Origin of the sequence: Legionella brunensis (assembly GCF_001467025.1) — a bacterium.
In the GTDB taxonomy this organism is placed as follows: domain Bacteria; phylum Pseudomonadota; class Gammaproteobacteria; order Legionellales; family Legionellaceae; genus Tatlockia; species Tatlockia brunensis.
In genome coordinates, this window is the sequence record NZ_LNXV01000029.1 from 1 (window position 1) to 57671 (window position 57671).

Below are 57671 nucleotides of genomic sequence, written 5' to 3' on the forward strand. Positions count from 1 at the left end.
AATCCCCAAGCCATAAAGGAACAAACCGTTAAAAAGCGTTACGCCAATCCTTTACCCTCTTTTGCCGATAGACTGGCTATTGTTGATTTTAATGAACAAGAGCAGGTCTTTTTATTTGCCGATGGTAAAAGTTTAGGTTCGGGGTTTGAATTAGGTGACATTCAAGCAGAAGCCGCTTCACCTGAATATTTACAAGCCGTATTTAATAAAATTCGGGATACCTTTGCATCGGTAGTTCCACTTCATGCCGTTGATCCTTGGGTCATGCAGATGTTTGTTCAAGACGAATATTGCCTTGATCCCGTTATCACTCATATTAAAACCCAAATCCCCCAACAATTTAGAGAAAGTCCATTAACGCAAGATTATTTAGAACGCCTGCACGATCTCTACAATAAGATGACCCGACCCGAAGGCTTATTTATTGATCCCAAAACAGGCGCGCCCTACCGTGGACGAAGACGAAGAATCAGAGTTTTGTTTTATAGACAATTACACCAAACCACTCTACCTCGAGAGCAAATTCTTCTCGAACATCAAGAAGTCATTAGTCAGATTGAAACCAAACTGCGTTCACCAGGGCTGGAAATTAAACGCCTCAAAGGGCAAGATTATTACCAGTGGTGGATACGTTGGTTTAATCCCAAATCAGCTGACGAGATATTAGAACAATACCCTTATCCGAATCCCATACCAGCAGGTTTTAACCTAGCGCAAAATGTATTCTTTGCTCCACCTGAAAGCGATGAACAAGGCTTCATCTTTGAAGGAATGAAACAAAGAATTCTATATGTGGATGGGTTAAAAGAAGCGCCTATCATTGGTTTAGTCTCACGAGAAAGACAGCAAGCCAATCCCAAACATCGATACGCACTTTTAGATACCTTGCCAGAAGGAAGCATCTACACAATCCAAGTCGTCTTTAGTCATGATGAAAATCTTGATTCCCATTTAACGCGATTGGAAAAAGGAATCGTAGGAACCAGTCTAAAACCTCAGGAAGTCAAAGATGATATTAGGACAGCCCGTAATGAGTTAAGTATGGGCAATCGATTGTTCTGGGTTAATCAGGCCATTTTCTATCAAGCCGAAGATGAGCAACAAGCTCAAATCATAGAAAAAAATCTGCACGCGATTTTCAATGATGCCAAAATGCCCTTGATTCATTCCAACTATGATCTCCATCCTCTAAATTCCTGGCTCAATGCTCTACCCTTTAATTTTGATCCCTACTATGCCCGTAAATATTTATGTTTTGATCGTCTGATGTATGCCACTGAGCTGGCAGCACTGCTTCCGGTCTATGGACGCAACCAAGGGGCACGACATTTACCTTGTTTCCCTTTTTTCAATCGTTTGGGTGAACCTGTTTTTTTTGACTTACTGCATCATGATTTTGTTAGCCAAAATTCTCATTGCGCTATTTTCGCAAACTCTGGTGGTGGCAAGTCGGTTTTAACGGGCTGGATGATTCAATCTTTATTGGCCATGAAAGATGCCCGAGTAGTGCTTTTTGAAATGGGAAACTCTTTTGACAGGATACTCATTCACGCCAAAGCGCACGGTAAAAAGACCAACCAGTTATTACTGAGCAATAAGAAAGATGAAGCAGTCCCATTAAATCCATTTTGTGAAGCATATAAAGCCATTCCCGAAATCACAGATAATTTAAGTACAGAGCAGGCTACCTTAATTGCTCAAAAAATCATGGAATTAAAGAGCAACCTTCAAGAACCTGCTAATTCAGAAGACGTGGTCTGTGGTGATGGTCACCGATCTTATCTGGCCGAGCTTGCTTTAGCTTTACGTACCATGATTACTGAGGCTAATGCTTTGGAAGAAGAACAATTTACTTTGGCTGATGAAACTCTATTAATCGAAGTGTTAAGTGATGCAATTTTAACGTCCTTTAACAATGAAATACCGCAAATGCTCACTGAGCATATCGTAAGTGCTTTTAAACGACGACTGGATAGAGAAACAGTTGCTCGCAAGAAAGACCGCATCCTTGATATGCACGATCGATTGAACAGTTATGTGATTAACAGTGTCAAATCTCGTTTTTTTAATGTGCCGACAGAGCCTTTAGGTGACTTTGATATTTTTCATGTTGATATTTCAGCCATTAAGGATGATACCGGCAAACTGGCCTTGGTCATGGTGTCGTTGCTACCAAGAATACTAGCCATGGCGGAAGCCACCCAGAACGATAACAGACCAACCTTTCTCTTTATTGATGAGTCCCATTTGCAATTTCAAATCCCTTCTGTTGTGACCGTGTGTTTACTGATTGCCAAAGTAGCAAGAAAGCTCGGTCTTTGGCTAGTTGCTATTACCCAAAACGTCACGGACATGAATTCAGAAAAGGCCACCAAAATTTTATCGTTGATTGAAACCTGGATTTTATTGGGACTTGATGAAAAAGAAATTGCTGATGTCAAACGCTTTAAATCATTAACACCGCAGCAGGAAACCTTAATCAGAGATATTGATTCGCAAAAAGGCTTGTATGCAGAAGCAGTTTTATTAGGGTCACGTTATCAGGGATTGTTTCGTGTCATTCCGCCTCGCTACCTGCTTGCCCTCTTAATGACTGAAAAATCAGAAAAAGCACAACGCCACCTCCTGGAGAAAGAACATGATGTCCTTGAAGCTGCTGAAATCATGGCTAAAAAACTCGAACAACCTAACACGGCTACTCACAATAGGGCTTATTTTTATGACTAACTTGTCCTTTGCTTTAGAAAGCACTAGCCCTCCTCACCCAGTGAACACCTTCACCATAGCCACACGGGTCTTGCAAAAGCTATTTCAAAACAGCCATTATAAAGTGATTGGTTCTTGTACCTGGGCTGTAGGCCGTCTACCGCCCAGGCTTGAAGTCACGCCCGCGGTTGAGCAATTCTTGCCTGATCTAATCATTACTGTCAGCAATAAGCCAGAAGAAAATCCCTGGCTTGAGGCACGAACGCTTTACGAAAATAAAGCAGCAAGAACACTGTATCAACAAGCTTATAAAGCTGCGACTGGTTCTGAATTAGGTTTTGGCAATGACAGCGGCCAAACCACCGATCTTCATATTAATGATGAACGCACCCGTATCGTTGATGTTATTGGCAGCCCTGCTGCTTTCTATCGTATCCCTTACCTGTCACATAGACCTGAAACAGGTTTTGGTGTTCCTTATTATCTTGCCGAAGCTGATGCAGTCATGGATAGAACAGAAGCCGCTGAGTTGTTGTATATGGGAACTCATCCATACCTATTAATTAATCATGACATTGGCACATTCACCCAAAATTGGGGTTCTGAAATTCCAAGATTAATGCGAGTGACTCAGCCCTATAACTATAGAGCCTCAGTTGTAGCGGCCATGCACGCAGCGGATATCGTCACCAATAAAAATCCCTTACATGTCACCAAATCAACTCGTAATTCCTGTGGGAGAAACTGTGTAGTAGCTAATGCCATTTATGACCCCAGAAACACCAAGGTCATCTGGCAGGAAATCTACCCCATTAACCGAAATATTCACCCAGGGGATGCACAGGACTTTGGTACAGAAGATGACAAAGCGGGTAATGGTAATTATGTATTTGTCCTCTGGCGTAAATACCGCGGCTGTATCCAGCACGAAGGCAAACTCGTGAACTTTTTAACCTTTCCCAAAGTAGAACAACCTCAAAAACGATAGGACGATGCCATGAAGAAATCACTACTACTTAGTTTACTAATCCCCTCTCTGATCCAAGCTGGCAGCTTTATGCCTAGCCAATCTGATTACTATTACGAATTAGGAGGAACATCTAATTTATTTATTCCACCCGTCAATAAAGATCAAACACTGGTTATTGGTGCAGATATAGATGGCCGTATGGGCTTTTCCTGTAGCGGTTTTAATCCTGTGGTATCCATTACCAATACTTTTCAGGATTTAAAGAAATCAGCATTAAATATCCCTGGCGGTGTAATTGATAATTTGAAAGGCTCTGTCGCAGGATTTCCGCTTTATAAGCTACAACAGTCCATGCCTGCTTTATACAATGTTCTACAAAATGCTGCATCTAGCGCGCAAAATGAATTTACCCTCAAAGTTAAAGATTGTCAGGAAGTCAAACAAGCATTGGAACAAAACCAATCTCCTATGGAAGGCATCTTATCAGTATCAGATAGTCAGGGATGGCTCGATGCTGCCAAACGGGCTAAGAAGGAAAACGTCGATGTGACCGAAACGTCAAAAAGTATTGCCCAAAAACGAGATGAATACGGTCTACCCTGGATAGGCAGCGATAAAGGCAATGCTGGCGGTAAATTCCAACGCCCCATTAAGGTGATTAATGATGTAGTCATTGCTGGGTACAACATTCTTTTGGAGAGAAAACCTTTAAATTCCTTGGAGAAACCAAGTACTAAAATCCCTATGACACTAAGCTGGCCAACACCTACTGATGCTGCCAATTGGGCAGTTAAGGTTCTAGGTGATATTCAAGTCAGCAGCAGTGAAAACAAACAAAATCACGATGCTAAAGCAGGGATAGGCTTATCAGCCTTATTGCAAAGCTGTGCGAACGCTAATACCTGTAGTCAGAACATTGCCAAAGCCTTATGGAATTTAGTCAATGGTACATGGACACTGACCGAAGAAAATCTGCATAAAGTCAGCGCCTCCAATTTACTGATTACTGATGAAGTCATTATCACAATTCAACATTTACCTCGTGAAGAACAGATGCTCACTGTCTCGAAGTTAGCTGAGGAAATTGCTGTCCAAAACATGTTGGATAAAGCCTTAATGATGCGTCGTATTTTACAAGCAGGACTGCAAGTACAAGAAGTACAAAACTTAAAACCTGCTATGAACATGGTCCTTTTTGCACTGAAAAAACTGGATGATGACATTCACTCATTGTCATTTGAAAACGATGTCCGCAAAAAAATGATGAATGAGACTTTGGGAACCATCATGGACATTCGCCACCAAGCACAAAACCAAAATATCCCAGGCCAGGATCATGAACAGCCAGCAGTAAAAAATGGTGCAATCTACGTCAAAGAAAATAAAGGAGCTTAATCATGATCGTCTTTAACCCTTTATCCCTCTACACCACCTATCTAGGCTGGCAACAGTATGAGGTTCTATTTAACGCCCTGTGGCAAACAGGGCTGTTATATCTTGGCTTTTTGGCCATTGGCTATCGCTTTCTTAAAAATGTGCTTAATCCAGCTGGCGCTTTTTATGCTGTGGAACATGCTTTAAATAATTTCCTTTATGAATTGGCAGTCACTTTCCTGATATGCAGTTTATTTGTCTATCCTTGCGTACCATTGGAAACCAAAGCCTTACAATTTAAACCCCTATGTGGACTAAAGAACCCAACGACTGCGGTCATTGGCGACAGCGGCACAACTTATGATGAAGCCTTTGCAGATCTACTGACTAACCAGGTCAAAATTCCTATAGGCTTTGCCATTATCCAGAATTTCATGTCGAGCTTCACTTACAGCCTTATGAAGGTAACGGGTTGCACCGATAGTTTGCAATCTATTCAAGGCGATTTGGTATCAACCTATCTACCCCAAAGCGTTCGCAAACAAGCATTGGATTTTCATAGGCAATGTTTTATTGAAGCAAGAACTCAATTCAATAGTGAAAAGCATGAAGCCAGTGAGTTAGATCCTATGCTCAAACGCTATGGTGGTGAAGATGATTTAAACTGGATGGGTTCTAAAATTCTGCAAAAGATGTATTACAGCAAACTTCACGCTCGCCAACCCGTGTCAGGATTTACCTTTCATCAAGCCCCAAATCGCAATCTTGAAAAAGCAGCTAATCGTGGCGATATTCCACCCGAACGATTGCCAGAAGATGGATATCCAAGCTGTCAGCAATGGTGGAACAAAATCAAAACTGACCTGGTTGAAGTCTCTAATCAGGCCAGTGTTTTTAACAAGCATCTAAATTACTACGCCATGCTCGATAGAGTTCGCCAATATAAAGTGAAACACCCAAAAGCCTGGAAAGCAGACATCAGCGCAGAAGATTTTATTGCGAAAATGCTCTTGCAAGAAAGCAAAGACATGCAGACCAGTTCTGTGCAAAACCTCATGGATAATAACAATGGAAAGGTCGCATCTGCCATTACCCATAGCCTGGTCAATGTCGGACAATGGACAAAATCATGGACATCCACCCCATTAAAAAGAGAAGCAATCATGCAAACCCTGCCCGTCATGCAAGCGTTTTTCATGTTCTTTTTAATCATTTTAACGCCAATGGTATTGTCCTTAAGTTGCTATAGTCCAAGAGCGTTGGGCAGTCTGTGCGCCTTGTTTGTTATGGCTATCTTTCTTCAATACCTCTGGCATCTGGTCGGATTTCTCGAACGCTCTGTGCTTGATCCATTAGGGGAAAACGATGCTATTTCGGCCATGAAGAATATGGCTGTAATGTTTTACTTTGTAGCACCCGTTTTGTTACTCAGATTATCTAGTCATTTTGGCGGTGACGCTGGTGCAGGTCTTATGGATTTAGTCAGCGGTACTGAACGCCATAGCGATAACGTAAGTCAATCAGGTATGCAGGTAGCTAAAACAGGTGTTAAAGTGATATCAGGAGGTCTTCGATGAAGACCTTATTTAGACTCAAGGGATTCATTGTATTCACGAATACTAATCAAGCCCTTATCAAATTTTTCTTGAGCCTCATAAACAGTCAAATAGCGTTTAGCAGGTTTATCCTCGGCTACGCCAACAAGGGCATCAAGAACTACCGCCAACAAGCGAAATACCTTTCTCATTTGGAGCTATCCCTATGATTAAACATTACATCCGTTCATTCATTATAGTACTGATTCAAGCCATTTTACCAATCATTGGTTTATTGATGATTGCTCCTTGGATTATCAATACAAATATTCTTACTCGTTGGCAACATACATTCGCTAATATACAACCGTTGTTTCTAGGCTTACATGGACTACTTTATCTGGCTTTGATTTTGTTATGGCCAAAGCTGGTCACACGCATACAGATTAATAATCAACTCTCATCCGAACAACTCAAAACAGCCCTCAAAGTCCGCTGGTATCTACTGGCTATTTTCTTATTTATTGATGCACTGATGATTTGGAGAATGTTATGAGCGAATATCCTATTAATAACCTATTTCGGGAACCAACCGAAGCCTGGTCAGCGATTACCTGTTTGTCTTTGGCTCTACTCGCTTATAGCCAACCACATCTGTTCTTGCTTACGCAAACAATGAGTCTATATGCAGCGATTACACTATCAATCCCTGGTGTCTTTAGAGCATGGCAAGCAATAAAGGTTAAGCGATATCAGCACAGACTTTTAGCCATGCCAACCTATGCCCTATCCACCACAGAAATTCCTTTATCCAAAAACTGGCTATTTCTAGGTAAAGGTTTCCGCTGGCGACCAAGCCATACCCAAAAGCTGCATCAAATCAAACAGGTCAAAAATGAAAAGTTCATGCAAAGGAGCTATAGCTATCAGCTGGCCAGACAATTCTGCCAAAACCATGAACACACTCGATTAGCAAAATGGCTTAACAACCGCTCCAAGTTAAATCCATTCAGACCCGATCCTCCCGTCGGAGGAAGTCCTTTCCTTCACGGAGTTGGAGAAGAAGATAAACCAGTTTACATTCCTCAAGATGTACGTGTAGGTCATACTTTTGTGGTTGGTACTACCAGAGTCGGCAAAACTCGATTAGCCAGTATTCTGATTAACCAGGACATCCGAAACGGTGATGCCGTTATTGTTGTAGACCCTAAAGGCGACCAGGACTTGGTTAGAGACATGATGGCTGCCTGTAAGGTATCAGGCAGAACAGAAGATTTCAAAATCGTTCACTTAGGCTTTCCAGAGAAATCCGCACGATATAATCCTCTCAAAAATTTCGACCAAATCAGTGAAGTGGCTACACGAATCACCGATGCAATATCCGCAGAAGGTGAAGGGAAGCAATTTGCAGCCTTTGCATGGAAATATGTTAATATCGTTGCCATTTGTCTTGAAGAAATGAAACAACCCATTACCTACCAATCCATAGCCTTTTATATCAGTCGATTAGATCAACTATTGATGACATATGCCGACACCATTCTACCCAATCACTATCCCAAATATCATCAAGAGATTGAAGCTATTATAGAGGAACATGACAGCAAGATTGGTAAAAACAATAAAACCAAATCCCCTATGGAACGCCACCAGGCAGTCATTCAATATGTCAAAGACCACATCAACAAAACCATCAAAAGCAACAATGCCGAAGCGCTTCACGACCAAATCCTGATAGACCTTTATGATGCAGCTATTATGGATAAACACTACTATGACAAAATCACAGCCAGCGTCGGCCCTGTATTGTCTGAAATCAATAAAAGTAATGCTTCAAAAATTCTATCGTCAAAGGCCAAAGCAGGTGACATTGAGCTGATGGATGTGATTAAAAATAAGAAAGTGCTTTATATTGGTTTAGATAGTTTAACTAATCCTAATATTGCCCAAGCAGTGGGTAAAGCTTTTTTGTCAGATCTGGTTTCTACAGCTGGTAAAATTTACAAGGAACCCAATGCTCGTTATATATTGAATCTGCATTGTGATGAGCTGTCAGAGATTATCCAGGATTCTTTTGTGAAGATTCTCAATAAAGCGGGCGGTGCTGGTTTTCAAGTGACCGCTTACGCTCAAACTATTCAAGATATGGAAGTTGCACTGGGTTCCAGGGCTAAAGCAGAAGTATCCGAGGGAAATTTTAATACCCTAATTATGCTGCGTGTTAAAAATGAAGAAACAGCCAATTTACTGGTTAAAGTGCTGCCTCAAGTTGGAGTTATTGGACATACCCAAGTTTCTATGGTTAATGATACACCTCATGGGGAAGATGGGGTTTATTTTAATACAACCAATGAGGACAGAGTACAAACTTCTTCTGTGCCTATGATTGGAGTAGAGGATATTATTTCTTTGCCAAAGGGGCAGGCTTTTGTTTTAGTAAATGGGGGAGAACTTTATAAAGTAAGAGTTCCTTTACCTTTAAGCCACAAAGATAAGTCATCTGATATCTATTCAATGAAATTGAAAATCAATCAACTACCAGAAAATTAACCCACCATGCCAATGGATGGTTTCTCCAGTTTTATTTGTTCAATATGAGATGAATGGATTCGTGATTCAAGTGATGTATCCAGTATTGCGGATCTAATATTGCATTGTATTTTTTACTGGGATTCCAAACGGGGCAAAAAGTGTTTTCCCATTAATTTGTACTTGGGTGAACAATTTAATAAATCCCGCTTTATTGGGCTCAATATGAAATTGTAATTCGGGTCCTCCACGTTCAGCCTTATTTTGGGGTTCTTTCCCCATAGGATGAACGTGGGTAACGGTTTTAAAGTCTTCATTAAAACCAACGATGTGAGCATAGGCACCCATAATTGGTTCTAACGTATGAACTGGGTTTCCCTTGGCATCAACAATATCTATTTTACCCATGGCTGGTTGCCCCACTTGTAATGGTGTTTTATCAAAAGATAATTTGAACTGATAGCCATCAACAGTGCTTTCAAATAAAGGCTGGTGATCAATATGACCTCCTAATCCCTTAATGTTTTTAGGAGATGGAAAATCAGCAATAATATATTCCTGAATTTTTGTATTCGCAGGCAATAGATCGGCCCATGCACGATAAGAAGCATTTTTGAGGATAGGCTGCCACTCAAATTGGTAAACACCGGGTGTCGTTGTTTCAACTGGATGAACATGGCTGTAGTCCATGAGATTGTCATCAATAATCAATAAATGAATCTTTTGTGTATGTGCCTCAACAAGATCGTTTAGGGTAACTGGGTTATTATTTGTTGTTTTAGATAACTTGAGGAAGACTAGTTTCTTATCCTTTTTTTCAATTATCCTCTGAATTGATAATCGCATGGTAGCACTTTGCTGTGACTTCGATGAATTTTTTGAGGGATTTTTCATCGCATGATGATGTGAATTTCCAGCAATAGCAATTCCATAATACGAATTGCTTAATAGCAAACCAATGAGGGCAATGATAAATTTTTTCACAATAATTTTGGCTCCAAGGACACTCAACCGTTCTGTATCATTATATCGTAGATAAACACTAACTACCTAGGTTTCAATTAACCGCTTTATATGATTACTGTTTTTTTTAGAGTTTATACAACATTTCATTCAATTGCTTAAATCAGTTTAGCGAATTAAAGTATAAGAAAAATTAGATATGCTTAAGATAATTCACTTTATTTTAAGTTATTATTAGGTAATCTATTTATCGATGGAACTATCATGAGTGATATGGAGATCTTGGAGTATTTTCCTGAAGCAAGAGCCGAAGAGGAAAAAGAAAAAGCTCTCTGTTTTCACCCAAAAAATAGTAATCATGCACAAAATAATCTAGTCTATCTTTTGGATTGGGAAGAAGAGTTTGATGTTATCCGTTCAATCAATTAGAGCTATTTATTTTGACTGGTGATTGAATGACAGTCTATATTTTAATTATTTCCTTTTAAAATCATGGATAAAAATCATCATAAAACAAAGTCATTGGTTTATTTTAGCCTGCTGTTTATTACTTGCTGTTTGTACAAACAGTGGAGCTGCCAACGATAGTACAAAGAATTAAAATATTCATGTCGCGCAAGGCCATGGAGGTGGCAGTGGTCGTTAACATCAGGGGCTTTAGACTGAATTGTAAGGGTTTGTCATGAGTATTGATTCTCTTATAATACCAACTTAGGCGTTTGAATTTTTAGGGAAATTAAACTCACATGAATAATAGGTGAGCAGATTCAAAGGATGGACAATGACGCAGATTTGGCATGACAAGAAGCCCCAAGAAGTGGCCAAAGTACTTAAAACTGATTTATCAGTTGGTTTAACTGAGGAAGAAGCACAACGACGCTTAGAAGAGTCTGGCGCTAATGTATTGGTCAAACAGAAAAAAACTTCATTTTTGAAAATTCTTTTCCAACAAGTAAACAGTTTAGTCACCTGGGTTCTTTTAGGCGCTGTAGTCATTTCATTTTTACTGGGTGAAACAGTAGATGCCATTGCCATTTTTGCCATTGTGGTTTTGAATGCCATTATCGGCTTTATTATCGAATTTCGTGCTGATCGCGCTATTTTAGCGTTGCAAAAATTGGCTTCCCCTAAAGCCAGGGTAATTCGAGATGGTCATGCCAAGATGATCACTACTTCCGATATCGTGCCAGGCGATATTCTTCTTTTTGAAGGAGGAGATTTAGTTGCAGCTGATGCTCGTCTTTTTGAGCTGTCTTCCTTAAAGACGGAGGAAGCCCCTTTAACTGGTGAATCATTGCCTATTGAAAAAAATCTCAATCTTTGTAGTATTGAAACACCACTCGCTGAGCGCAAAAACATGGTCTTTATGGGAACATCCGTGGCGAATGGTACAGGTCGAGCCATGGTAGTCGCAACTGGTATGAGTACCGAAATGGGACGTATTGCGACCATGTTGAATGAGGCTTCTCGTGATGAATCCCCATTACAAAAAAGGCTTAATCAAGTGGGCTCCCGGCTATTATGGCTTTGTTTTTCCATTGTTCTACTGATTTTTATTCTCGGTTGGTTACGTCGTATTCCATTTTTTGAATTGTTTATGAGCTCAGTGAGTTTGGCTGTTGCAGCTATTCCTGAGGGTTTACCTGCGGTAGTCACTGTTGCTTTAGCCTTAGGTGTTCAACGCATGGTACGACGTGCTGTCTTGGTAAGGCGTATGTCAGCTGTGGAAACTCTGGGTTGTCTCCAAGTCATTTGTACGGATAAAACCGGGACATTAACAGTGGGTGAGATGACAGCCCGTAAACTCATTACCGCAGAGGAAGTGTACAGTATCATAGGTGAAGGATATCACTTGGATGGTCATTTTATTTCCCAAGGTCAAGAAGTTGATGTCGCCAAAGATAACTTGTTACAGACGGTTTTGAGCACCGCTTCGGCGTGTAACAATGCAGAAATTCGTTTGCAACAAGAACAACTATCCACTGTTGGGGACCCAACAGAAATTGCACTATTAGTAGCGGCTGCCAAAGGAGATATTTGGCGTGATAATCTGGAGTCTACTTTTCCTCGCATACGAGAATTGCCTTTCGATTCAGAACGAAAACGTATGACGATAATCCGTAGGCAAGCAGAGCAACTGACTGCGTTTGTCAAAGGGGCACCTGAAGTGATTTTCGAACGCTGTACCCATATTTTGACTCGAGAGGGCATCAAAAAATTAACCCCTAAAGAACGTGCCCGTATGCAACAATCCTGTCAATTGATGGCCAGTGAAGCATTGCGAATCTTGGCCTTTGCACAACGGCAATGCGATTCTTCATTATTGGAGGCTGCTGATGAAGACATTGAAAATAATCTTGTTTTACTAGGACTCATAGGACTCCAGGATCCGCCGCATGCTGATGCAAAAGCATCGGTTAAGCGTTGTAAAATGGCAGGCATTAAACCAGTCATGATCACAGGCGATCACCCCGATACCGCCAAAGCAATTGCTCGTGAATTAGAGATACTGAATCCAGGCGATCGCCTGATGACAGGTAATGAACTGGATAAGATGTCTGATGATGACTTTATGGCGTGTGTGAAACAGATTGCTGTTTATGCTCGCGTTACTGCTGAACATAAATTAAAAATCGTTCGTGCCTGGAAAAAACATCACATGGTGGTTGCAATGACTGGTGATGGTGTAAACGATGCACCGGCACTAAAAGAAGCTTCGGTTGGTATCGCAATGGGGATCACAGGCACTGAAGTGACTAAAGAATCTGCCGATATTATTCTCATGGATAATAACTTTACCTCCATTGTCGATGGGATTGAAGAAGGGCGGACAATTTATGACAATATTGCCAAAACGCTTGCTTATTTATTAGCGGGAAATATGGGTGAACTGCTGGTTGTTTTTAGTGTTCTTTTAATCGGCTGGCCCTTACCACTATTGCCAATCCAATTGTTATGGATAAATTTAGTGACGGATGGTTTGCCGGCATTGGCTTTGGCAACCGATCCGGCTGAGCCTGGAATTCTTAAACGTCCGCCAAGATCATCACAACAATCTCTGATGAATTTTTCATTTTTCAAGCAGGTATCTTTTATAGGCTGTTTAACGGCACTGGTCACCTTTGGTGTATTTGCTTACGAATATTTAGTCAATGCGGATTTGATACAGGCTCAGGACGCTGCTTTTTCTGTTTTAGTGACTGCTGAACTATTGAGAGCCTTTGGGGCTCGTAGTCAAACCAAGACCATATGGCAAGTAGGACTGTTTTCAAACATGCGCTTGTTTTTTATTGTCAGCATTAGTTTTGCGTTGCAGATCTTCATTCATCATGTCCCTTTTTTGCAACGTCTTTTTGGAATTAGTCCAGTGACTTTATCTGAATGCTTGCTTTGGATAGTCTTAGGAACCATCCCTTTACTGATTTTGGAATTGAAGAAAATGATTACATTAAGGAATTCACCTCATGAGGCGTTTTAATTTTAAAAAAGGCTTCTGGGTCATCCTGATTACCAGCTTGATCAATTACCCTGTTTTCTCTTTAAGCCATGCTGCGCCAATACTGGCTTTAGAGAAGCTGATTGAAGAGGCTAAGGGAAATAACCCACAAATTAAGGCGGCTCATGCGCGCTGGATCGCTGCCAATCGTGTTGCACCCCAAGCCCGTTCACTCCCTGATCCTAAAGTCAGTGTTGGTTCCCCGATGAATATTGATCCCATGCGGCTACAAATGATTGGTGCAAGTCAGGAAATTCCATTTCCAGGGAAGCTGGCAGTTCGTGGGAAAATAGCAGTCGAGAAGGCAAAACGGGCTGCCGCGGACTTCCAGGCCACGTGCCTGGTTGTTATTGCCCAATTAAAGCGTATCTATTACAACCTTTATTCGGTTAATAAATCGATTGAAATCCTGCAAAAAACCCTACTGCTTCTGCAAGAGCTTGAAAAAAGTGCTCAAGTGAATTACAGCGTGGGAAAAGTACCGCAACAAGATATTTTTCGGGCGCAAACCGAAATCGCTCGCCTGGATATGCGTTTGGTTATTTTAAAGCAAGAGCGGGAATCGCTTGAGGCTGATATTAACCGTCTTTTAAATCGACCTTTGGATATTGCAATTCATACCCCACCGCAGTTATCTGTAACCCATCATCGTCATAATTTGGCATTTCTCAATAACCTCATCAAACAGCGCTCTCCACAATTAAAAGCACGCGAACGAAGCGTTGAGCAACGACGCCAAACGGTCAAATTAAGTAAAATGAATTATTTTCCTGATGTTGAAATTGAAGGAGGAAAATTACATAACACAGTAACGAATAATGACGGATATATGGTCAACTTGAAAGCCACTATTCCTTTGTATTTTATGGAGAAGCAAAATAATGGCTTGCGAGAATCCCTTTCTCGTTACAATGCTGAAGTAGAAGATTTGCACACCACTTATCAAGCACTTCTTTTCCAGGTCAAAAACGCTTTTTTAGTGGAACAGCGTTCTGCAAAGTTAATTGAATTGATCCAAGGCTCCATCATTCCTTTGGCCACACTAACGTTTAATTCATCACAAGCCAATTATGGAGTTGGTAAAGTGGATTTTTTAACCTTGCTTAATAACCTGCTGACGTTACAAGAAAATGAAATTGAATTGCATAATGAGTTGGCAAATCACGAAAAAGCCATCACGCAGATAGAAGAAATTACAGGGAAGCTCACATGAAGTCTAGAAAGCCAATCGTCTTATTTATTGTGTTATTGATCGCCGTTCAAATAGGTATTGCGCAATCAACAACAAGTACTCATGACAAGATGGATATGAAAAAATCCACCTCGGACAATTTAATCATGATAGACCCAGTTCGCTTACAAGCCATAGGCATTACATCGGAGCCGGTAAAAAGCCAATTGATTGAAAAAACGATTCGTACGGTGGGTTATGTTGAAGTAGATGAACGGTTGGTTGCCCATATTCATGTGCGTTTTGATGGTTGGATAGAAAAATTATTCGTCAATTTTACCGGAGAGAAAGTCAAAAAAAATCAAGCTTTATTTACTGTTTATAGTCCTGATCTGGTTTCTACTCAACAAGAATATTTATTGGCTTTACAAGCCAAAAAAATTCTTGGTAAAAACAAAAACACTTCAATTATATCAGGCTCACAGGCGTCTTTTGAGGCAGCCAAACAAAGACTTTTGCTGTGGGGAATTTCTGAGAAGGAAATCGAGCATTTGACAAAAAGCGGTAAAATTACCAATACGATGACCATTAATTCTCCAATTAATGGAACGGTTACTCATAAAATGGCATTAGTCGGCATGCGAATCAAACCAGAAGATGAACTGTATACCATAGCCGATTTATCTCGTTTGTGGATTTTAGGCGACATTTATGAGTATGAATTACCTTATATTAAACTCGATCAAACAGCAGATGTCACCTTGTCGTATTTGCCTAATCAATTGTTTAAAGCCAAACTTGATTTTATTTATCCAACGGTCGATATGAAAACTCGTACCGCCAAGGTTCGTTTTGTGGTGGATAATGCCAAGGATCAATTAAAACCGGGGATGTACGCCAATATTGACTTAAAAATTCCTTTAGGCAAGCGACTTGTAGTGTCCAAAAATGCTGTTTTGATAACGGGTGAGCGTGCCGTGGTGTTTATTTATCATGGTGATGGAAAAATTGAGTGGCGCAATGTGACATTGGGTGTGCGTGCTGGTGATTTGATCGAGGTGGTACAAGGCATCAAAGAGGGAGATAACATTATTACCTCTGCTAACTTCCTCATTGATTCTGAAAGTCAGTTAAAGGCTGCGATGGGTGGTATGCAGCATTAATACGATAAAGGGATTTACATGGTTGAGAAAATAATTGAATTCTGCGCAAACAATCGATTTATCGTGTTGCTATTTGTCGTGGGGTTCTCCTTGGGCGGTTGGTGGGGTTTAAAAAATACTCGCATGGATGCTTTGCCTGATATTTCAGATACGCAAGTGATTGTGTATACCACATGGATGGGCAGAGCACCGGATCTGGTGGAAGATCAAGTCACTTACCCCATTGTAACGGCATTGTTATCCGCACCGAACGTTGTAGCAGTTCGCGGTTTTTCTGATTTTGGTTTTTCTTACGTTTATATCATTTTTAAGGACGGAACCGATATTTATTGGGCGCGCTCACGTGTCTTAGAATACATGAGCCAATTGAGTGGAAAACTGCCTGAAGGCGTGACCCCTCAATTAGGCCCTGATGCCACACCAGTCGGTTGGATTTATCAATACGCCTTAGTGGATGAAAGCGGGAAGCATAATCTGGCCGATTTACGCACTTTTCAAGATTGGTATTTAAGTTATTGGTTAAGAGCTATACCTGGTGTATCAGAGGTCGCCACCGTGGGTGGTTTTGTTAAGCAGTATCAAATTAATTTAGATCCCGTCAAAGTACTTTCCTATAAACTTTCTGTACCCCAAATTATTGAAAAAATTCGTATGAGCAATAATGATACTGGTGGGCGTGTCATTGAATTTTCAGGGACAGAGTACATGGTTCGTGGACGAGGCTATATCACGTCGACAGATGATATTGAAAAAATAGCCATTGGTACGAATGCCAATGGGACGCCGATTTTATTACGAGATGTGGCAACCGTGCAGCTAGGCTCAGACATGCGTCGTGGTGTGGTCGATTTAAATGGTCAAGGCGAAACCGTTGGTGGCATCGTCATCATGCGTTTTGGGGAAGACGTTTTGGAAGTGATTGGTCGAATCAAGGATAAGCTCAAAGAATTGGCTACTGCCATTCCAGAAGGAATAAAAATGGTCAATGTGTATGACCGCAGTAATCTGATTCGAGAAGCCATTTCAACGGCCAACTGGAATTTGATTGAAGAACTTGTGGTGGTTGGGTTATTAATCATTGTTTTCTTGGGGCATTTTCGTTCCGCTTTGATTCCAATTATTACTTTGCCGCTTGCTATTTTGATTTCGTTTATTCCCATTTATTTTTTCAATATCGGCCTTAATATCATGTCCATTGGCGGCATCATTGTGGCGGTTGGGGATATGGTGGATGCGGCCATTATCATGGTCGATAACGCACACAAACGGTTAGCCGATTGGGAAGCAAAAGGAAGTCCCGGCGATCGCAACAAAGTGTTGATTGATTCAGCGAAAGAAGTAGGCCCTGCCATTTTTGCATCATTAGTGGTTATTGCCATATCGTTTATGCCGGTTTTTACCCTGGAGGCCCAAGAAGGACGGTTATTCTCACCCTTGGCCTATACAAAAAATTTAGCCATTTTTATGAGTGCTTTGCTGGCCATTACTTTAATCCCCATGTTATTACCTATTTTGGTGCGTGGGCGTATCATCCCCGAGCAAAAACATCCCATTACCCGCGTGATGCAAAAAATGTACGCACCAGTTTTGAAATTAGCACTGCATTACCGTGGTGTTGTAGTAGCGATTGCTGTGGTAGCAGCATTAGCCACGGTTCCCCTCTATAAACTCATTGGCTCAGAATTCATGCCGCCTCTGTATGAAGGTACGATTTTATATATGCCTGTTACTTTACCTGGCATATCGGTCACACAAGCCACAGAACTGCTCCAGGAAATGGATAAGAAATTAAAATCATTCCCGGAAGTGGCTTATGTGTTTGGAAAAACGGGACGGGCTAATACGTCAACCGATCCTTCTCCTTTTAGCATGATGGAAGTGATTGTTGAACTTAAGCCTAAGAAATTTTGGCGCAAAAGCGTGACCTATGAAAGCCTGGTCGCTGAGATGGACAAAGCCTTGCAATTTCCCGGTGTGAGCAATGCCTGGACTATGCCCATTAAAGCGCGTAATGACATGCTCACCACAGGAATTCGAACCGCTGTAGGGATTAAAGTTTTTGGTCCTGACATTAAAAAAATTGAAGCCATTGGCAAAGAAATCGAAATGGTAGCCAAAGAAGTACCGGGGACAAGTACGGTGTATGCGGAACGGGTGGCTGGAGGGTATTTTCTTGATTTTGACATCCATCGAGACGAGCTTGCGCGCTATGGTTTAACCATTATGGATGTCAATCGTATCATCGAATCAGCCGTGGGTGGTGAAAACATAGCGACCACAATTGAAGGCCGTGAACGTTATCCTGTTAATGTGCGTTATTTGCGAGAATTACGCGATGATCCGGATAAGATCAATCGTATTTTAGTGAAAACACCCAGTGGTGCTGAAATACCTATTGCTCAATTGGTGACTTTAACCTTTCGTTCAGGTCCTGCCATGGTTCGCGATGAGAATGCGATGTTAGCAGGTTATGTGTTCATTGATATTAGCGGACGAGACATTGGAAGCTACGTGGAAGAGTTAAAGCAAGTGGTCAAGGCAAAAGTCACATTACCCCCGGGCTACACGCTTGCCTGGTCAGGTCAATACGAATTCATGCAACGCGTGTATGAACGACTTAAAATTTTTGTACCACTCACCTTAGCCATTATTTTTATTTTGTTTTACTTTACCTTCCGCACCATCACTGAGACATTGATGGTGATGCTAGGTGTACCCTTTGCTCTACTTGGCGGATTTTTGCTGCTCCTTCTATTAGGGTACAACATGAGTATCGCGGTCTGGGTTGGGATGATTGCACTTGCTGGAGTGGCTGCTGAAACGAGTGCGGTGATGCTCGCTTACCTTGATTCTGATTACAACGAGCAAAAAGAAAAAGGATTACTCAAAACCTTGCCGGACTTGATTCAAACGGTGCAGCAATGCGCCGTATCGCGTATTCGCCCTATGGCGATGGCAGGGCTTGCGAATATACTGGGTTTGTTACCGGTGATGTGGGCGACAGGTATTGGTGCTGATGTGATGAAACGCCTCGCGGCTCCCATGGTGGGTGGGATTTTTTCAGCACTATTGCTGACTTTAATTGTGATTCCCGTGGTTTATGTGATGTGGCGCTGGCAAGTGGATTTGAAAAAACAAGGAAGTCTAATGGAGGCAAGATGAAATTAACGTTCTTAGGGGCAACCCAAACCGTTACTGGTTCAAAATACCTTTTGACCATCGATTCTAAAAAAATTCTCATCGATTGTGGTCTTTTTCAAGGGTATAAAGAATTACGATTACGTAACTGGGCTTCATTGCCTATTGACCCGCGCGATATTGATGCTGTGATTATCACTCATGCGCATATTGACCACACCGGTTATTTGCCCCTATTAGTAAAAAATGGATTTCAAGGAAAAATCTATGCAACACCCGGCACAAAAGCATTGTGTGCTATTTTATTACCGGATAGTGGTCATCTTCAGGAAGAAGAAGCACGATTAGCCAATAAATATGGTTTCTCGAAACATAAGCCAGCGCTTCCTCTTTATACTGAAAAAGACGCGAGAACGGCATTAAAACATTTTGAAACCGTTGATTTTAATGCGCCGCACCAATTATTTAATGGATTTAGCTTCGAATTTCATCGTGCAGGACACATCGTGGGTGCCGCGATGATCAAAATAAAAACAAGCAAGTGTTCCCTTTTGTTTAGCGGGGATGTTGGTCGACCTTATGATCCGGTCATGAAGGCACCAACCCCCATTCAAGACACGGATTATCTGATCATGGAATCCACTTATGGCGACCGATTGCATGATGCAACTGATCCGTTGCCGCAAATGGGGCAAGTGATTAATACAACCATCAAACGAGGGGGTTCTGTCGTCATTCCAGCCTTTGCCGTAGGGCGTGCGCAAAGTCTTCTTTATTTTATTTATCAACTGAAACAAAAAGGAGAGGTTCACAAAGACGTTCCAGTGTTTTTAGACAGCCCAATGGCCATCAATGCGACCCATTTGCTCTGCACTTATAAAGAGGATCATCGTTTAAATGAGGAACAATGCCATGGCTTATGTAACGCAGCTACTTATATCAATACCCCTGAGGAGTCAAAAGAACTCGATCGTCATAAAATGCCTCAAATCATTATAGCCGCCAGTGGGATGGCCCAGGGTGGTCGTATTGTGCATCATTTGAAAGCCTTTGCCCCTGATCCTAAGAGCACCCTTCTTTTTACCGGCTTTCAAGCAGGAGGCACTCGTGGTGCTAGGATTGTCAATGGGGAACGTGAGGTCAAAATTCATGGTAGTATGATTCCTATACGCGCCAAGGTCGTTGTCATGAGCAGTACTTCTGCGCATGCCGATTATCAGGAACTGTTAGGTTGGCTAAAGCACTTTATTCGGCCACCCAAAAAAGTCTTTATCACTCATGGTGAACCTCACAGTGCACAATCGCTCAAAGACAAGATTGAACAGCAATTTGGTTTCACCTGCATGATTCCTTCTTACCAGCATGTGGAGGATTTGTCGTGACAAAAGAAGTGGGTCATGCCTTGCGTTTAAAATATTTAGGCATCAAGACGTATCATGAAGCCATTATTTACATGCGAGAGGATTGTCATGTGTGTCATGCAGAAGGCTTTGAAGTGCAGACACGTATTCAAGTGACCCTTGGCAAACGCTCCATTATCGCAACGCTTAATGTCGTTACCTCAGAGCTGCTTAAGCCCGGGGAAGCCAGCTTGTCACACTATGCCTGGGATTCTTTAAATGCTAAAGAAGGGGATGAAATCCAATTATCCCATCCTAAACCTCTGGAATCATTAAGTTATGTGCATACGAAGATTTATGGTAATGAACTCTCTTTTAAACAAATCAAAGCCATCGTTGATGACGTTTTAAATGGTCGTCTTTCTGATTTGCAAATTTCTGCTTTTTTAGCGGCCAGTGCCGCAGAACGTTTAAGCAATACTGAAATCATGAAACTTACAAAAGCCATGATTGACAGTGGCGATCGCTTATCCTGGTCATCTCCTTTGATTGTAGACAAGCATTGTGTTGGTGGTTTGCCAGGAAATCGCACCACCCTTGTTGTGGTTCCCATTGTAGCTGCTTTTGGCTTGATTATCCCAAAAACTTCCTCTCGGGCAATTACTTCTCCAGCAGGTACTGCAGATACAATGGAAACTTTAGCACCGGTGTCACTGAGCCCAAAGGCTATGTGTCACGTGGTTGAAAAGGAAAACGGTTGTATCGTTTGGGGAGGTGCTGTGAGCTTAAGCCCTGCCGATGATGTGCTTATTCGGGTGGAGCGTGCTCTTGAGTTAGATAGTGAAGGTCAATTGGTCGCCTCAATCCTTTCTAAAAAAATTGCCACAGGAGCAACCCATGCCGTTATTGATATTCCAGTGGGACCTACCGCAAAAGTCAGAAATAAGTCCAGGGCTTTACTTCTTAAGCAATCCCTTGAAGAAGTAGGAAAACAGTTAGGCCTTGTGGTCCATACCCTAATTACTGATGGCGCACAACCGATAGGAAATGGTATTGGCCCTTCCCTGGAAGCACGCGATGTGTTGGCGGTATTACAAGGATTGCCTCATGCCCCAAAGGATTTGCGCGAAAAATCATTAACTCTTGCAGGAGCAGTACTGGAATTTTCATCAACAGTACAACCTGGCTTAGGTCAATCGATAGCCAAACAATTATTAGATAGCGGAGAGGCGTTTAAAAAATTTCAGGCGATTTGTGAGGCACAAGGAGGCATGCGGGAATTGACGGCGGCACGTTTTACTCACCCTATTGGTGCTGAGAAAGCAGGTAAAGTATCTCTCATTGACAATCGAATTCTCGCAAAAATTGCCAAGCTTGCAGGGGCCCCTAAGTCTAAATCAGCAGGGGTTGATTTGCATGTTCATATTGGCGACCAAGTTGAAAAAGGACAGCCTTTGTTCACCATCCATTCAGAGTCTTCAGGAGAGATGACTTATGCTCGCGATTTTATTCGCGATAAACAAAATACCATTGTTCTGGGAGAGAAGCCTTGAAGCCCATTTTATTTTCATTATTTGATGCTTCAGAAATCAGTAGACGTTTAAAAGAAGCGCTTCAAGTGGAGGTGGGTGATGTCACGTTGCATCGTTTTCCAGATACAGAGTGGTACGTAAAAATTAATTCGGAAGTTAAAAATCGCAGCCTCATTGTAGTGGATAGCTTAAACCGACCCGATGGAAAAATACTGCCTTTGCTGTTTTTTGCTAAAACAGCTAAAGAATTAGGAGCTAAAAAAATCGGCTTGATTGCCCCTTATCTTCCGTATTTACGTCAAGATATACGTTTTCATCAGGGTGAAGGGATTACGTCGCGTTATTTTGCTGAATTACTCTCCACTTCATTTGATTGGCTCATGACCATCGACCCCCATTTGCATCGTTATAACTCTTTAGATGAAGTCTACTCCATTCCTACTTTTGTCTTACATGCTACTTCAAATATATCGAGATGGATTACAAGCCACATTAATAAGCCAGTGCTTATTGGGCCCGATATGGAAAGTCAGCAATGGGTTGCCGACATTGCAGAAAAGGGAGATTTTCCCTATGTGATTTTGGAAAAAAAGAGACGGGGTGATAAAGAGGTGGTGATTTCCGTGCCTACTGTCCCCACGCTTCAATCCTCTACGCCGGTACTCGTCGATGACATTATTTCCACAGCCAGAACCATGATAGTAACGGTGAAGCATTTGCAAGATTTAGGAGTTAAGTCAGTGACTTGCATTGGTGTGCATGCGCTTTTTGCAGAAGATGCCTATTCCCTATTATCAGAAATGGAAGGCACGCAAATCATTACTTGTAATACGGTAAGTCATATAACCAATACCATTGATGTGAGTGATTTGATTGTGGAGGAGTTAGTAAAAAACAAACTAGCAAAGGCTTTAAAAGGATAAGTAAGACGATTACATTTATTATTTACAAGGAGTGTTACATGTCAATTTTTAAAACAATGAGGGTGTTTATTGTTTTTGTTGGACTAATCGGGGCAGCGTTCTTTTTAAGTGCCTGTGATGGTGCCATGAAGCATGGCTCGCAAGAGACTGAGGTCGATGGAGGCTATGGTGGACACAGTGCGGGTGGCCATGGCGGTGGGCATTGAAACATGTTCTCTGCTTAAGTGAAACTACTAATACGAATAGGTGATCAATGAAACACGACCATCATCAACAAAAGCATACAAACACTGGAAAAAAGGACGCTTGTTGTCATCAGGAACATAGGGTACAGAAGTCACGCGATGCTTCCTCCAAAACAGAGGGTGCAATCATCTATACTTGCCCCATGCATCCTGAAGTACGTCAGACTAATCCCGGGATTTGCCCTCTTTGTGGTATGGCCTTAGAGCCGGAAACAGTGACCGCCGAAAGTGAAATAAATCCTGAATACCTTGATATGAGGCGCCGATTTTGGATGGCAGTGATTCTTACTTTACCTGTTGTGGTATTGGAGATGGGCGGACATTTGTTGAAAAACATTATATCTGCCGGTGTTTCAAACTGGATTCAACTGCTATTTGCTACACCTGTTGTGTTATGGTGTGGCTGGCCATTTTTTCAGCGTGGCTGGCAAACTCTTAAAACACGTCAATTGAATATGTTTACTCTAATAGCTATGGGTATTGGGGTAGCATGGGTTTATAGTGTGGTGGCAGTACTGCTGCCTGGGGTATTCCCTATAGCTTTTCGAAGTCAAGAAGGGGTGGTCGCTGTGTATTTTGAAGCGGCAGCTGTCATTACTACCCTTGTCTTATTAGGACAAGTGCTGGAATTAAAAGCAAGAGAGCAGACAGGCAGTGCTATCCGTGCTTTATTGAAATTAGCACCTGACAGTGCACATCGTATTAAGAATGATGGAAGTGAGGAGGAAGTATCACTGGATAGGATTAATATCGGTGATTTATTGCGCGTTCGCCCTGGTGAAAAAATACCGGTAGATGGTGAAGTACAAGAAGGACGAAGCTTTGTAGATGAATCCATGGTGACTGGGGAGCCTATTCCGGTTACTAAAGAAGCAGGTGCTAAAGTTATTGGTGCGACGATTAACCAAACGGGTAGTTTTGTTATGAAAGCACTTCACGTTGGTAGTGATACCATGCTTTCACGTATTGTTCAGATGGTGAGCGATGCTCAACGAAGCCGCGCATCTATTCAACGTTTAGCAGATACTGTATCTGGATGGTTTGTGCCTGCTGTGATTTTAATTGCAATGCTATCTTTTATTTTGTGGGCATTGTTGGGGCCACAACCATCACTTAGCTATGGCTTAATTGCTGCTGTATCTGTATTAATCATCGCTTGTCCCTGTGCCTTAGGCTTGGCAACTCCGATGTCTATTATGGTAGGAGTAGGGAAAGGTGCTCAGAGTGGTGTATTGATTAAAAACGCTGAGGCGCTTGAACGAATGGAAAAGGTGAACACGCTTGTTGTAGATAAAACAGGAACCCTCACTGAAGGGCACCCCAAATTGACGCAGATTGTAACTGATCAAGGCTTAAATGAGGAAGAGGCATTAGTGCTAGCAGCATCGCTTGAACATCAAAGCGAACATCCGCTTGCCCAAGCCATCGTGAGTGCTGCAAAGGAAAAACAGTTGGCTCTTGAACCAGTTCAAGATTTTGACGCCCCAACTGGGAAAGGAGTAGTGGGTAAAGTAAATGGTCATCGTGTTGCCATTGGTAATATCAAATTAATGCAAGAGCATGGGAACGATAATGCTTCTCTTTTTGAAAAGGCAGATGAATTTCGTGGCAAAGGTGCCTCTGTGATGTTTATGGCAATCAATGATAAAACGGTAGCTCTTTTGGTGGTAGAGGATCCAATTAAATCAACTACTCCTGAAACTATCCGATCTCTTCAACAAAGCGGCATTGAAATTTATATGCTGACAGGGGATAGTAAAAAAACAGCAGAAGCTGTGGCAGGTACACTTGGCATAAAAAAGGTAGTGGCTGAAATCATGCCCGAGGATAAAAGCCGTATTATAAGTGAATTAAAAGAGAAAGGACTCACCGTGGCAATGGCAGGAGATGGGGTAAATGACGCACCGGCACTGGCACGAGCTGATATTGGTATTGCCATGGGAACAGGGACTGATGTGGCTATTGAGAGTGCTGGTATTACCTTATTGCATGGTGATTTGCGTGGTATCGCCAAGGCTCGCCGTTTGTCAGAAGAGACTATGAGTAATATACGCCAAAATCTTTTCTTCGCTTTTATTTATAACATATTGGGTGTCCCTTTGGCTGCGGGAATCTTGTATCCATTCACAGGATTACTATTAAGTCCAATCATCGCCGCACTGGCTATGGCGCTTTCTTCTGTTTCAGTTATTATCAATGCGCTGAGGCTGCGGCGGATAACACTGTGAAGAATGTAATTTCGAGTGATAGGTCATCTTTGATTCGAGGCAATAGTATCCTTTCTATTATTGCGGCCGAAGTGTTTCATGACATAGTGGTAGAAATAGCTTATTTCCCAAATCAGCAAGGAGGACACAGGCAATGATCGAAATCATCCCTAATTGGCATCCTATTTTTGTCCATTTTACAGTGGCCTTATTCACTATTTCGACTCTATTGTATGCCTTAGTCTATTTGGCGTCTTATACCCGCTGGAAAACACATCTTTTTGTTGTCGAATTTGAAATAGTGGCTCGTTGGTGTTTGTGGCTAGGGGCACTGAGTACTCTAACTACTGTAGCAGCCGGGTTTTATGCCTATTATACGGTGAAGCATGATGAGGTCATGCATGCAGCGAAAGTGATTCATCGAAACTGGGCTCTCGTCACAGCAAGCACTATCCTATTAATGGCTTGCTGGTCTGTTTTGCGTTATAGTAAAACCCAAAAACCAACCCTGGCTTTCTTGATTGCTTTGTTCATTGTCCAAGCACTGTTGTTAACAACGGCCTGGCATGGAGGAGAGTTAGTCTATCGCTATGGTTATGGTGTTCTTGTACCTACCCAAGCACAAAAAGCAGTACTTCAACATTAAATTTTTATAGAAGGATAGTAACATGTTAAAAAAGGACTTCCATCATGTACTAAGGAACTATTTTCTTATTTTTTTCCTTTTGGTGTTCAGTCCTTTTGCTTTGTTTGCCCAACATGAACAGCATGGTGCGGCGACCCCAACAGAGACTTCTTCCAAGACGACACTATCTCAATCCAAACCTACGGGGAAAAAAACGGAACAACAACCGGCTAAAAAGAAACCTGCCAGGGCAATAAAACCCCTGTCCCTTCCACGTGGCCCAGCGCGTACGATTAATTTGGTAGTGGCTTATAAAACCGTATACTTTGCTGGTAAACCTCGACGTGCCATTGCCGTCAATGGTCGAATCCCTGCCCCTACCCTACATTTCAAGGAAGGTGAGCAGGTCACCATTAATGTGTACAACCATTTGGATAAGGAAACCTCCATTCATTGGCATGGTTTACTTGTCCCCTGGCAAATGGATGGTGTCGAGGACGTCAGTCAGAAAGCCATTCCACCAGGAGGTGTGTTCCATTATCGATTTACTCTTTATCAAAGAGGAACCTATTGGTACCATGCCCATGCCAAGGCTCAAGAGCAAGAGGGTTTGTACGGCGCCTTTCTTATTGACCCACCGAGCCCCCCAGCCTACAAATACAGCAAAGATCATGTGGTGGTATTATCCGATTGGAGCAACACCCCTGCCGATAACGTGTTTGCTAATTTAAAAAAAGATGGGGATTACTATAGCCCTCGATTCCCATTGCAGCCCTCGCTCATGAAATTTCTGCATGACTATCGCAAAGCACCAGCTAAAGAACGTAAAGAATTAATCGCTGATTACAAAATGATGCAGCAAATGCGCATGAGTATTTATGATTTAAGCGACATTGCTTATGATGCGTATTTACTCAATGGTCAGCCTAAATCATCCCCCTGGACGGCACCTGTTCGAGTTGGGGACACCGTAAGGTTACGGTTCATTGGTGCTGGTGCCAGTACTATCTATCGCGTTAAAATTCCTGATGCCAAAATGGAAATGGTGCACAGCCAAGGAAATGATGTGCGCCCTTATCTCATCGATGATTTTTGGATTGCACCTGGGGAAACCTATGATGTCTTGGTTAAAATTCAAAAAAACAGGCCTTACATTATTTATGCTGAATCCATTGATACGCTGGGCAAAGTCTATGGCGCCTTAGTGACTAAGCCCAGACAACCCGTTGATTATCAGCACATTGTACCCTTTCCAGAGCCTCTTCCTGTCACAAGAGAGATGATGGCCAACATGATGAAGTCAGGGATGAATCATGGCTCGATGGCAAAAAACAATCATTCCATGAGTAATAAGCGGGGTATGGCAATGAAACAACCTATGGCCATGCCTTCCCATTCCAAAACGATGAGTTCGCAAGGTAATCAACACAACATGCCAGCAATGACTTCTCAAAATAGTCCGGGTAATACCAAGCACTCTAATCACTCCATGTCCTCTATGAAACAAGACCAAGGGATGTCGGGGATGAATCATGCTTCCATACTTAAAAATAAAATGTCGACAGCCCCCTCTTCTTCAATGAACGAGTCCACTTCAGCCTCCAGACCAATGAAACCAAAAGGCATGCCTCCCATGAGTTCTATGTCAACGGGTTCGATGGGGAGCCAGTCTACCACGCAGACGAAACACGCTACGATGTCGGGTGATGGAGGCATGCAAGACGATACGATGAACAATGGGATGTCCATGGATAATGGCATGACCATGCCCATCGAACCAACCATTATAGGGGATACGATTTCAGCGCCCAATTCCATAAGCGCTAAAACCCTAGGAACAAAATACCAACAATTAACCGCAGCGGTTCCTACCAACAATCCGGATATACCCGTCGATGGGATCATCCGCATGGAATTGTTTGGTTATATGGACAGGTATATTTGGATGATTAATGGCTTGCCGGAATACAAAGCAAAACCGATTGTCATTGAACCTGGAAAACGCTATCGTATTATCTTTACCAACAACTCCATGATGCGCCATCCCATGCACATTCATGGCCATTGGTTTATTTTACGCAATGGTCATGGCGTTTATGATCCCTTGTTGCATACCATTGAAGTCGATCCCGGTGCTACTGCGGTGGCTGATTTTGATACGGAGGCCAGCGGCCAATGGTTTTTCCATTGTCATCATCTGTTTCACATGACATCGGGTATGGCGCGGGTATTCCAATATGAAACCATTATCGACGTGGTGAACGGAAAAGCCAAGCCTGAAACGGAAATTGCGCCAACACCCTATATCAATCGACCGATTGTCCGAGTCGATGAGGTGATGCCTATTGATAAGGCCCTTATTACTCACCCCGCAGGACATCATCAAGGGTTCTATCGGGCCAATTTTCTTGAGGTGAATGCCGATCCTTTTCATAACGCTCAAGAAATGACGTTTCGAGGGTATTATGGGACTGATTACCAAAAACTCCAGCTGTATACTGAGGATGCTGAAATTTATCAAGGAATTGTTGAAAATGCGGACATCGATGTTTTTTATTGGCATTTGATTAGTCAATTCTGGGCCATTAAAGGCGGGGTCAATTATTTTTATCGCCCTGGAGGACCTTATTGGCAACCCGGTATTGGCATCGAAGGGTTGATGCCTTATTACATTGACACCAACATTAGAACTTATTATCGTGATGGCAGTGTTAAGTTTGACATTCAGTTATCGCGGGCTACCCAGCTTACCAATAACTTCTTCTTCCTAACGGGGATCCGCAGTATTCTCGCCACTCATACCGTGGTCGAAAATGAGATTGGTTCTGGCTTAAATCAAATGCGTTATATCATTAGACCTTATTATCGCGTTATGCCTGGTTTAAATGTCTTTACTGAATTTGAGTATGACAAAGATTATGGTGTCTACAAGAGGATTCTTACTGATTTAGGAGAATCGACCACTCAGACGACGGTGTCTTTCGGTGTTGCCGTGATATTTTAAATAGAAAGCCTTTCAACAGAATGAAAGGCTTAATTTTTTTCATGCTCCAATCATGTTGAGGTTCTTGATAATAACTCTCATAACAAGGAATGATTAGGATGGATACGGAGGTCTTAAAACCCTTAGTCGAAGAATGTGTAGAAGAAGAAAAAGAAACCGCATTATGGCGGCCACAAAAGAAAGAGTTTCATGAAAAGAACGAACCAAACCGTGTCTTGGACTGGGATGATGAGTTCGATGCGATCCGTTCCATCAATTAGTGTAGTCATTAATAAAGCGAGTCCATATCTTTGATAAACGCGTTCTAATCGTATGATTCATAGGTTATAAAAAGGCCCGTGGTGGTGGGGTTATTTAATTTGACCTAAGTGAGTCGGATTGGTTCATAACAGGACATCCTGCTTTATGAAGATTCCTTCTATTGCAAGCCCAGAAGGCAAGGTATAAGCTTTCTATTTGGTGTGATGAGCCTAATTAAAAAAATGGATAACATTTCGGTTGCTGTTAAGGATAATGAACAATTAATCGGCCATATTGTCGAAGTCAATGGGCCTGTTGTCACCATACGGTGCGATAGGTTGCCGCCCTTGCACCAGTCGCTTAATACCTATTCCGATACGGACCGATATATTCTAGAAGTGTTTCAGCATCTTGATCAACATCATGTGAAGGCATTGACCCTTCATCGGGCCACTGGGTTGCAGCGGGGATTCGCCGTGTATGACCAAGGCAACTCACTGCACATTCCAGTCTCTCCCCATTGCCTGGGCCGACTTTTAAATATTTTTGGCGAACCGCTTGATGGGGGTTTGCCGCTACACACTGAGGAATATCGCGATATTTTAGCAAGTCCTGCGCCCATTGAAATGAAGACAGCCCAGGCGACTGTTCTTGAGACGGGAATCAAGGTGATTGATTTGCTTTGCCCCTTCGTCAGGGGCAGTAAGATAGGATTGTTTGGTGGTGCGGGCGTAGGAAAGACCATACTGCTGATGGAATTGATGCATGCCATTATTCAATGGCATCAGGGCATTTCAGTTTTTGCAGGGGTTGGGGAACGCATACGAGAAGGCCATGAGTTGTGGTATGAAATGAACGCAGCAGGTGTGATGGAAAAAACCTTGATGGTCTTTGGTCAAATGGATGAGCCGCCTGGAGTTCGTTTTCGAGCAGGGTTATCGGCATTAACGTATGCGGAGTATTTGCGAGACACCGTGGCACGCGACGTACTGTTTCTAGTCGATAATATTTATCGGTTTGTACAAGCCGGCAGTGAAATTTCAGGCCTTTTAGGCAGGATGCCTGCTAATGTCGGTTATCAGCCTACGTTAATGACAGAGATAGCAGAACTCCAAGAACGCATTACGTCAACGGCTCAAGGTGCTGTGACTTCAGTGCAAGCGGTTTATGTTCCCGCGGATGATATGAGTGATCCCGCAGTGACTGGAATTATTACCCATTTGGATTCCATTGTGGTGCTCTCTCGAGCCCAAGCGGGCAAAGGCATTTATCCCGCAGTGGATGCTTTGGCGTCTAAAAGTAAATTTATGGATAAAATCGTGCTGGGGGAACGCCATTATTCGATTGCAGAAGCGGTACGAGAGCATTTAGCACGTTATGATGAATTAGAGGACATTATCTCCATGATGGGGATTGAAGAGCTTTCCTCTAAAGACCGTGCTATGGTATTAAGAGCACGCAAACTGCAACGCTATCTTACCCAGCCTTTTCATGTGACGAAACAACAAACGGCCATGGAAGGACAGTCGGTGTCATTAGCAGAGACATTAGCCGATTGCGAGGCGTTCATCAATGGTGATTTCGATGAATTATCTGAGGATGAGTGCTATATGATAGGCACCATGAAAAGGAGCTAAAACTAAAAATGGCGTGTTTCGATTTATACTTACAGAGTTCGACACAATGTGAAAAAATGTCTCATGTCGTTAGTTTTGTTGGTGAAGATGCTTCAGGCCTGTTTGGTATTTTAGCCCAGCATACCCAAATGATGACGTGCTTACATTTCGGTTTGGCATGGTTTCGTTACGATAATAATGAGACGGAATATTTGGCTTTGCCAGGAGCAATCCTCTATTTTAAAGACAATCAATTGTTTCTCGCTACGCGACATTATGTTCGCCACAAAGAGTATCAAGCCATACAGCATATCTTAGAGAACGAATTAAAGAGTGAAGCAGACCATCTTATCAGTATCAACGACAGTTTACATCGTTTGGATGAAGAGATGTTACAGCGTCTATGGAATTTAAAACGGCAGAATGCTTATGAAATTTAAAGATCCAAAAAAAGATCTGGCACAACACGTTAAATTGGACGTGAGCAAAATCAACAAAGCAAAAAGGGAAAAATCCACTGTGCTAGCACAAACGATTTATTTAGGCACCTTGGGATTTGTATTTATTTTGCCTATTATTGCAGGGGCCTACCTAGGGGTTTGGTTAGACAGCAAACTGAAGGGTTTTTCTATTAGCTGGACAATCAACTTAATTATTATTGGGGTTATCGTTGGTGCGGTGAATGTGTACCTCCTGATTAAGGAATAGCCATGGGGGAAGAAGGGATTTTAAACGCACTATCCTTTTCGCTAGGCTCAGTGGTCATCACACAAAGTGTGTTAACCACCTGGCTCATTATGATGGCTTTGCTCCTTTTTTTATGGCTTTCATCGCGACACTTATCGCTTCTTCCGGGGAATTGCCAAGTTGTTTTAGAGGGTATTGTGGTCGCAATGCAGGATACGATGAACGAAGTGCTGCCTTTGACCTATGTTGCTTTGGTCTTTCCTTTTATTGCCACGTTATGGATTTTTATCCTTATTTCCAATTTAATTGGCATTATTCCAGGATTCTATTCGCCTACAGCCGATCTATCAGTCACAGCGTCTCTAGCGATAGTGACTTTTTTTTCCGTGCATTGGTTTGGAGTTCGCGCCGAGGGGTGGAAAGCCTACTTAAAGCATTACTTGAAGCCCACGCCCTTTTTATTACCGTTTCACTTAATTAGCGAATTATCGAGAACATTGGCTTTGGCTATCCGCTTGTTTGGTAACGTCATGAGTCTTCAGTTAACGGCACTTATTGTTCTGATGATTGCTGGATTCTTAGCACCGATACCCATTCTCATGCTTCATATTATTGAAGCAGTGATACAAGCTTATATCTTTGGTATGCTGGCTTTAATCTATATTGCCGGGGGTATTCAATCCCACGAGTTGAAGAAACAAGGAGAGTGGTCATGAACAGTATCAGCTGGTTTAGTTTAGCATCAACAGTGATTGCCGCATTGGTGATTGCTATTGGGACTATAGGTCCTGCGATCGCCATGGGGCGTGCCATAAGTCATGCTCTTGATGCGTTAGCAAGGCAGCCAGAGGCTGAAAAATCAATTACCAGAACCTTATTTATCGGCTTAGCCATGATTGAATCATTGGCTATTTATTGCTTGGTGATTGTTTTGATTATTTTATTTAGAAATCCATTATTGTCTTATCTCGTTTCTCAATAAGGACTAAAAATGGAGCTATCGTGGTCAACCTTTTTATTGGAACTCATTAATTTTCTTGTTTTGATTTGGATTTTAAACTATTTTTTTTATGCCCCAATCCAGCAAACCATTGCAAAGCGCAGGCACATGGTCCAAGAACAATTAGAAAACGCGGAACAACGTCACAATGAAGCCCAGCAGTTACAAATAAAATATGAACATCGTCTCGCGGATTGGCAACAAGAGAAAAATACGTTGCAAAAGGAATTCCAACAAGCGATGGAACGATGGAAGTCGGAGGAAACGCTCCATTTTGAAAAAAAGTTAAATAAAGAACAAGAACAATTAAATGCACGTGAAATGAAAAAGGCCAAAGAATATATTGAAAAAAATGCCAAAGAAGCGCTGTTACTGGCCGGAAAATTTACAGAAAAATTGTTAATCCAGTTTGCTGATGAGCACCTTGAACAGAAAATCATTGAAAAAACAATCGAAGACCTTAATCGTTATCCAGAAAAACCATGGCAATTAATGGAGGATGTTTCTGAACAGGATACTCTTGTTGTCCAAAGTGCTTATGCAATCAATAAAAGTCAACAACGCCGCCTAGGTCAGGCCATTGAAAAAATAATGTGTAAAAAACCAACTATAGAATGGGTTGAAAACCCAGCGCTTCTGGCCGGGTTAACACTTCAAATGGGCTCAATCCTTCTACAAGCGAATCTTCGCGATGAATTAAAATTCTTTACCGAGACGAACAATGAACTTACCCGACAACCACTCCATTCTTGAGCATCAACGGCAACGAATTGAGAACTATCACTTTGAAGTAAGGCGTTCTGAAGTGGGGCATGTTGTCTCAGTGGGCGATGGAATTATCTGGATCGCAGGGCTGCCAACAGCAGCTATTGATGAAATTCTTATTTCAGTCGATGGCTGTTGTATCGCTATGGTTTTTCATCTCACCGAACGCCTTGTAGGCGCCATCATGTTGTTGCAAACTAAAAAATTAAAATCCGGGATGCCTATGTTTCATCTGAAGCGTTCATTAAGTATTCCTGTAGGGGATTCGCTTTTGGGGCGAGTGGTTGATCCTTTAGGGCATCCATTAGATGAAGAGGAACCACCACCCTGTGATGAACAAGGATTACTTGACATTTTATCGATCCCTATTATTCACCGTGATTTTGTGACGCGCCCTTTTTATACCGGTAATAAAATGATTGATAATGTCATTCCTCTTGGAAAAGGACAGCGGGAACTCATTATAGGTGATAATGGGTTGGGCAAAAGCGCCTTGGCTATTGATATTGTGATCAATCAAAAAGATAAAAACGTGCGTTGTGTCTATGTGTTAATTGGCCAAAAACGTTCTACGGTTGCCAATACCATCCAATTGCTAAAAGAAACTCAGGCGTTGGAATACACCACGGTGGTTGTGGCACTGGCCACCTCATTACCCGGATTGCTTTATCTCGCCCCTTTCGCAGGATGTGCTGTTGCGGAGCATTGGATGAAGCAAGGCTTTGATACGTTGGTCGTGTACGATGATTTGAGTGCTCATGCCAACTGTTACCGTGAACTGTCGCTTTTACTGCGCAGGCCTCCTGGGCGTGAAGCTTTTCCTGCGGATATCTTCTATTTACATGCTCGCTTATTAGAGCGCTCAACGTGCCTGTCTCCTGAAATGGGAGGGGGCAGTATGACCGCACTTCCTATTATAGAAACAAAACAAGGGGAAATTGCGACCTATATCCCCACAAATCTGATTTCAATCACCGATGGGCAACTCTTTTTTGATGAACATTTATTCTCAGCAGGATTTCTACCGGCAATTGATATCACCAAATCCGTTTCTCGCGTAGGCGGTAAAGCCCAACACCCCAACATAAAAAAAGAGGCGGGTCGAATGAAGTTGGATTACATGCAATTTCTTGACTTGGAACTGTTTACGCGTTTTGGGGCTAAGCTCGATATTAAAATGCAACAACACATTCAAAATGGACGACTGTTAAGAGAAGTATTTAAACAAGAGCGTCTTTCGCCCTTGCCAATTGAATTCCAACTCGCCTGGTTGATTGCCTACAATGAGGGACTCTTTGCCCACTTAAGTTTAGATGACATCCCCAAGGTTCTAAAAAAAATAGAGCAAGAAGTCAAAAAAAGCAGCTTGTCACTGGCCAGTTCTCGCGAGGAATGGAGCAATGCAGTCAAAGGCTGGTTAAATGGGTAGTACCATGCCTGTTTCTCAGGCGCATTGAATTTTAGGAAGAAATTTATGACCAAGCGTAGTCAACTAAACGATCATTTTACGGCCTTAGACGACATTGGTAATATCATGACCGCCATGAAAACTCTTTGTTCTATTGAGCTCAATAAAATCACCAAATTTCTTCCTATGCAGGAACAAGTCATGCAAACCATTAGAGACGCAGGGCGTGATTTTTTTAGTGCTTACCCCATTTCCCCCATGAATACACCAAATGGTAATTCTTCCCTTTATATTCTTATTGGTTCTGAACGAGGTTTTTGTGGTGGTTTTAATGATAGCGTGCTTCACTGGATAGCGGAGAGGGAACAACAAGACCCTGAATTTTTGCCAGTATTCCTTGTCGTAGGGCGTAAATTGGCTTTGAAAATGGCAAACGATTCGCGTGTCATCAAAGCATTAGATGGCGCTAATGCTCTCCAAGAAATTCCTGCGGTGATTTTACATCTGTTGCAGTCTCTTGAGGAAGTAGTATCACAACAGCGTATGGAATGGCACTCTTGGCAGTGGGAGATCCTGTTCAATGAGGAGGAAAAAAATCAAATTGAGGTAAAAACAGTGCGTCCATTCCAAGAGTTTTTTTTAACCAATGACAAGCCATGTTCCGTTCCACCGATTCTCAATTTATCCCATGAGCAATTTTTATCTGAGTTTGCTGAACAGTATTTATTTTCAATGTGTTATTCCATTTTTTATAAATCATTTTATGGTGAAAACCACCAAAGGCTGTTTCATTTGAATCATGCCTTGGATAGCTTAGAGAATAAACGAAGCGCATTAAAAAAATATCTTAATATACTGCGTCAAGAAGAAATTACTGAAGAAATTCAGAACATCATCCGATGTGCGGAAGCGATTATTGGCAATGACATGAAGGAACACCACTTGGACATTGAGTGAGGACCTATCTCTTGCGCCCTCTTTGGTTTCGAAAGGGGGATGATTGGCGAGGACACCCCTTGTAAAATAGTACTAATATCAATAGCATAATATAGGCATAGCTCGGAAATATTACTTTATCGTGGAAAAGAATGATTCGATATCACAACACCAATAAGACAATTCGCCAATGGCAGCCCCTATTGAAAGTGCTGTTGGTTTTGATTTTAATGGGCGCCACCGCATCATCCTATGCCCAGGCATCCGATGAGCATGCCAGTCATCATCAAAGCAGCCAGGGTAATCTCAGTGTCATTCCGAGTGTAACTGGACAAACTCCTGGTAAAGACATGATGGGTGCTATGGGTGAGATGATGAAGCAAATGGGCATGCCGAAACGAAAAGCGCTGTATCCCTCGTTGATGAGTCTGCCCGATATCCCACTGGAAAGGCGCAGTGAAATACAACAATTGGCACAAGAACGGATGCAATCGGGCCTGTCTTTGATGGCGAAAGGGATTGATACGCTTCTTAAAGCATCGGCTAAGACGAATTTTTCTCAGATGCAGGATGCAGTCGCTTCGATACGTGAAGGTCTTTCACAGTATGATAGTGGATTGGCTGCATCTCGTGCGCTTGCCGAGGGAAAGGTGCCACGCCAAGTGGCCTTATTATGGTTCAAACAGGAAATGAATTTACTCCCCACGGCACCTGCCACCCATACACTTTTAGGTGGCCCGCTGTTTCATTTGACGATTATCACGCTGTTTCTTGTCTTCTTTATCCTAATGATTTGGATGTATTTTTTTAAAATGCGAAGGGCATCGGCATTACTTGAGAGTTTGACCAGCAAAGGAGATGTCCTTTCTCCAAGTATTTCAGCCACGAGCTCAATGAGTCCTCCTCCTGCAGCCGCTTCGGAAGTCATTAAAGAGACTCATCAGTCCTCTGGGGAATTAGCAACACCTGCGAAACCACCAAAGTTCCCGGTCATGCGCACGCTAACAATCCCCCTTGATCAGTGGGAGGGGCAATTGCGTGTGTGCCGTATCTTTGATGAAACACCGGGGGTAAAAACCTTTTTGCTCGCATCATTAAAAGAAGTGGCATTGCCTTTTACCTATTTCCCTGGTCAATTCATCACCATCACAGCTACCATTAATGGCACACGGGTGAAGCGAAGCTATACTATCGCCTCAACGCCTACCCAACTTCACTATTGTGCCATCACAGTGAAACGCGAAGAACAAGGTTTGTTCTCACGTTATTTGCATGATGAGGTTAAAGAAGGCGATGTGCTTGAGGTGATGGGGCCCAATGGAAAATTTACTTTTACCGGAGAAGAAGCATCGAGCATTGTCCTTATTTGTGGCGGGGTGGGAATTACCCCAATGATGGGCATTATTCGTTATTTAACGGATATAGGATGGCACGGTGATATTTATTTACTGTACTGCTGCAGAACAACCAGCGATTTTATCTTTCGTGACGAATTAGAGCGGCTGCAAAAAAGGTACCCTAACCTCAATGTCTTTGCCACCATGTTACGCGCATCAGGAACGGTGTGGATGGGTTTAAAGGGCGAGTTCACAACCAGCATCATTTCCTATCTGGTGCCGGATGTCGCCAAGCGTCGCATCCATGTATGTGGTCCTCCGGGCATGATGAATGCGGTGCTGAATAGTTTAAAGGAGCTTAGTGTATCTGAAAAACAGATATATACCGAAGCGTTTGGTACGGCCATGAAGCCACCATTGACCCCGCAACAAATGGAGGCTATTGCACCAGAAAATAAGGCAGTTGTTTTATTTACGCGTTCTCATAAAACAGCCCCAATCTTACCCAACTACACGCTTCTTGAAATCGCCGAGGCCAATGGTGTTTCTATTGATAACTCGTGTCGCACAGGCCAGTGTGGGCTGTGTAAAGTGAAATTACTCACAGGCAAGGTATCCATGGATTGTGATGATGCGCTTTCAGAGGAAGAAAAGCAGCACGGTTTTATCCTGGCATGCCAGGCCAAAACCGATGAGAATATTGAGGTTGATGTGTGATGAATGCACCAGGACGCATGATGGCACTCGGATTGATTCTGCTCATGATGATGACATGGCTGGGATTTACGGTGCATGTGTCTCCTCGTTTTGCAGGAAGCTTGTGGGGTGGCGTCATTGGCATTAGTGGTTCCGTGTTAATGCTCGTGCCCTTATTTTACCTTTTTATTAAACGTATCCCTATTTTAAAACATTGGGTCACCCAGTATGTTTCCATGAACACCTTACTTTCCTGGCATATCTATGCAGGCATTATTGGCCCCATTTTAGTACTGATTCATACCGGACATAAATTTCAAAGTGTGCTGGGTATTGCCCTGACCGGGATGACCTTAATTGTCACGATAAGTGGTTTTGTGGGGCGCTACCTCTTGAGTTTTATAGCCGATGAAGTTCGTGAGAAAAAAGAACTCCTTTCAGGCCTTCAGAATCAGTATCAAAGGGTAGCTCAGGAAATGCAAACGAACCCTGATTTAAAGAAAACCCTAACACGCTTTCATTATATGAGAGCGCGTTTCGCATCTTGGCTATTTAATGAGAACGTATTAACTGGCGAAAACACAGCCCCAGCAAGTCTACGTGCCTTACGTTTGGTTGAAGCCATTGCGGAGCTGGAATACGCCATTCAATTTCATGAACAATTCAAACGCGCCTTTCGGACATGGTTGAAGCTGCATATTGTGATTGCCCTTGTGTTGTATGGTTTGCTTGCCTTGCATGTCTGGTCTGGAATTTACTTTGGGCTAAGGTGGTTTCAATGAAATTGAGTGGAGCCCTATTTGCTGCCCTTGCTGTTTTAATTTCACTGTTTGTTGCAGCCTATTATGCGCCCAGCCATGAACAAGGAGGGCCTACGAATTGGTTTAATCCTGTTGAATGGCAAAGAATGGCAAGTCCCGGAACATTATCTAAAGCGCATTCCTTTCTCAGTCACAATTGCAATGCCTGCCATACGCCTGTCAGAGGAGTGGAAGCCGTAAACTGCATCACCTGCCATGCGAATGATGTTGCTCTTTTACAAAGACAACCCACCTCATTTCATGCCGACATTGGAAGTTGCGTTGAATGTCATTCGGAACATCAAGGCCAAAATAGACGTCCCACCCAAATGGATCATAATGCGTTTGTTGCAATTGAGCTAAAGCAACTTAAAAAAAATGCAGTCAAAAATGAAGAGCAACGATTGATTTTTGAGCAAGTTCAGCACTACTTGGAAATGAATGAATCTCCAAAACAATCACCGCTCATCAATCCGCACGTATCCCCTGCCGAGCGCACCCTGCAATGTACCACGTGTCATCAAAATGAAGACAAACACTTTACTTTATTTGGCAACAATTGTTCTGCCTGCCATGAAACGTCAGATTGGAACATCCCAGAATTCATTCATCCATCCCCTAGGTCAAAGGATTGCTCCCAATGTCATCAAGCGCCACCCAGTCATTACATGGAGCATTTTCGCATGATATCAAGGAAGGTAGCGAGAAAGGAACATGCACAGGTGGATCAATGTTTTATGTGCCATCAAACGACTGCCTGGACGGACATAAAAGGGATTGGATTTTATAAGCACCACTAAATAGGGATACATGATATCTTGAAAGTGAAGAGAAAAATGAATTAAAGAGTCGATGTGACTCAAGAAAGTCAGGAAGTTTTGGGGGATTACCAGCCCAATTACCCTTTTGATATATATCTATTTCAATATGGATATCACAGCCCATGATTACTCCCTTATTATTCATTTAGCATTTAATATTCTGTTTGCAACTTTCTAGACAGCTTCTAAGTTCTAATCTTCCTTATATTTTACCCAATCTGAAAAAGTCTCATCCTCAAATTGATACGTGCCATAATCAATTTTGGTAATTAAATTTTTTTTCTCTAATCTCCTTAATGAATTCTGAATGGTATTTTTATTTACATTCCCCCCTACTCCAAGAGATTCACCAAGTCTTTTTATAGCATATTGGCCATATAAGTCTTTTATTCCATCTGCAATCATTGATAAAACAACCATATCGGTAGGTAATAATGCACTCCACTGTTTATGGAAGTTTTTATCACTAAATACTTTATTTTTGGTATGTTCAATAGCTGATTGTGGCCCTTGCTCTGGATTACTCAAATAATATTCTATAAATCTGCGAAAAAATTCAGGGGTATTTTTAAGTTGTTCAAATGCATTAATACCATCATTTATAGCCAAGGGAAATTTAGAAATGGTATTTACCTTCTCTACCATAGCTTTTACAAAATCTTCACCCAATAATTCAAACGACTCTAATGGTGCCCAATTGTAAAATGGCTCAGATGCAACCCCAAACATACGTCTAAGCGTCGTTTCAGAACTTCCTGCAAATATTACTTTGATACCCTCTTTTCTAACATCTAAAGCAGCTCTTAAAGCATGGGCAAAATGTGAGTTTTCTTCATAAGCTAAAACTTGTGCTTCATCTATAATTAACACCATTTTTATTTTTTTGCGATCATAAGAGTTCATTGCTTCCATTAATAATGTACCTGTGACTCTCTTAGGATCTAATAAATCTGCTTCTACGGATCCTTCACCAATGCCAGGTATTTTTCCAGAAGCTTTAAATTTTTTGAAATTTATTGATTGATTCAATTTATCCCAGATTTTTGTAAATCCTTTAGGCTCTACCATTTTATAAAATTCTGATACTAATGCTGTTGCAGGATCTATCTCTAACTCCCATAAGTTTGTATATACAACAACATAACCAGCTTTTTCTGCTGCGGGGATAAAATCTTTTTTCAAAAACTCGGTTTTTCCCATTCTTCTTCTAGCAAATAATCCTCGAGCAGAAGTTAATCCTAACGCAAATAAATCGAGATATTTTTTTGCCAATGAAGGCCTAGGTTCCGTGAACCAATTTTTTTAATTACTTGAAAAGTAGGCAGTTTTTATAGTGAAATTCGATTGCGATCGTTAACAACACTAATGGAACTGCCTACATGTATAATAATATATCAGAACGAGTCTGGGATACAATTTATTCTTTTCTGCAAGGAGTAAAAGGATTGCACATTAAGAATAATGAGAAGACAAGATGCTTTGTGGAAGGAGTCTGGTATGTATTACGTACAGGCTGTCAATGGCGCCTGCTCCCGCCCTATTACGGACATTGGCGTAAAATTCACAAGCGATATAAAATGTGGTCAGATCGCGGCATTTGGACTGGCTTAATGTCTTCAGTTAGCGATGTTGATGATCAAGCCGTCATGATTGATGCCACCATAGTGCGCGCGCATGCGTGTGCATCTGGTTACGACAAGGAAGGGAATGATGCTCAGGCATTGGGGCGCAGTAAAGGAGGTTTTACCACTAAAATTCACGCTTTGGTGGATGGACTGGGGAATCCGATTAAGTTTATCCTGACCGGGGGACATCGAAACGATATTACTCAAGCAGCAGAGCTATTGAAGGAGCAGCGTGACACGATAGTTCTTGCAGATAAAGGATATGATTCACAGGCACTTGTTGACACACTGGAGAGTCAAGGCTGTATTGCAACCATTCCGTCAAAAAAGAATGCGAAGAACCCAAGAAAAATCGATAAAGAGCAGTACAAAGAGCGGTTTTTAGTTGAAGCTTTTTTCTCCAAAATCAAACACTTTCGGCGTGTTTTTTCTCGTTTTGATAAAACAACGACCGCTTTTTCCGGGTTCTTACATTTGGCCGGAGCGCTTATATGGATGCGCTAGAAAATTGGTTCACGGAACCTAGCATAATGGCAATTATTTTGTATCATAATTATTTTATTAAATAGTAGTAATTTATTTACTACCTATTATATAGGTTACTAACTTATTTACAAGAATAAACTTAGTAAAAGATACTAAATACAATACTACCTTTTACTAAGTTTATTCTTGTAAATAAAACGGAGGGTTATTTCCAACTCAATTATTTCAAGGAGAGCCTAATATTTGTGTATTATGTAAATAATCAACTATTGAGTTAGACCATAAATAATTTTATTTTATATTGCTCATCAACTTTAATGGCAGCAACACTAATTAGTTAATTAATAGCAAAATAATTTCGTACCGTTGATAAATTCCTTATTTTGAAATATAACTTATGTTATTTGGGTGATTTGTGTTTTTATTAATCGTGTAAATACAGGTTTTAGGCAGCTTAAGATACTGTACGATCTTTATAAAACATAAAAAGTGAAAGAAAGCGAAAGCTATAACGGCTATAACTTCTTCTTTCACTATACTAAACACCCATAAGAAGATAAGACACAAGAATTGCTGGAACAGTCCGACCGGACTCTTCTCAAAACCCATATAAGGAATATTGAATGGATAACATTTTTACGGATGCATTAGCACGATTAGATGTTGCCTATCAGTATGCAGAAATTGATCCAGAAGCTATCGAGAGATTGAAGCATCCTCAAGCAATCATTCAAATGTCTTTACCTCTTCGAAAAGATGATGGCAGTTTAGCTATGTATTCCGCCTATCGAGTTCATCATAACAATACTCGTGGCCCAACTAAAGGGGGTATTCGTTTTCATCCTCTCGTTACTCTCGAAGAAATAAAGGCTCTGTCGTTTTGGATGACAATTAAATGCGCAGTAATTGGTATTCCTTTTGGAGGTGCGAAAGGTGGAATTGTAGTTGATCCAAAACAACTTTCCAGATTGGAATTGGAGCGTTTAAGCCGGACTTACTTGGAGCATTTTTCCAGTTTTATTGGACCTAACAAAGACATTATGGCACCCGATGTTTATACAAATGCCATGATTATGGGCTGGATGATGGATGAATATTCTAAACTTAAACAAGAATACAGTCCTGCTGTTATCACCGGGAAACCCATTGCTTTAAGTGGCAGTTATGGACGGGAGGATGCGACTGGTCGTGGTGCTTTTTATTGCATTAATGAATTAGCTAAGAAAAAAAATTGGAAACCCCAAAACATTCGTGTAGCAATTCAAGGATTTGGAAATGCAGGACAGCACATCGCACTCTGTCTATATGAGTCAGGTTATAAAATAGTAGCAGTAAGTGATTCTCAAGGAGGTATCTATCGAGCAAAAGGACTTGATATTCCTACGTTGATTCATAAAAAAAACAGTAGTAAGAATATTCAAGCAGTTTACTGCACTAGATCAGTATGCGAATGTGAACTAGTTGAAGCGAACAAAATTTCAAATGAAGAACTTCTGGAATTGGATGTTGATTTACTTATCCCTGCCGCATTAGAAAACCAAATTACCAAAGATAATGCAGCAAAAATAAAATCACCTGTGATTGTAGAAATTGCCAACGGCCCAACAATGCTAGATGCTGAACCTATTTTAAAAAATAAAAATATTTTAGTAGTACCCGATGTGTTAGCTAATGCGGGAGGGGTTGCTGTCAGTTATTTTGAATGGGTACAGAATAAAACTGGATATTACTGGAGTGGTGAACAAGTACAACAACGGTTACATGATATTATGGTACCTGAGTTTTTAAAAGTGTATCAAATAATGGAAAAGAATAAAATTGATATGCGTACAGCAGCTTATATACACGCCCTAAATCGTTACGGCGAAGCCGTCGTGGCCCAAGGGACACAACAACATTATTTTAGTACGACATGAATCATGCTCAATTGAGGTTCTAAACACAGCAATAATAGGTACTGTTTTTAAACAATATGCTTAACAGCCAATTCATTATGATGGCGAGAGAGTATTTTCATGGATGAAGCCAAGAAAAGTGTTGAGAGCCTTGATATTTGTAGCAAGCCATCGTCTTAAAGACGAAATACTATCAACTCTTGATTTAAGATACTTCATTGGTGTCACTCAGACAAACCACCATTCTGCATCAATTAATACCGTGATTAAGATGCTAATTTAGCCTATTTAGCAGCAAAGCAAAATAAATGGTTCGGTTTGTGTCTATAACCCTAAGCTTTCAATAGAAATAAGGAGGGCAGCAAGAGATAAAACATACACAGACATATCAATGTCTTATGTGCCATCTTTATTTAAGTTTGCAGGTCCAAATTAATTTTTCCCTGCAAACTCCATGCCCAAACAAACCGCACGCCATACCTCTATCCTCAAATTACTGATGGTTTCCCTCCATGCCACTTCCTTCCATGTTCTGCATACCCATACCCATCATTTCCATCTTTTCGCCTGCCTTCATTTCCTTACCGACCTCTGGGGTCACCAAACACTCTATCGTCTTTCCATCCTGTGTTTTAAACATCGCCTTCATGGGGCATCCTTTCATCTGGTTTCCCTGCATGTGGCATCCTTTCATGTGGCTTCCCTGCATGCTATGCATGCTCATCATTTCCATCATGTCACCCGTCTTCATGTCCTTACTGCCCTCTGGAGCCATCAAACACTGTATCGTCTTTCCATCCTGTGTTTTAAACGTCGCCGTCATTTGTTTATTTTCTGTGTCGGCTGCCTGCGCCAATGAACTGATAAGGCCAAATGATAATATGGCCGGAATTAAAAATAATCTAATCTTCATGGTTTTCTCCCTTAAACGATGAATAGTGTCACGATGGCCGATAATGACAGGCCGCTATTCAATTTTAGACAATTTTATTAATTTTTGCTGTTTTTTTATTTGCGCCCTTAAATGTTTCTGACAAATCAAGAGACAGAATCTATACTAAAAGGAATCAATCAGGCTGTTTTTAAGGCAAAATTATGGTGTTCCCAGTCGTAATGATCGTGTTAGGTATTGTCCTTCTTATCAGTGGAGCCTATTTAATCAATAAGTTACTTCAAAAAACAAATCATTATCGCAGGCAGTGGTTCAGTTATCTTGCTTTTATTGCGGTTTTTATTCTCAGTTATTCAGCCAGCATTTTTTACGGTCTATTAGTCGATCCCCACTGTCTTAATAATTTTTATGCCAGCGTGCTTTTATTAGGTGCTACCTATATCTATTCATCTTGTCGTCTTATGACCAATACCATTCAAAAAATGGAGTTGATGGATGATTTTAAAAATCGCTATGAAGTATTACGGCATCACGCAACCTATGATTCGCTGACAGGCTGCAATAATCGAGAGTATCTTTTTGAGATGATGAACACACGATTTCAACAAGTCAAGATGAATGAAGGCTCTGTTATTGTTCTTTTTATTGATATGGACCGATTTAAGACGGTCAACGATCGCTATGGTCATGAGGTAGGTGACACCACGTTACACATGTTTGGTGGACTCCTAAGGCAGCGCTTGCGAAGGGATGATGTAGTGGCTCGTTATGGTGGGGACGAATTTATTGTCTTGATGGAGAACACCTCCATGGATGAGGCAAAAAAGATTGCTGAGAATCTTATTACGGTGACGAAAAAATCTCTAAAAGAAGGTACTCTATCTGAGCTTAATCTGGGTTGCTCCATTGGCATTACCCAGATGAATCACCACTCGGCTTCAGTGAATACCGTGATTAAAGAAGCTGACTTGGCCTGTTATGCAGCAAAACAAAGAAAAATCAATGGTTCGGTTTGTGTCTATAATTCCATGATTACGACAAAAAATAATGCAATCAATTTTAGTGGAAATCAGATTACCCCATAAGGAGTAAAAGCCAACAAAAACCAGTCTCTCAATAACAGTTCATTGACTCTAATGAGTCCCCTTTTTCTTCTTGATGTCATGCCTTGTTTAATCACATTGGATAAGAGATACTGAAAGGATAGAATAACAAAAAAAAGGTATTGATTAATGACACATTTTCTAAAGAAACGCACTCTCCTATTAATGGTTCCGGCAGTCCTTGTTGGTTGTTCTTATAATGCCAAGTTAACTCCTGAAGGCGAAAAAGTAACCATTGTACAGTCAGGAAAGCCTACAAAGAATTGCACTTTTTTAGGTGAGGTCAGAGCCTACGATCGCAATGGGATGAGCCAATCTTATCAATCCCATGAGCATTTGATTAAGGATGAACTCAATATCTTAAGAAACAAGGCAGCGCTTTTAGGAGCAAATACACTTCGGGTAACCGAACATCAGCAAACTTATGAAGGCAATCCCAAAAATGATTTTGTGGCGGATCATGGGATGGCGGGTAAAGCCTACCGCTGTAAGACAAATTAATAATCATTTTGAGTCTTCCCGTTTATGAAACATTATCGTGCTTGGCAGTTTTCCTGTTGGATAGTGCTCCTGTTGTGCTCCTATTCGGCAATAGCAGGGAATGCATTGATCCTTCAGGAAATAACCCAAATTGCTCTAGCAAATAACAAGGATTTAAAAGCGGCTCGTTATAATGTAGCTATTGCAAAGGCCCGATTGATCCAAGCCGGTCTTTGGCCTAATCCAAACCTTAATCTCTCAAACAATGATGATCGCTTGTTTAATGATGAAGGAGAGTATTCGCGCAGTGCTGGTTTTAGTCAAGCATTCCCTATTTCTGGACGTATTGCAAAACAAAAGACTGTCGCACGCCTCGATGTCATGAAAGCCATCGCCGAAATTAGGGAGGCCGAGCGTCAACTCAGTGCCAAAGTGGCGAATGCATTTTATGCCGCGGTGATTACGGAGCGTCGCCTGCAACAATTGAATTATTTATTAAGAATCAACAAAGAATTAGTGAACGTCATCCATAATCGTTATCATGCCGCTGAAATTTCAAAGTTGGATGAGAATGCAGCTCGCATTGAGTATCTGCGCATTGTTCAAGAAAAGCATTTATTACATAGCCTTCGCATCAGTCAAATGGCCACACTGAACCAATTGATGGGCCGAGATGCGAATTCTCCTTTATCTCTTAAGGCTGACCTAAATACAGGGCAAAATTTTCCTGAATTACCTGCGCTAAAAACGTTAGCACTTAATAATCGTCCTGACCGCCAATCCATTGCTCTATCAATTAACCGCGCCATTGCCGATCGCCGCTTGGCAAAAGCGGAGCGCTTTGCTGATTGGACAGTAGGGCTTGGTGTCCAACAAGATAAAATTGTGGTGGAAGAGGGACCACCCCAACCAGCCGATCGCACTTTGGGCATGACGCTTTCTGTTCCACTTCCTCTTTTAAATCAGAATCAGGGACGAATTTTAGAGGCAAGTCGCACGGGAACTCAGGCGATGATGGCGTTACGCGCCTTGAATTTAAGCATTGAAACAGAAATAGCGAGTAACTATGCCCAATTGAAAGCACTTAGGATGAGCCTTAGAGAAACGCAAAGCGTATCTCTTAAAATAGGCGTTGAAAGCGTGAAACTGGCGCGTGACTCTTATGAAAACGGACAAATTTCGCTTTTGAATGTGTTGCAAGTGCAAAAACAACAAAATGATTTGCAAATGACTTATCTCACGACTTTAGAAAAGTATTTACAAGTGTATGTGGCTTTATGTACGGCCATTGGCCCTGGCCACACACAAGGATTTTGTCCTTACTTAGCTTATCAAAGGAATGGTTATGATGATGGCATTACAACAGCGAATTAGAGCAATTTTACTCACCAGTGTTTTTCTTGGTCTCCTCATCCATGCTCAGGGAGTGTTTGCCCATGGAGAAGAAATCGAAGTGAGTGAAGGAGGAGCCAAAGGTCCTGTGCATTTGACACCCCAACAAACCAAAATGCTCGAAATCAAAGTCGCAAAAGCAACCAATCGTCCCATGGCGCAAATGCTTGGTTTGAATGGCCAAATTCAACTCTTACCCGATGCGCAGGCGGATGTCAGTATTCGGATTAGTGGGAGCGTGACGGCCATTGATGTGAATTTAGGCGATGGTGTCAAGACAGGACAACGCTTAGCTACTGTGCAATCAAGACTAGTGGGTAATCCCCCACCCAGTGTGGCGGTCACAGCCCCCATTGCCGGCATCATTGATGCGAGAAACATCAATTTAGGTCAAGCCGTTGAACCGAATACGGTTCTTTTTCACATCAGCAACCGCGATAAACTGTTAGTCATTGCCCAGGTTTATGAAGAAGATTTAGGCAAGGTTAAGGTAGGACAGGAAGTCAATATTCATGCGTTGAGTTACCCAAAGCTGGTTTTTCCAGGCAAAGTCACTTTAATTGAACCCAATCTTGACCCGTTAACTCGCACAGTGAACCTGCGAATTACTTTGAATAATGAGAAAGAACTACTCAAACCGGGCATGTTTGTTCGTGCCAATGTCATTTTAGCTCATAATGAAGCGGCACTTGCGGTGCCTAATACCGCCCTTTTACAGGCGGATAATGAGCAATTCGTTTTTGTGCAAAATGGGGATGAGTATGAACGAGTGGACGTTAAAGTAGGTGCAGTAGACGATGACTACTCAGAGATTACAGACGGCTTAGTGCCTGGCGACCTCGTTGTGACTCAAGGCAATCGCGAACTTTATACACTATGGCTCACTGGGGGCAGTAAACCGCAGTCAGGCCAAGAGGAGCATCATTAAATGTTTACGCGATTAATTGCCTGGTCTTTACATAATCGCCCTTTGATTTTGGCGTTAACGATTATCCTTTGCTTACTGGGTGGCTATACCTTAAAACAAATGCCCGTGGATGTTTTTCCTGAATTTGCTCCACCACAAGTGGTGGTACAAACCCAAGCGCCTGGTATGGCCACCCAAGATGTGGAAACTTTGGTGACCTATCCCTTAGAAAGTGCCATCAATGGAACGCCAGGAGTAGCCAGTGTTCGCTCAAAAACCTCCGTCGGACTATCGACGATTACTGTGGTATTTGATGATAAAACGGATATCTATCGCAATCGCCAATTGGTTAATGAACGGATTCAACAAGTAATAAACCGTCTTCCTCCAGGTGTCTCGTCACCAGTGATATTGCCCGTCACCTCGGCAGTGGGGTGGCTACTTAAATATGCGCTTATTAGTCGAACTGCAAGCCCTGAAACATTACGTACACTTTCAGACTGGACCATCCGTCCGCGCCTTTTGGCTCTTGGTGGCGTCGCTTCCGTGGTGTCTCTAGGTGGGGAAGTGAAGCAATATCAGGTACGACTTGACCCTAAGCGCATGCTGGCCTATGGCATCACGGTTGAAGAAGTGCGCCAAGCGTTAGCGACAGGAAATCAAAACGTGCCTGGTGCTTTTGTTCATCAGGCAGGTACTGAATTCGTTGTGAGCACCATTGGGCGTATTAAGACGCTGGAAGACATTAAAAAAACACTCATTGTGGTTCGTAATGGAGTACCCATCACCATTAACAACGTAGCCACTGTCGCTTTTGGTGGTGAAATCAAACGAGGGGATGGGGCTTATAATGCAGAAAACGCGGTCATTGGTACCGTTTCTAAAATCTTCGGTGCCGATACGGTAACCACGACTCAGAAAGTGGAACACGCTTTAGCCGATATCAAAAAATCTTTGCCAGCGGGTGTTGAGTTAATCACCGATGTGTTTCGTCAAGCCAATTTCATTGAATCAGCCATTCACAATTTGACCAAAGCCCTTATTGAAGGGGGCATCATTGTGATTGCTATATTGTTTCTCTTTTTAATGAACTGGCGAGCTTCCTTCATTACCTTTCTCTCCATGCCGGTTTCTTTTATTGTGGGTATTCTAGTACTTCACTATTTTGGTTTTGGCATTAACTCTATGACGTTAGGAGGGATGGCAATTGCTATTGGTGAGGTAGTGGACGATGGTATTATCACAGTTGAAAATGTAGTACATCGACTAAGACTTAATCGATTGGCCAAAAAACCTCTACCCGCCATTGAAATTGTTTTTGATGCGGTTTTGGAAATTAGAAGTTCAGTGGTCTATGCGACCATTATTATTAGCTTGGTGTTTTTGCCTATTTTCTTTTTGTCAGGTATTCCTGAGCGAATTTTTAGCCCTTTAGCGATTGCTTATATCGCCTCAGTATTAGGTTCTCTTGTGGTCTCTATTACTATGGTGCCAGCTCTTTGTTATCTTCTTTTAGTACGAAAAACGGAAAAACAGCAGGATACTAAAGTAGTGATGCATGCTTTATCGCAAGAAGAACGTTATCATTTGACGGAAGAAGAAGCGGCCCAACACGCTCAAGCGGAAACTCGTTTTGTGATTTGGTTAAAAAAACATTTTTTAACTGGGTTAAATTGGTCTCTGGCCCATTGTAAAACAGTCGTGGCCATGGCAATCGGTGCCTTTCTTTTCGCCTTGGCCTTGCTTCCTTTTTTTGGGACTTCGTTCTTACCTGAATTTCATGAGGGTAATTTTATTATTGTGATGAGCACGTTGCCTGGAACTTCTTTGGATGAGTCCATGCGATTAGGTAAACAGGTCAGTAAAACTTTGCTGAAGTATCCGCAAGTTATCTCCATTGCCCAACGGGCAGGACGCAGTGAATTGGATGAAGACGCACTACCACCTAATGTTAGTGAGTTTGATGTGCGCTTAAATTTTGACAAAGACAAAACCATGTCTCCGGATGAGTTGTTGCAACGCATTCGCGCAGATCTAGCGAACATCCCAGGAGCACTGTTTAACGTAGGGCAATTTATTGCCCATCGCATGGATGAGGTGCTATCAGGCGTCAGAGCACAAGTGGCGGTGAAGCTCTTTGGTGATAATCTTGCGACCCTTAACGAACTAGGCCAGTCCGTCGAAGCCATTTTGAAAACCATTCCAGGAATAGTGGATATTAACAAAGAGCAGCAAATCAATGTACCACAGTTGATCATCAACATTGACCGAGAGAAAGCGGCTCGTTATGGGGTTAATGTCGGGCAAATTTCTGAGGATGTGCAAGTTCTTCTCAATGGTGTAACAGTATCAAGTATTCTCGAAGGCCAGCGAACGTTCGATTTGTATTTGCGCATGAATGAAACAGGGCGAGACAGCATTAAAGCCATTCAAAACATGCTCATTGATGCCCATGGAGTGACAAATCAGGAAACCAAAATTCCTTTGCGTGCTGTGGCTGATATTCGCTTAGAGCCTCAGCCTTTTGCGATTAACCGCGAAAACGTCCAGCGCGTCTTAGTGATTGCCTTTAATGTGCAAGAGAGGGATTTAGGTAGTGTGATTCAAGAAGTGCAACAACGAGTTAAGGAAAAGGTCACCCTACCGAGCGGTTATTTTATTCAATATGGTGGTCAATTTGAAAGTCAACAACAAGCCTCACGCGTAATTATTGTGTTTGGTGGGCTTGCTATTTTCATTATGTTGATTCTGCTTCATAAGGCCTTTGGCACGTTCCGTGAAGCACTGCTCGTGATGTTCAACTTACCACTGGCTTTGATTGGTGGAGTGGTTTCTTTGTATCTTGCCAGTGGTGACATGAGTGTCGCGGCCATGATTGGTTTTATCACCTTATTTGGAATTGCGGCACGTAATGGGATTATTTTAGTGAGTCACTACAATCAATTGCGCATCCAAGGACAAAGCCGTGAACAAGTGGTCATTCAGGGCACCCTTGACCGCTTGGTGCCCGTGTTAATGACAGCAGCAACGGCCGCTCTTGGCTTAATCCCTCTGTTGTGGGGTTCTCCTGCTGGGAAGGAGCTTGAGCGTCCTTTGGCCCAAGTATTGCTAGGAGGATTATTTACCTCAACGTTTTTAAATATGTTTGTAGTACCAACAGTTTATAATGCCATCGAAGCATGGCGTGAGCAGCATTTGTATTTAAAGGAAAACCAAAACCCTCAAGGAGAGTCATGATGAGTCGAATAATGGAATGTATTAATAAGAAAGCAGTGGATTTATTTTCTTTGCTGGTGGTTTTATTGGCTTTATTATCCCCTTTGCATGCCGCAACCAACCCTGATGAGCAGGCTCAATCCATCCCAACCACCATTCCGGCCATTTGGGAGGCAATAGATGAACGCACGACAGCAATTAATAAAGCACTTGCCAACAATCAGTTGGATACCATTCATCAGCATGCGTTTGCGATTCGGGACTTAGTCAAAGCACTACCTGGTTTAAGTAAAAACTTGTCCGAAGAACAATTAAAAAATCTTCAGCAAAACGTGGGATACACTGAGCAATTGGCAAAGCGTCTTGATAAAACCGGTGACGCTAACGATAAAGAAGGCACGAAGGTAAACTGGCAAAAATTGCAAAAGGTGCTTGAACAAATTCGCGCCACTTATTCCCTTTCAGGTGCTTCGACTACTCCTTGATTCAGTAGTCAGGCTGTATGATGATGAGATGTGTCTTTTGGCTTTCAGTTGGCATGCTAGGCTATTTGCTTAGACACTGATTCGTTAGAAATCAAAAAAGAAGAGTTCAGCTGGAATGATCTAGCCGTTCTACTCATCCCAAACCTCAAGATCGGCTACTTAATAGCTGCCTTGAGGTCCTCTGCCATGGGACTCACCATTGCCTAAATGGACATAAAAAATATAATTAGTCGAGTAGCCTCTCGACTAATTACCTCACACTTTTTTATGCGCTCCATGAGCATGTACTTTTAGGTTACTTGCATCAATCATAAGTCATTCATAATCAGACTCGTTAACTAAAATCTCAAGCAAGCGTTCCCATAGCCCTTTACCATGCCAACGACAGAAACGTCTTTGAGAGCTTTTCCAATCACCATAATCAGGTGGCAGATCGCTACATCCATGCTATTAAAATGCACACAAGGTTAACACGTAATCATCGTGTAACGAACCATCCAGTTAAAACGAAGAATAGATTTAATCAATGTGACTGAATTTGTTCGGTGGGTTAATAACGTTTTTAAATAAGAACTAAAATAATTAAATTCAATTGAACCTATGCCTATTTAAACAAATCAGAATGAGAGCCAGTTCTCGATAATCTTAGCAACTGCATACACTCATCCTTAATGACTTTATAAATTAATAGCCAATCAGGGGTGATGTGACATTCACGATAGCCATGCCAATTTCCAGAAAGGTTATGATCTTGATGCTTTGGGTGCAATGGTTCTTCCCTTTGCAATTGCCCCACAATCGAATCGATTAGCTTTCTATCCTTCCCCTGCTTCACTATCTTTTTTAAATCGCGCTTAAATTGAGTGGCTAATTCTAATTCAAGCATTATCTATAGAATCCCAAACATCCTTCATGGTTTTAAATCGCTCTCCTTTACCTGATTCAAGCTCTTTAATTGCATCAAGTGTCTTCTTGTTCGGTATTTTTACCTCAAACGGGAGACCATTTTGAAGACAAACTTGACTATAGAACAGTCGAATTGCCTCGGCTGTAGATAAACCTACTTTATGCAATATCGCTTCCGCCTGCATTTTAAGAGCAGGCTCAATACGAGCATTAATTGTCGCTGCCTTACTCATGTTATTTACTCCAAAATATCTTATAATTAAATTGTATAACAAATGCATTACATTTTCAATTCTCTTTGTTTTTTTTCTCTTTGTTTTTTACCTATCACTAGAGTACAGCCTTGTGATAGCAATGACCTCAATGTTCTGCAAAAAATAATTTCTTATATCACAGCATTTGGCAGATCGTGCTATTTCCATCTCATTAATCATCTTGATCAAATCAGGATTGATGTGAATAAGCGTTCCATTTTTATCGGCAATACAGGAACGTCAAGATAATATGTTTCGTATTCGACTTCATTTATAGGTTTTTATCCCCGATCTTTCACTATAGCAGCAGGTGATTCAAAGTAACCCTCATGCCAATATTTAATGACATAATAACTACTGCATAGCATGCTAATCACAGCAATAATAGCGACTAAAGATCCCAGTACTCTTGCCAATTGTACGCCAGCTCCTTGATTGCGTAGCCCCCAGATAATGAGACTTACACCTAATGAAAAAGCAATTAAGCCCAGCGTCATAGCTGTGTGAAATAGAAACATCATGGCAGATCTCCTTTTCTTTGGCGTTTGTGAAAAAGATGGGGGATAAATGCGGGTGTTTTTGCCGCATAACGTTGATAGGCTTCCCCAAACAACGCTTGCGTTTCTTGTTCTTCTCGGTGAGCAAGACGTACGTAGACGTAAACAAGGATGGGAAACATGATTAAGGTAATAAGCGTTGGCCATTGCAATAAAAATCCAATCATCACTAGAATGAACCCATCGTATTGCGGATGCCGAACGTAGGCATAAAGTCCTGTGGTGGCGAGTTGATTGGTTTTTTGCGCCGCATAAAGGGTACTCCACCCCGAATAAATGAGGTAAAGACCGCCAAAGATGAATACGTTACTCAAGATATGGAATAAGTCAAAATGCGGATCACCTTTCAGCCCTAATAGCGTATGCAGTAGATGACCCGAATCGTGGCCATAGAGGTTAATGCCAGGGTAATGGTTAGAAAGCCATCCGGATAATAAGTAGATGGTTAAAGGAAATCCATACATTTCCGTAAAATAAGCGATGACAAAGGCAGAAAAGGCGCCAAGGCTCTTCAAATCGCGTTTGGATTTGAGTTGAGTAAAACTGAGGGCAAAGAGAATAAAAATGGCTGAGTTAACCATCACTAAAAGCCAAAGACCATAAGCATTAGAATGTTCCATCATCTATCCTTTTCATTCGAATCCAGGTTGTTATCTTTTTTATCATGTTGCGTTTTGTGATTGCTATGTCCCCCATGCCCACCATGAAAAAGATGCATTAAAGGGCATAATAAAAACAACAGTATCCACCAGGGAAAAGCCGCCAAAAAACCGATCACATGGGCTTTGTGTTCTGTGAAAAGGTAATAACCGATAATCACGAAAATGAGAATTAGGATAAATCCACGCGCAGAAGGAAACCCGGATTTTTTGGTCTGTTGGTGTTGGTCATGTTCTGTGTTCATCATCCTTTATCCTTGTTATCTCCACCAAAAAGGGATTCAAATAAGTGTTCCATGAGGTTATTTCGCACATTCCTCACTGCCTCCAATGACGAGCGAACCATCTCACAAAACAGCTGTTCGTTGTTTTTAAATAAATTAGTACCTTCTAGCCTCTGACGATTCGCTTCGACTGCTTTTGCTACCAATAAAATGAGCCGCATGGTTGGATTTATTTTTTCAGAAAAGACATAGCGGCTCAGACGCATGGGATGCGTTTTCTCTAGCCAGAATGTCAGGAGAGGATTACTGATTGCCTGAATCCAAGGTTGACAAAGAGCGCGATAATATGTGTCGTTTGCCTCAGACAGTTTGCGCACCCTCTCGAAGGGTTCGATGGGATTGCTGGAACACAGTTCTGCGAGATCACGTTCTTTAAAGTAAACCTCATATTGCTCCTTGCTACAATCTGGATTGCCTGTTGGGTTGGTGATTATCATTTCATATAAACCGGGTGGTAACTTCTCAATGGCCGCGCAATGTTCCAAAATGGCGCGGTGTTCAAAGCGAACTACTTTGGCTGAAACGAAAATGCCTAAATGACCGATGGTAGGATGCAAAAGATAAATAATGCGTTGCTTGGCTTTTTTTAAATCATTTGTCGTTGGATAGATTCTTCTTAACCAATGCAGGGCTTGATAAGGTGGTGTAATTTCATCCCCTTGCGAAGCAAAAATCACAATAGGGTTATGGATGCGCTTTAAATCATAAACACAATCATGATGAATAGCAATTTCACCTCGCTCTAGTTTATTACCAATAAAAAGATTCTCAACCGTTGCTGTTATTTCCTCTGTGCTGAAGTGATAAAATCCATTCCACCAATGTTCAAAATCTAAAAAGCGCTCGCGCTCCGTGTCAACTGCATCAAAGAGATGGTGGTATTTATCCCAAATGGCGGTAGTGGGGTTTAACAGTTCAAAATTTTGTACAAGCCATGCCCCATCAAGGATTCCATCGTTCAAATCAGTAATGAAACGAGTAAGCCACACACCGCCTAAAAGCCCGCCGAGCAATTGCATGGGATTTACTTCTTCTTCGCCACTGGACCAATAAGAAATGGGAGAGCCATTCATCACGAGTGGGCCCACCAAGCCTGCGCAATCAGAAGCCAGTAACGCCAACATCCAACCCGCCTGGCAATTGCCATAAAGAATGGGTGGTTGGTCTTGATGCCAGGTTTTCACTTGTGCAACAAATTGCTTCATTGTTGCCAATACATCAGCCAATGTTTGATGCGGGATGGGTTGAGGGTAGAACATGACAAAATAAACGGCATGACCCCGATGTAGCGCAATTCCTATTTCAGAATCCCGTTTCATTCCACCAATCCCTGGCCCATGACCTGCCCTTGGGTCAACAATAATGACTGGCGGCTTATTGGGGTCGAAACACTGTTCAAAACACACATCATCAATTTCAAGAATTTTAAGTAGCGCATAATTCGTTTTGGGTTCCAAGGTTCTGCCATCCAGCACCAGCTCATACCTAAAGCACAGAGGTGGTGGCATCCCTTGTTGTTCATGTTCCATCATGTCATTGGCCCGCTGACGAAGTGTGTCGAAAAATAGGACACTTCGCTGCCAATAATCAATGTGATAATGAAACAAATCATTCCAAAGTGGGTAAGATTGAGAAAATACCTCGGTCAATGAGGACTTTTGTTCTTTGGGGATAGCGTCTTTCGCTCGCTTTAAATTATGTTCGTCCATGAAAATACCGTCTCGTTTGCCGCAACAATTAATATATAGCTTAGCACAAAGAACACTTAAACGACTTAGAAAACAATGAGGAGTGGTTACTCGACACCATTGGACTTCAATGCCCTTATCGCACAAAATTGCTAAAAAGAAATAAAGGACATTCATCACTAATAGAAATTCTTGTTTAAAATAAATAACCTTAATTTTAGGGAGGCAAAAATGGCTAGGTTAACCAGGTTAGAAAAAATTACTTTTTTAGTGATAATTTTTACCTTTTTTGTTTGCGCGTGTACTTCTGCGACAACGACAACCAATGAGTCTAAAAGTAATGATAATAAGAATAGCGACAAACACAGTAAAGCATCTGTTGGGCGCGTTTGGGTTGCTCATCCTAGAAGGCACTAATATTTTTTCACCTCCTGAGCAACTCAATTTGCAGAAGAATAGGCTTTGAAAGGCATCGAAAAGCCATTAAGCTTAATGCCAACCAATCCCTCCAGTATTGTGCCCTTCATAGGTATGAGAAACAGTATGTGAATTAGTGGCTTTTGTTGATGAAGCACACGAGGTAAACAGAAGGGTTGAGCTTAATAATATCACTACCCCAATAACTACTTTAAATAGTCTGATAGGTTGCATAGCAATGCTCCTTGCAATGAAATAAGGCGATTATTGAATCAATATAAAAACAACCTGTATCATTAGATAACTTATTATTATAATAGCACTATTAAAAACACGCGCTGCCAATCATTGTCACTTTTTGAAAAAGAGATGAGCGTACTCTAGGTATTGAGTCAATGCTCCTGAAATGAAAAATGACTAATATAACGTGTTGTACAGCATGTTATGCCACACCCCTAGAATCATCGAATAATTAATAAAAGGAGCATTTATCTTTATGTGTACGCCCGAAAGGTTTTGTCACAATAAATTAGATTTAATATAATTTTGAATTAATCAGTTCAACAGATATTGAACACCATAAACCACCTTTTTGGTAATAAAATGGCGTTAGAACTCTTTGAAAATGGAATGACAGGTTAAATTTTATGCTATGATTTACTATATTTTATTGATTCTATAGCTTAATACCAGGGATATCGGTGATGAACGGACTAGAAAAGGAATGCTGCCCCAAGAACATTATATTAACTAAGCAGGAAGAATCTTCAGAACATATAGACTCTTGCTGTGTACCCGATGATGCAGATACTACAGATAATGCCTTTGCTTTTTTCGGTCAGTTATTTCAAGCAAACCTTGCTAAATGGACTGCGGGGATAAGTCCTGCAGCGATAGGCTCTTCCTACTCCACTTGGCTTTGGCAATTAGCACAATCCCCAGAAGTATTATGGGAACTGGCCTTTTATCCTGTTTTTCATGCTAATGATTGCATTAATAACATCATTTGTGTTGAGCGTGCTGCCGGTGGCAAAGACGTACGTTTCAAAAAAGACAGTTGGCAGCCTATGCCTTGGCGTTTATATGCAGAAGGATTTTTGCAGGTGGAGGATTGGTGGCGACACGCCACAACCCATGTGCCAGGATTACCCGACCAGGTGGAGCATACCGTTTCGTTCTGGGCACGACAATTCCTCGA

The 57671-nt window shown here is 41.7% G+C and carries 51 protein-coding genes and 1 pseudogene (1 of these 52 running past the window's edge); 40 read left to right on the top strand and 12 right to left on the bottom strand.

Annotation, left to right across the window (positions count from 1 at the left end; genetic code table 11):
* From Lbru_RS08810 to Lbru_RS08825, 4 genes are all read left to right on the top strand, one after another.
* Window positions 1-2727: conjugative transfer ATPase (locus Lbru_RS08810; RefSeq protein ID WP_058441815.1), on the top strand; the 2727-nt coding region annotated here is incomplete at its 5' end.
* Window positions 2720-3694, top strand: a complete 975-nt coding sequence (locus tag Lbru_RS08815; protein ID WP_010652862.1) for a TIGR03756 family integrating conjugative element protein — start codon at window positions 2720-2722, stop codon at window positions 3692-3694. The genes Lbru_RS08810 and Lbru_RS08815, both read left to right, overlap by 8 nt.
* Window positions 3695-3703: 9 nt before the next feature.
* Window positions 3704-5071, top strand: a complete 1368-nt coding sequence (locus Lbru_RS08820) for an integrating conjugative element protein (protein WP_010652861.1) — start codon at window positions 3704-3706, stop codon at window positions 5069-5071.
* Window positions 5072-5073: 2 nt separating this feature from the next.
* Window positions 5074-6627, top strand: coding sequence for a conjugal transfer protein TraG N-terminal domain-containing protein (locus tag Lbru_RS08825; protein WP_014842598.1), 1554 nt, complete (start codon window positions 5074-5076; stop codon window positions 6625-6627).
* A gap of 5 nt (window positions 6628-6632) precedes the next feature.
* Here the strand turns inward: Lbru_RS08825 and Lbru_RS17465 are convergent, their stop codons facing one another.
* Complete coding sequence (locus Lbru_RS17465; RefSeq protein ID WP_010652859.1) at window positions 6633-6797, bottom strand: hypothetical protein; 165 nt, start codon at window positions 6795-6797, stop codon at window positions 6633-6635.
* Between the two features lie 14 nt (window positions 6798-6811).
* On the opposite strand from Lbru_RS17465, the gene Lbru_RS08830 reads away from it, so the two are divergent.
* A complete protein-coding gene (locus Lbru_RS08830; RefSeq protein ID WP_058441816.1) occupies window positions 6812-7141 on the top strand; it encodes a hypothetical protein in 330 nt (109 codons plus the stop codon).
* Entirely contained in the window at window positions 7138-9135 is a 1998-nt protein-coding gene (gene traD / locus Lbru_RS08835) for a type IV conjugative transfer system coupling protein TraD (protein ID WP_058441817.1), read from the top strand. The genes Lbru_RS08830 and traD overlap by 4 nt, the downstream gene beginning before the upstream one ends.
* Window positions 9136-9228: 93 nt before the next feature.
* Here traD and Lbru_RS08840 read toward each other — a convergent pair whose 3' ends face one another.
* Entirely contained in the window at window positions 9229-10098 is an 870-nt protein-coding gene (locus Lbru_RS08840; protein ID WP_010652856.1) for a hypothetical protein, read from the bottom strand.
* A 243-nt stretch (window positions 10099-10341) separates the two neighbouring features.
* Here Lbru_RS08840 and Lbru_RS17200 point away from each other — a divergent pair, with 243 nt between their 5' ends.
* The 24 genes from Lbru_RS17200 (at window position 10342) to Lbru_RS08945 (ending at window position 39206) form a co-directional block, all read left to right on the top strand.
* The gene (locus Lbru_RS17200; protein ID WP_154080663.1) at window positions 10342-10506 is read left to right on the top strand and encodes a hypothetical protein; all 165 of its coding nucleotides are present in this window, start codon (window positions 10342-10344) and stop codon (window positions 10504-10506) included.
* Between the two features lie 352 nt (window positions 10507-10858).
* A complete protein-coding gene (locus Lbru_RS08845; RefSeq protein WP_058441818.1) occupies window positions 10859-13555 on the top strand; it encodes a cation-translocating P-type ATPase in 2697 nt (898 codons plus the stop codon).
* Entirely contained in the window at window positions 13542-14786 is a 1245-nt protein-coding gene (locus Lbru_RS08850; RefSeq protein ID WP_058441819.1) for a TolC family protein, read from the top strand. Before Lbru_RS08845 ends, Lbru_RS08850 begins: the two co-directional genes overlap by 14 nt.
* Complete coding sequence (locus tag Lbru_RS08855; protein WP_058441820.1) at window positions 14783-15907, top strand: efflux RND transporter periplasmic adaptor subunit; 1125 nt, start codon at window positions 14783-14785, stop codon at window positions 15905-15907. Before Lbru_RS08850 ends, Lbru_RS08855 begins: the two co-directional genes overlap by 4 nt.
* A gap of 18 nt (window positions 15908-15925) precedes the next feature.
* Window positions 15926-19069 (top strand): efflux RND transporter permease subunit, encoded by a 3144-nt coding sequence (locus tag Lbru_RS08860; RefSeq protein ID WP_010652852.1) that lies wholly within the window; start codon window positions 15926-15928, stop codon window positions 19067-19069.
* Window positions 19066-20427: an MBL fold metallo-hydrolase RNA specificity domain-containing protein gene (locus Lbru_RS08865; RefSeq protein WP_058441821.1), complete on the top strand. Its 1362-nt coding sequence runs from the start codon at window positions 19066-19068 to the stop codon at window positions 20425-20427. Before Lbru_RS08860 ends, Lbru_RS08865 begins: the two co-directional genes overlap by 4 nt.
* Entirely contained in the window at window positions 20424-21938 is a 1515-nt protein-coding gene (locus Lbru_RS08870; RefSeq protein WP_010652850.1) for a thymidine phosphorylase family protein, read from the top strand. Before Lbru_RS08865 ends, Lbru_RS08870 begins: the two co-directional genes overlap by 4 nt.
* Window positions 21935-22840: a ribose-phosphate pyrophosphokinase gene (locus tag Lbru_RS08875; protein WP_058441822.1), complete on the top strand. Its 906-nt coding sequence runs from the start codon at window positions 21935-21937 to the stop codon at window positions 22838-22840. The genes Lbru_RS08870 and Lbru_RS08875 overlap by 4 nt, the downstream gene beginning before the upstream one ends.
* A gap of 38 nt (window positions 22841-22878) precedes the next feature.
* Window positions 22879-23046 (top strand): hypothetical protein, encoded by a 168-nt coding sequence (locus tag Lbru_RS17470; RefSeq protein ID WP_010652848.1) that lies wholly within the window; start codon window positions 22879-22881, stop codon window positions 23044-23046.
* A gap of 47 nt (window positions 23047-23093) precedes the next feature.
* The gene (locus Lbru_RS08880; RefSeq protein ID WP_010652847.1) at window positions 23094-25313 is read left to right on the top strand and encodes a copper-transporting P-type ATPase; all 2220 of its coding nucleotides are present in this window, start codon (window positions 23094-23096) and stop codon (window positions 25311-25313) included.
* Window positions 25314-25446: 133 nt separating this feature from the next.
* Complete coding sequence (locus tag Lbru_RS08885; RefSeq protein ID WP_010652846.1) at window positions 25447-25938, top strand: DUF2231 domain-containing protein; 492 nt, start codon at window positions 25447-25449, stop codon at window positions 25936-25938.
* A 22-nt stretch (window positions 25939-25960) separates the two neighbouring features.
* A complete protein-coding gene (locus Lbru_RS08890; RefSeq protein WP_058441823.1) occupies window positions 25961-28921 on the top strand; it encodes a multicopper oxidase domain-containing protein in 2961 nt (986 codons plus the stop codon).
* Between the two features lie 98 nt (window positions 28922-29019).
* Window positions 29020-29181, top strand: a complete 162-nt coding sequence (locus Lbru_RS17205; RefSeq protein ID WP_155807052.1) for a hypothetical protein — start codon at window positions 29020-29022, stop codon at window positions 29179-29181.
* Between the two features lie 222 nt (window positions 29182-29403).
* Complete coding sequence (gene atpD, locus Lbru_RS08895; RefSeq protein WP_029489109.1) at window positions 29404-30798, top strand: F0F1 ATP synthase subunit beta; 1395 nt, start codon at window positions 29404-29406, stop codon at window positions 30796-30798.
* Window positions 30799-30806: 8 nt separating this feature from the next.
* Complete coding sequence (locus tag Lbru_RS08900; protein ID WP_010652843.1) at window positions 30807-31217, top strand: F0F1 ATP synthase subunit delta/epsilon; 411 nt, start codon at window positions 30807-30809, stop codon at window positions 31215-31217.
* A complete protein-coding gene (locus Lbru_RS08905) occupies window positions 31207-31485 on the top strand; it encodes an AtpZ/AtpI family protein (protein WP_010652842.1) in 279 nt (92 codons plus the stop codon). The genes Lbru_RS08900 and Lbru_RS08905 overlap by 11 nt, the downstream gene beginning before the upstream one ends.
* A gap of 2 nt (window positions 31486-31487) precedes the next feature.
* Window positions 31488-32180 carry a F0F1 ATP synthase subunit A gene (locus tag Lbru_RS08910; RefSeq protein WP_010652841.1) on the top strand — a complete coding sequence of 231 codons (693 nt, stop codon included), beginning with the start codon at window positions 31488-31490 and terminating at the stop codon, window positions 32178-32180.
* Window positions 32177-32446, top strand: a complete 270-nt coding sequence (locus tag Lbru_RS08915; protein WP_010652840.1) for a F0F1 ATP synthase subunit C — start codon at window positions 32177-32179, stop codon at window positions 32444-32446. The genes Lbru_RS08910 and Lbru_RS08915 overlap by 4 nt, the downstream gene beginning before the upstream one ends.
* Window positions 32447-32455: 9 nt before the next feature.
* Window positions 32456-33217, top strand: coding sequence for a F0F1 ATP synthase subunit delta (locus Lbru_RS08920; protein WP_010652839.1), 762 nt, complete (start codon window positions 32456-32458; stop codon window positions 33215-33217).
* Window positions 33186-34658: a F0F1 ATP synthase subunit alpha gene (locus tag Lbru_RS08925; protein WP_029489108.1), complete on the top strand. Its 1473-nt coding sequence runs from the start codon at window positions 33186-33188 to the stop codon at window positions 34656-34658. The genes Lbru_RS08920 and Lbru_RS08925 overlap by 32 nt, the downstream gene beginning before the upstream one ends.
* A 45-nt stretch (window positions 34659-34703) precedes the next feature.
* A complete protein-coding gene (locus Lbru_RS08930; RefSeq protein ID WP_010652837.1) occupies window positions 34704-35594 on the top strand; it encodes a F0F1 ATP synthase subunit gamma in 891 nt (296 codons plus the stop codon).
* A gap of 131 nt (window positions 35595-35725) precedes the next feature.
* Window positions 35726-37627 (top strand): 2Fe-2S iron-sulfur cluster-binding protein, encoded by a 1902-nt coding sequence (locus tag Lbru_RS08935; RefSeq protein WP_010652836.1) that lies wholly within the window; start codon window positions 35726-35728, stop codon window positions 37625-37627.
* Between the two features lie 44 nt (window positions 37628-37671).
* Window positions 37672-38388 (top strand): hypothetical protein, encoded by a 717-nt coding sequence (locus tag Lbru_RS08940; RefSeq protein WP_238583863.1) that lies wholly within the window; start codon window positions 37672-37674, stop codon window positions 38386-38388.
* Window positions 38385-39206 (top strand): multiheme c-type cytochrome, encoded by an 822-nt coding sequence (locus Lbru_RS08945; protein WP_010652834.1) that lies wholly within the window; start codon window positions 38385-38387, stop codon window positions 39204-39206. Before Lbru_RS08940 ends, Lbru_RS08945 begins: the two co-directional genes overlap by 4 nt.
* 213 nt (window positions 39207-39419) lie before the next feature.
* Here the strand turns inward: Lbru_RS08945 and Lbru_RS08950 are convergent, their stop codons facing one another.
* On the bottom strand, window positions 39420-40499 hold the full coding sequence (locus Lbru_RS08950) for an ATP-binding protein (RefSeq protein WP_058441824.1): 1080 nt from the start codon (window positions 40497-40499) through the stop codon (window positions 39420-39422).
* 107 nt (window positions 40500-40606) lie between these two features.
* Between Lbru_RS08950 and Lbru_RS08955 the strand changes: the two genes are divergently transcribed.
* On the top strand, window positions 40607-41356 hold the full coding sequence (locus Lbru_RS08955) for an IS5 family transposase (protein ID WP_058441825.1): 750 nt from the start codon (window positions 40607-40609) through the stop codon (window positions 41354-41356).
* 605 nt (window positions 41357-41961) lie between these two features.
* Window positions 41962-43254 carry a Glu/Leu/Phe/Val family dehydrogenase gene (locus tag Lbru_RS08960; protein ID WP_010652832.1) on the top strand — a complete coding sequence of 431 codons (1293 nt, stop codon included), beginning with the start codon at window positions 41962-41964 and terminating at the stop codon, window positions 43252-43254.
* A 472-nt stretch (window positions 43255-43726) separates the two neighbouring features.
* Here Lbru_RS08960 and Lbru_RS08965 read toward each other — a convergent pair whose 3' ends face one another.
* Entirely contained in the window at window positions 43727-44146 is a 420-nt protein-coding gene (locus Lbru_RS08965; protein ID WP_010652831.1) for a hypothetical protein, read from the bottom strand.
* 182 nt (window positions 44147-44328) lie between these two features.
* On the opposite strand from Lbru_RS08965, the gene Lbru_RS08970 reads away from it, so the two are divergent.
* From Lbru_RS08970 to Lbru_RS08995, 6 genes are all read left to right on the top strand, one after another.
* Window positions 44329-45210 (top strand): GGDEF domain-containing protein, encoded by an 882-nt coding sequence (locus Lbru_RS08970; RefSeq protein ID WP_029489106.1) that lies wholly within the window; start codon window positions 44329-44331, stop codon window positions 45208-45210.
* Between the two features lie 147 nt (window positions 45211-45357).
* Entirely contained in the window at window positions 45358-45729 is a 372-nt protein-coding gene (locus Lbru_RS08975; RefSeq protein WP_058441826.1) for a DUF4156 domain-containing protein, read from the top strand.
* Window positions 45730-45753: 24 nt separating this feature from the next.
* Window positions 45754-47082 (top strand): TolC family protein, encoded by a 1329-nt coding sequence (locus tag Lbru_RS08980; protein WP_010652828.1) that lies wholly within the window; start codon window positions 45754-45756, stop codon window positions 47080-47082.
* Window positions 47060-48028, top strand: coding sequence for an efflux RND transporter periplasmic adaptor subunit (locus tag Lbru_RS08985; RefSeq protein ID WP_058442212.1), 969 nt, complete (start codon window positions 47060-47062; stop codon window positions 48026-48028). The genes Lbru_RS08980 and Lbru_RS08985 overlap by 23 nt, the downstream gene beginning before the upstream one ends.
* Entirely contained in the window at window positions 48029-51244 is a 3216-nt protein-coding gene (locus tag Lbru_RS08990; protein WP_058441827.1) for an efflux RND transporter permease subunit, read from the top strand.
* A complete protein-coding gene (locus Lbru_RS08995; protein WP_083500881.1) occupies window positions 51244-51708 on the top strand; it encodes a transporter in 465 nt (154 codons plus the stop codon). Before Lbru_RS08990 ends, Lbru_RS08995 begins: the two co-directional genes overlap by 1 nt.
* 318 nt (window positions 51709-52026) lie before the next feature.
* Here the strand turns inward: Lbru_RS08995 and Lbru_RS17800 are convergent.
* The 7 genes and pseudogenes from Lbru_RS17800 to Lbru_RS09025 all read right to left on the bottom strand — a co-directional run.
* Window positions 52027-52143 (bottom strand): annotated as a pseudogene (locus Lbru_RS17800) (IS5/IS1182 family transposase); the annotation flags it as partial.
* Window positions 52144-52312: 169 nt separating this feature from the next.
* The gene (locus Lbru_RS09000; RefSeq protein ID WP_058441828.1) at window positions 52313-52594 is read right to left on the bottom strand and encodes a type II toxin-antitoxin system RelE/ParE family toxin; all 282 of its coding nucleotides are present in this window, start codon (window positions 52592-52594) and stop codon (window positions 52313-52315) included.
* Window positions 52587-52847 (bottom strand): type II toxin-antitoxin system RelB/DinJ family antitoxin, encoded by a 261-nt coding sequence (locus tag Lbru_RS09005; RefSeq protein ID WP_058441829.1) that lies wholly within the window; start codon window positions 52845-52847, stop codon window positions 52587-52589. The genes Lbru_RS09000 and Lbru_RS09005 overlap by 8 nt, the downstream gene beginning before the upstream one ends.
* Window positions 52848-53149: 302 nt before the next feature.
* A complete protein-coding gene (locus tag Lbru_RS09010) occupies window positions 53150-53389 on the bottom strand; it encodes a hypothetical protein (RefSeq protein WP_058441830.1) in 240 nt (79 codons plus the stop codon).
* Window positions 53386-54045 carry a methyltransferase family protein gene (locus Lbru_RS09015; protein ID WP_058441831.1) on the bottom strand — a complete coding sequence of 220 codons (660 nt, stop codon included), beginning with the start codon at window positions 54043-54045 and terminating at the stop codon, window positions 53386-53388. The genes Lbru_RS09010 and Lbru_RS09015 overlap by 4 nt, the downstream gene beginning before the upstream one ends.
* Window positions 54045-54332 carry a DUF2933 domain-containing protein gene (locus tag Lbru_RS09020; RefSeq protein WP_370529181.1) on the bottom strand — a complete coding sequence of 96 codons (288 nt, stop codon included), beginning with the start codon at window positions 54330-54332 and terminating at the stop codon, window positions 54045-54047. The genes Lbru_RS09015 and Lbru_RS09020 overlap by 1 nt, the downstream gene beginning before the upstream one ends.
* Window positions 54329-56077: a DUF3141 domain-containing protein gene (locus Lbru_RS09025; RefSeq protein WP_131793449.1), complete on the bottom strand. Its 1749-nt coding sequence runs from the start codon at window positions 56075-56077 to the stop codon at window positions 54329-54331. Before Lbru_RS09025 ends, Lbru_RS09020 begins: the two co-directional genes overlap by 4 nt.
* A gap of 210 nt (window positions 56078-56287) precedes the next feature.
* On the opposite strand from Lbru_RS09025, the gene Lbru_RS17210 reads away from it, so the two are divergent.
* A complete protein-coding gene (locus Lbru_RS17210; protein WP_131793442.1) occupies window positions 56288-56473 on the top strand; it encodes a hypothetical protein in 186 nt (61 codons plus the stop codon).
* Window positions 56474-56545: 72 nt separating this feature from the next.
* Here the strand turns inward: Lbru_RS17210 and Lbru_RS17475 are convergent, their stop codons facing one another.
* Complete coding sequence (locus Lbru_RS17475; RefSeq protein ID WP_010652816.1) at window positions 56546-56707, bottom strand: hypothetical protein; 162 nt, start codon at window positions 56705-56707, stop codon at window positions 56546-56548.
* Window positions 56708-57177: 470 nt separating this feature from the next.
* On the opposite strand from Lbru_RS17475, the gene Lbru_RS17805 reads away from it, so the two are divergent.
* The coding region annotated (locus tag Lbru_RS17805) for a PHA/PHB synthase family protein (protein WP_238583864.1) crosses the window boundary (this coding region is incomplete at its 3' end): on the top strand, window positions 57178-57671 show 494 of its 1040 nt. Its footprint extends 546 nt past the window's final position.

What these genes read in the sequence shown, in the direction of transcription:
- Lbru_RS17200 (WP_154080663.1), top strand. Translation starts at nt 10,342, where the DNA reads ATGAGTGATATGGAGATCTTGGAGTATTTTCCTGAAGCAAGAGCCGAA.
- Lbru_RS08885 (WP_010652846.1), top strand. Translation starts at nt 25,447, where the DNA reads ATGATCGAAATCATCCCTAATTGGCATCCTATTTTTGTCCATTTTACA.
- Lbru_RS08915 (WP_010652840.1), top strand. Translation starts at nt 32,177, where the DNA reads ATGAACAGTATCAGCTGGTTTAGTTTAGCATCAACAGTGATTGCCGCA.
- Lbru_RS08910 (WP_010652841.1), top strand. Translation starts at nt 31,488, where the DNA reads ATGGGGGAAGAAGGGATTTTAAACGCACTATCCTTTTCGCTAGGCTCA.
- Lbru_RS09000 (WP_058441828.1), bottom strand. Translation starts at nt 52,594, where the DNA reads ATGCTTGAATTAGAATTAGCCACTCAATTTAAGCGCGATTTAAAAAAG.
- traD (WP_058441817.1), top strand. Translation starts at nt 7,138, where the DNA reads ATGAGCGAATATCCTATTAATAACCTATTTCGGGAACCAACCGAAGCC.
- Lbru_RS08960 (WP_010652832.1), top strand. Translation starts at nt 41,962, where the DNA reads ATGGATAACATTTTTACGGATGCATTAGCACGATTAGATGTTGCCTAT.
- Lbru_RS17470 (WP_010652848.1), top strand. Translation starts at nt 22,879, where the DNA reads ATGTCAATTTTTAAAACAATGAGGGTGTTTATTGTTTTTGTTGGACTA.
- Lbru_RS17465 (WP_010652859.1), bottom strand. Translation starts at nt 6,797, where the DNA reads ATGAGAAAGGTATTTCGCTTGTTGGCGGTAGTTCTTGATGCCCTTGTT.
- Lbru_RS09015 (WP_058441831.1), bottom strand. Translation starts at nt 54,045, where the DNA reads ATGGAACATTCTAATGCTTATGGTCTTTGGCTTTTAGTGATGGTTAAC.
- Lbru_RS08880 (WP_010652847.1), top strand. Translation starts at nt 23,094, where the DNA reads ATGAAACACGACCATCATCAACAAAAGCATACAAACACTGGAAAAAAG.
- Lbru_RS08900 (WP_010652843.1), top strand. Translation starts at nt 30,807, where the DNA reads ATGGCGTGTTTCGATTTATACTTACAGAGTTCGACACAATGTGAAAAA.
- Lbru_RS08920 (WP_010652839.1), top strand. Translation starts at nt 32,456, where the DNA reads ATGGAGCTATCGTGGTCAACCTTTTTATTGGAACTCATTAATTTTCTT.
- Lbru_RS08890 (WP_058441823.1), top strand. Translation starts at nt 25,961, where the DNA reads ATGTTAAAAAAGGACTTCCATCATGTACTAAGGAACTATTTTCTTATT.
- Lbru_RS08945 (WP_010652834.1), top strand. Translation starts at nt 38,385, where the DNA reads ATGAAATTGAGTGGAGCCCTATTTGCTGCCCTTGCTGTTTTAATTTCA.
- Lbru_RS08860 (WP_010652852.1), top strand. Translation starts at nt 15,926, where the DNA reads ATGGTTGAGAAAATAATTGAATTCTGCGCAAACAATCGATTTATCGTG.
- Lbru_RS08985 (WP_058442212.1), top strand. Translation starts at nt 47,060, where the DNA reads ATGGCATTACAACAGCGAATTAGAGCAATTTTACTCACCAGTGTTTTT.
- Lbru_RS08975 (WP_058441826.1), top strand. Translation starts at nt 45,358, where the DNA reads ATGACACATTTTCTAAAGAAACGCACTCTCCTATTAATGGTTCCGGCA.
- Lbru_RS17205 (WP_155807052.1), top strand. Translation starts at nt 29,020, where the DNA reads ATGGATACGGAGGTCTTAAAACCCTTAGTCGAAGAATGTGTAGAAGAA.
- Lbru_RS08935 (WP_010652836.1), top strand. Translation starts at nt 35,726, where the DNA reads ATGATTCGATATCACAACACCAATAAGACAATTCGCCAATGGCAGCCC.
- Lbru_RS08925 (WP_029489108.1), top strand. Translation starts at nt 33,186, where the DNA reads ATGAACTTACCCGACAACCACTCCATTCTTGAGCATCAACGGCAACGA.
- Lbru_RS09005 (WP_058441829.1), bottom strand. Translation starts at nt 52,847, where the DNA reads ATGAGTAAGGCAGCGACAATTAATGCTCGTATTGAGCCTGCTCTTAAA.
- Lbru_RS08995 (WP_083500881.1), top strand. Translation starts at nt 51,244, where the DNA reads ATGAGTCGAATAATGGAATGTATTAATAAGAAAGCAGTGGATTTATTT.
- Lbru_RS08990 (WP_058441827.1), top strand. Translation starts at nt 48,029, where the DNA reads ATGTTTACGCGATTAATTGCCTGGTCTTTACATAATCGCCCTTTGATT.
- Lbru_RS08970 (WP_029489106.1), top strand. Translation starts at nt 44,329, where the DNA reads ATGGTGTTCCCAGTCGTAATGATCGTGTTAGGTATTGTCCTTCTTATC.
- Lbru_RS09025 (WP_131793449.1), bottom strand. Translation starts at nt 56,077, where the DNA reads ATGGACGAACATAATTTAAAGCGAGCGAAAGACGCTATCCCCAAAGAA.
- Lbru_RS08965 (WP_010652831.1), bottom strand. Translation starts at nt 44,146, where the DNA reads ATGAAGATTAGATTATTTTTAATTCCGGCCATATTATCATTTGGCCTT.
- Lbru_RS08940 (WP_238583863.1), top strand. Translation starts at nt 37,672, where the DNA reads ATGATGATGACATGGCTGGGATTTACGGTGCATGTGTCTCCTCGTTTT.
- Lbru_RS08825 (WP_014842598.1), top strand. Translation starts at nt 5,074, where the DNA reads ATGATCGTCTTTAACCCTTTATCCCTCTACACCACCTATCTAGGCTGG.
- Lbru_RS08905 (WP_010652842.1), top strand. Translation starts at nt 31,207, where the DNA reads ATGAAATTTAAAGATCCAAAAAAAGATCTGGCACAACACGTTAAATTG.
- Lbru_RS08980 (WP_010652828.1), top strand. Translation starts at nt 45,754, where the DNA reads ATGAAACATTATCGTGCTTGGCAGTTTTCCTGTTGGATAGTGCTCCTG.
- Lbru_RS08955 (WP_058441825.1), top strand. Translation starts at nt 40,607, where the DNA reads ATGTATAATAATATATCAGAACGAGTCTGGGATACAATTTATTCTTTT.
- Lbru_RS08865 (WP_058441821.1), top strand. Translation starts at nt 19,066, where the DNA reads ATGAAATTAACGTTCTTAGGGGCAACCCAAACCGTTACTGGTTCAAAA.
- Lbru_RS08830 (WP_058441816.1), top strand. Translation starts at nt 6,812, where the DNA reads ATGATTAAACATTACATCCGTTCATTCATTATAGTACTGATTCAAGCC.
- Lbru_RS08855 (WP_058441820.1), top strand. Translation starts at nt 14,783, where the DNA reads ATGAAGTCTAGAAAGCCAATCGTCTTATTTATTGTGTTATTGATCGCC.
- Lbru_RS08815 (WP_010652862.1), top strand. Translation starts at nt 2,720, where the DNA reads ATGACTAACTTGTCCTTTGCTTTAGAAAGCACTAGCCCTCCTCACCCA.
- Lbru_RS08850 (WP_058441819.1), top strand. Translation starts at nt 13,542, where the DNA reads ATGAGGCGTTTTAATTTTAAAAAAGGCTTCTGGGTCATCCTGATTACC.
- Lbru_RS08930 (WP_010652837.1), top strand. Translation starts at nt 34,704, where the DNA reads ATGACCAAGCGTAGTCAACTAAACGATCATTTTACGGCCTTAGACGAC.
- Lbru_RS08845 (WP_058441818.1), top strand. Translation starts at nt 10,859, where the DNA reads ATGACGCAGATTTGGCATGACAAGAAGCCCCAAGAAGTGGCCAAAGTA.
- Lbru_RS09020 (WP_370529181.1), bottom strand. Translation starts at nt 54,332, where the DNA reads ATGATGAACACAGAACATGACCAACACCAACAGACCAAAAAATCCGGG.
- atpD (WP_029489109.1), top strand. Translation starts at nt 29,404, where the DNA reads ATGGATAACATTTCGGTTGCTGTTAAGGATAATGAACAATTAATCGGC.
- Lbru_RS17210 (WP_131793442.1), top strand. Translation starts at nt 56,288, where the DNA reads ATGGCTAGGTTAACCAGGTTAGAAAAAATTACTTTTTTAGTGATAATT.
- Lbru_RS09010 (WP_058441830.1), bottom strand. Translation starts at nt 53,389, where the DNA reads ATGATGTTTCTATTTCACACAGCTATGACGCTGGGCTTAATTGCTTTT.
- Lbru_RS17475 (WP_010652816.1), bottom strand. Translation starts at nt 56,707, where the DNA reads ATGCAACCTATCAGACTATTTAAAGTAGTTATTGGGGTAGTGATATTA.
- Lbru_RS08820 (WP_010652861.1), top strand. Translation starts at nt 3,704, where the DNA reads ATGAAGAAATCACTACTACTTAGTTTACTAATCCCCTCTCTGATCCAA.